Below are 57,671 nucleotides of genomic sequence, written 5' to 3'. Positions count from 1 at the left end.
GGCTACGTGAGGCTACATATCTACAAGAAAATCTAACAGATCAAGAGATAGATGAGGCTTTTAAAGCTTTACCTCTAGAGGTGCAAAACCTAGGAGTTGATGAAATTAAAAAGAGCCTGCGAGAAAGAAGGTCTAACATTGTTGATATAGCAGAGACCTACTATGACTATATCTCTACACTCGTAATTCTTACGGGAACAGATAAAGATGACCACTTTGAGATTACAAGAGGTGATGAGAGTACCAGAGTCCAAATCTCTAGAATAAAAGATGGAGAGGTTAAAAAACCTTTTGTAGATAGAACAATTTCATCACAAGAGACTAGCGAAATATGGATTTACGGTCTCGATGATGATGATGTTTTTAATGTAAGTGGAGGAGGGAAGAGACCTATTAAAATGAAGATTGTAGGTGGTCAAAACAACGACATTTATGAGATAAAAGACGGTCGTAGACTTAAAGTGTATGAGCATAAAACAAAGCCAAATACCGTAAAAGAAAAGAGCGGAGCAAATGTGAAGTACTCAAATATCTATAACTTTAATACATACGACCCACTCAAGAAAAAAAGTACAGCAAATAGTACATTACCAGCCATAGGCTTTAACCCAGATGATGGGCTTCTCATAGGCGTGACTAATGTATTTTCTACATATGGGTTTAAAAATGACCCTTTTAGCAGTAGGCATACGCTTAATGCGACATATTCATTTGCGACAGAGTCACTTAATTTAAAATATGAAGGCGACTTTGCAAATGCTTTCGGACAGTGGAATCTCGTAGTAGGAGGTAAGTTTACAAACGAGGCATTCTCTCGTAACTTCTTTGGTTTTGGAAATGAAACAGTAAATAATGACGACGATTTAGGACTCGACTTTAACCGTGTACGTAATGGCGAGATTGGTGCACACATAGGTGTAGAGAGTGACAATACCTTTGGAAGTAAACTACGTTTTGTAGCAAACTTTGAGCGTATAGAAATAGAGCAAACAGGAGGACGTATTATAGATGATGCTACACTATTTACCCCAGATACAGATAACTTTTTTGGAGGGCAATCTTTTATAGGTGTAGAAGGGTCATACAGTTATGTAAGTGCAGATAATCAAGCAAATCCAACCAGAGGTATGGAGTTTGAAACAGTTATAGGTGCAAAGAGCAACTTGAGCTCTGGTGATAGAATGTATGCTTATATCAACCCAAAAATAGGTTTTTATAATGCGCTTTCGCGAAATAGGAAATTAGTCTTAAAAACACTCGTACAATCACAAATAAGAATAGGTGACGACTTTGAATTTTATCAAGCAGCCTCACTAGGAGCAAGAACAGGATTAAGAGGTTATCGTTTTAATAGGTTTACTGGGGAGTCATCACTAGCAGCTTCTGGAGATATAAGATATAGTTTTGATCGTTTTAGTACAGGTCTTATCCCTATACAGCTAGGAGTTTTTGGAGGAGCAGATGTAGGTCGTGTGTGGGTTGATGGTGAAGACAGTAAGAAATGGCACAACGACTTTGGAGGTGGTTTCTGGATAAATATGGTAGAAACCGTATCTGGACAAATAGGAGCCTTTGCTGGTGAAGAGGGGATGCGTATAGACTTTAGATTTGGAGTGAGATTGTAATAATACTGCCTTCAAAGAAAAATGAAACAAACTATAACAGTTAACGAGAGGTCTATAAATATTTTAAATAAATTAGTTTTAAATAGACATTATTCTGGAACAATTACACCTTTTAGATTTGAATTTGAGAGAAAAAACGGGTTGTTAAATAATACTGGGAACTATATCCTTACCGGAAATGTTAATAGTGATAAAGTGTATGAATTAGACCTCGAACTTAGATTCCCTATGAATTATATTAAAAATTTTTTAATCGTATTTGGTATTCTCTTTTCAATAGTTTCACTAATTTTTCAATATTGGTATCTGCCAATTCTATTTGTTGCAGTACCATTTACTGTTTATTATATAAATTTCAAGCTTCGAAGAAAAAAGGAAATTGATCATTTTACTTCAAAATTTTTAGAACTCTATAAGTTAGAGTATAAAGTTATCTAAGGCTATAAGCATTGTGCTACCCATAATTAAAAAAGGCTCCCAAGTGGGAGCCTTTTTTTGTTAGTTTGCCCCTCAAGCATACCTTTACAAACCTAATGATATCCCAAAACCTAGTCTGCCTCCTTCAGGGCCGTAAAAATAATGTACATCTGTTTTAAGCACTGCAGCGGTAGTAAATTGTAATCCGCCGCCATAGCTGTAGTGTAACGTGCTATCTTCATTTCCACCAGTCCAGACGCGTCCCGTATCATAACCTATGTATCCTTGCGTACGCACAGGGAATAAAAAGGTGCGTATGGGTTTTAATTTAAAGCCTATATCTACAGATCCAGCAAGAGATTGCTCACCTCTAAAACGACCTTGTCTATAAGATCTTAATCCGTTATTTGCACCTAGCGTTGCAAGTCTATAAAATGGAATATCATCACCAAATCGTAACTCACTAGCAATACTTGTTTTTAAAACTATATTGCGTGATCTATCTATAGCATTCCAGAATGTTATACTAGGATCTATGGCTCCCACATATTGCGATGAGGTAAGCTCATCTGCTACACTACCACGCATTGTAAAATGCATTCCTCTTGTTGTAAAAGATTTATCATCTCTACTTTCATACTCATATTTCCCAGAGAGGGAGAGATACTCTGTACTTGCTAGTGCAGGAGTTATGACATTTATATCCCTCAGATCTGTGTTTTCATAGGTAAGATCAAAAGCTGTAGAAGAGCCATATTCACCAGTATAGTATAGACCTAGCCCACCTTGTAAATATTGAGTGTAAACTCTATTGTCATCAAAGCTATTTGCATTGTTCAAGCTACCATTACCGAGTCCAAAAAAGTTCTCTGTATAATTTGCAGATGTCAAACGCCCAAAAGCTTTAAAATTCCAATCGTGAAAGAGGTGAGCCTTATGCCACTCTAGTGAAGCGTCTACCGCCTGTGTGAGTGATATATAACGGGCATCGAGCTCAATCTTTGTTGTAAAAGGATGCCTCTCGTAACCCAACGTAGATTTTCCAAAAATAAGTCGCGGTGAGAAGCCCTCATCTGGATTGTAATTTGCCTCAAGACCAAAAGTGCCGCCGCTATCTGGTCTACGCTCGCTATCATAAATATGATTCTCGTAAATATCATCTATGTGGCGAGTTGCTTTCCCTTTGTCTACAATCGTGTTTTTATAAGACTTTTGATCATAAATGGTAACATTCTTTCCGCCATTTACAGTAAACGTGTCATTCTCTAGTCCTCCTACAAGCACTATTTTTATAGGACTAATAAGTGAGCCGTTTACTTCAAATATATCTTTATCATCAAGGCCATAAATCCATATGTTTTCTGTCACGTCTTTATCCAGTGTTTGGTCAAAGAGTAGTGTACCTTTCTCACCGTTCTTAATACGATAAGCCATAACTCGTACATTTCCATTTGCCAGATTTTCAATGATAAAGTGATCATCCTTATCAGTTCCTTTAAGAGATACAAACTTGCTTAAATGGCTATAATAACGCTGTACGATATCGGGAAGATTACGCTTTCGCGAAAGCAAACTCTCCTGTATCTCCATCCACGTAGTATCTTGAACTTCTTTTGGAGCAGCTTTAAAAGCGCTTTGCACAACCTCTTCTGTAATGCGTTCTTGAATATAAGTTACCTCTTCTAGCCAAAGCGATAGATCTGCCCGTTGTATTATGGCTCTGTCTAGGTTTACGGCACTCTCACTAAATTGCTCAATAAATGGAATGTCTGGCCCATAGTTACCAAACTGTCGCATCCCGCTCATTATTTTTTGTGCTTTTTCTAAAAATGCTCCGTCAAATTTTGCAAACACCTGATCTCTATCTCTGGGTACAGCAAGATACTTTATGACACCATCTGCCTCATCTACCTTATCTTGTGCCCAGCGCCACTGGTCTTCGTGTCTATCCCAGTCACCTATGAGCATATCAAATATGCGCGCTCGTATGTACATACGCTCATTAAGCTGGTTAGACTCATCTTCTCGTAGTTCTTTAAATAAATCTGGTGTGCTTTCTACCTCATTGCTAAACTCAAACATATGTGACTTATTAAAGTCACCACTAGGTTTTTCTACAATCATATAAAGCAGATTACCGTGGTCTTTATTAAAATTGCCTAGCGCTTTTTGCTTGGGTATATAATATAGTTTTGGGTGTGTGTGAGGGACATCTATAGCACCAGCAAGTCTTGGTATTGCAAATGCGCCATAAGGATGCGCGGCTGTATAAAAGTCTTCAATTACAGTTGCGGGCACGGTATCTTCAAAATAATTTTCGGCATCAAGATCATTATACCCCGCCGATTTTAAAAAGGCAAGCGGATCTTTGGCAATAGCTCTCATATTATACTCACGCCCTTCTTTGTCCTCAAGGCGTAGACCATTAGTTTGATTTCCGCCACCAGCGCGTTGCACCGTAAGACCACCATATAAAGTATCGAGCAGGCCAACGGGAGCTTCAACAGGCACTCCATACACATACCTATAATGCTTTCCCCAGAATTTCTCATACTTAGCACTTTTTAAAACGCTCTCTTGGGGATAAATAGATGCTACCATCGTTTTTGGAAAACGTGTAGGAAGGCTGTCTATGTTATAATCTTTAGGTTTTTGAAAAGCTGTTTTTGAGTAGAGTTCTGTCAGGGCCCCATCTTGTAATCCATAAAAATGAACAGAAGATGCCCCTCCCTCATACAGTCTCACTTCAGAAAAGCCAGGTTTTGTAGACGTAAAAAGTCCTTTTTTACTCAATCTTGCAGGCTTTACAGAACTTCCCGTACCGGCAATGACTTGCTTTATTTCTCCCTGGTCTATGTATTGCATAGATCGCTCGTGTGAAGAGAGTATAATAACTCTAGGTGCGTCAAAACTAGCGAGCTCTATATGAGACATAAGCTCGTTCATAAGTGGGTTATACCTGTCTTGTTTTGATAATCCTCCTTGTGATCGTAAAAACGACCAAAGTGTTCCCACGCCTGGGATAAAGACATTTTCTGCCGTGGGACGATATGTAACCTCTGCAGGAATTTCTCCTCCGTATACACCATTTGCATAGAGTGGGTGGTGCATCCCTATAATAATTGTTTTGTGACGAGCCTTGCGTATCTCGCTACTTAGTAATGTGGTAAACTGCTCACGAGTTTTGAGCTCGCACTTGTCGTTCATCTCTTTTACTTTACTCCAGTCTTCTATATACCATTGTGAGTTAATGAGAATGAGCTCAACTTCGTCATTAACTTCTATGGTTTCAAGAGGGCAACCATTTTTAGGCATAAAATGATCTTCTTCGTCATAAAAGTCTTCTATGGCATCTTCTATTTCTTCCATTCCTTTTAGACCAGTCTCGTTCCACTCAAGTTCACCTGGTAAAAAGAGTGCGGTGCCCTTAAAGTTTTTTGTAATCTCAAGCTGTTGTAAAAGTTGTTTTTTACTACGAGTATCTTTTAGGTCATTGCGATGTAGGTTATCGCCCGTAAATAAAAAGTAATCTTCTTTTTTACTATGCTTTTTTATGTAGTTTCTTACACCATTTAGTAATGACTCATTTGCACCGCGCGCATAGGCACCAGCGTTACCTAGCTGGAAGAAACTTACATAATTTTGACTGGTGTCAACTGTTATGTTATGTGTTTGTTCTCTATACAAGTCGTGATGTACAGCACAAGATGCACATAGTAGTATGGCCCCTAGCAGGAGTAATTTTGTGAGTATAAATGAAAGGGAGTGTACTGTTTTATTCACGTTTAAATTTTATTCAATCTACATATCATTTTTCACAAAAAGTCTTACAGAAAGTCTAATTTGTGTTAAATAAAATTGCCTATTTCAATTAAGAAATAGGCAATTTAAAAACTAACACACACTTAGTATTATATTCGAATGTAGCTCTTGTTTAGGTTCGTGTCTGCTATCATATCACGTGTAAAACTTAAATGTCCTTTTGTGGTGATAATTCTAAAACGATAGTCTTTCATTTTTGTGAGTGTGTCTAGTAGTAGCCACTTGGTTTTAAGCAGCTGAGGTTTTGTAGATTTTAAACTCACCTCAAAGAAGTATTTTATGCCACGCTTTTCGGCTACGATATCTGGTATGATGGTGTTTCCTGTTTCTTGTCTTGTAAAGGATGTAGGCGTCTCATAGCCTGCTACATCTGCTTTGATATTTTCAAAACCTTTGTTTTCAAGATAGGTAATGGTCGTGTTTAAAAATGCGTTGTTTTTGTTTTCTTCTTTGTCTAAATGTATCATAACCTGTAAGATACAGTTACAATATCCTCCTTTATACTAACAAAGGGTTAAAAGAAAACGACACAATGTTAAAACCTAAAGAGTGTAGTGGTACGCTTTCGCGAAAGCGTAATTAGCCCGAAGTGCTGCTTTATCTCACAATGAGTTTACGTGTTGTGGCTGTTGCACTTGTCATCACTTTTACAATATATACACCGCTAGGTAGGTTATGAATGATAGGGCTACCACTCTGAAAGTTATCTTTATAAACCTCACGACCTAGAGTGTCAAACAAGAATACCTTACCAGTTTCTTGAGGGGCAGTTATAGTAATTGCACCAGAAGATGGGTTAGGATATATAGTCATATCACTAAGCTTATTATCTTCAACCCCCAGCGGATTAGTCCACTGCTCACCTACGTTTGTACCCCAGATGTACTCTACAAGGTCTGGCATATCTATAAAGGGATTACGGTTAAACTGCCAGTTGTAGATAACGTTATTACGATTCATCTCATAATCATCTGGTGGGTCGTTGCGGTGCCAGTCTAGTAAAATATCTAGGTCACCTAGAGCTCCCACAGTCGTATTTGCAGGGTTACCAGATACGACGTCAAGCCCGTTATAGCGTATGGTTAAGAAAAAGATACTACGCGCTACATCACCATAAAAACTACCTTGATTACCAGTAGGGCCACTGTACTCGCCGTAGTCTTGGTTACTGCGAGAGCTATTTTCTGGTCCATCTGCTGCACGCAGTGCGTGGGCATCACTATTTGCGTGGCGCAGTGAATCTGCCTTTGTGGTTGTAAAAATGTCTATACCATCTGCTACTTGATCGTACTCTATGTCATTAAAACCTCCACGCGATCGTGGGTAGGTATGCTCTCTGTTCCATAAGCCCTCGTTACTACCTCCAGAAGTCTGAAAATCTAACTTAGGTCGCTGCTGCTCTGTATAGACTAACCATACTTGATTACTGTTAAGCGGGCTTTGGTCTGCCTCTTTTAAGATATCTATAATATCTGAATAGGTTTGCGCACGTACAATAGATGGATCTGCTATGATATCTTGTAAGGCTTGTACAAGTGCATCATCTGCAAGTGTGTCAATTGAGTCGTAATAACCATCTGGTTGTGTACTTTCTACTTGGTCATAGGTAGGAGCGAGGGGAGTACCGTATGAGGCAGTTGTAAAATCGTTATCTATGATACGTATGATAACATTATCATTTGCTCTCTTAAAACCTTCTGGCATTTCGCCAAAGGTAATTTTTAGCTCCTCATCACCCTCGTCGTCTTGATCGTCTATAAGTGTAATAGTAGTTTGTCCTGTGGAAGCACCAGCTGCAATAGTAACACTTGTCTCACCCGTAAAATCTGCCGAGTTAAAGCCCGCATTGTCAAGAGTAAATGTAAATTCAGTAGTATTTGTAACGGCTGTAGTCGTAGTGAAGTTTATTATAATCTCTTCACCTTCATTATAAGCTGTTTGAGAAGCACTAGCGCCTATAAAATTAAATACCACTCCAGATCCATCATTAAGTTGTCCTGGGGTAGGGGTTGTGACATCATATCCTCCCGTACTATTAAGTTGGATGGAGTTGCTAGATGATGCTCCATTACCACCTTCGTTTATTTGTGCCGTTTCTCCTAATAGATTAAGAAGGTTTGTATCATCACTATCGTTAGTATCATAAACCAGTGCATCTACAAGATTTGCTGTGGTAGCAAGTGTACCTTCCGGAAAGTCTTGTTCGTCACCTTGATATATTGCAATGGCATCTGCACCGTTTTGTATTGTATTATCAAAAAGTATAAAATCTGGCACAGGCACCACATTATTACTACCTATAAGCACAATACCATTTACATCTGCCACGAGGCCATCTAGATCAAATGCAAAGTAGCTACTATCACCGCCACTACTAGATCCATTAAATAAAACAAGTACATAGCCGTCTAGAGAAGTTTCTGGAGTGGTAAGGAGTTCTATAAACTCTTGATCATCTGTACTAGGTGTATCTGCATCAAGTTCATTTATAGTGACCTGCGCTATTAAAGGATTACAGCAAATAGAAATAAGAAAAGCAACGAAGTAAAAATGTTTCATACAAGTAATATTGTAGATACAAAATTATTACTTCAGTGCTGTAGCTGTGTTAAGTGAGCGTTAAGTCCCAGCTCAAGAGGGTTACCAAAGTACTATTTCATACTTAAGGTAAGTAAATTCTGCTCTTTGAGCTGACTTTTTGCACTTTCTATTTCTGAGTCAGTGGGTTCTTGAGGAAGCTGTAAACTTGCTCCATCTGGCTCAAAGGTAAGCTCTGTATACACTGGAAAATGATCAGATTTTATATGATCTGTGCGCTCTAGTCTTTTTACTCTAAACTCTTGAGAGGTAAAAAGGTGATCAAGAGGCCATCTCATAAATATGTTTTTTGCATTAAATGTGTTGTGAAAACCACGGCCTATGCGGGGGTCCAGTAGTTTACTCACTTTTCTAAAGAGCGAAGTCGTTCTTGACCAAGCTACATCATTAAAGTCACCCATCACAATTACAGGTAGCGTTCTTTTATTAACTGTAAATGCCGTTTTCATCATCTCAGTATCCCTGTCAGAACTCATAGGGTTGTGTTGAGGCATAGGGGGAGTAGGGTGTATGGCATAAAGTTGTATTTGGTCTCCGCTCTCTAGAGTGACTATAGCCTCCATAGATGGAACTTCCTTATCTACGAGGTGTCTTATTTTTTTTCGCGTAAGCGGTAGTTTTGAATATAGTAGCATCCCATATGTATTACCACGTGGCTCAAGTAAATGGTAAGAGTATGTAGATGCGAGACTGCTGTGTACTGCTTTTTTCCAGACTGTATCTGTCTCCATAAGTAATACAATGTCTGGATCATAATCTGCTACTTGAGATAGTAGAAGGTCATATTGTGTGTTTTTTTGTAAGACGTTTGCACTGTATATTTTTATAGACTTACTAGTGTCTGTGATTGTATTTTCTAGTGCTTCTGGAGCTGCAAGTGGTGTATAGTCATAAATTTTAATAAGCTGAAATATAAAACACGCAGCGAGAATACTCACAAAAATATAATCTCCTACATACTTGATATTAAAGCGTATAAAATAGGTGATAAGAGCTATAAACGTAAGCAGCGTAAGCTGCGCGTGCGGAAAATCAAAAATGCGTATCCACCAGTAGTCTATAGCAATAAGCGGTAATAAAGTGAGGATAATGGCAATAATACCAAAACCTTGTAGGAAGTTTTTAAGTGAAAATTTCATTTAATGTGATTGGTTAGTACAGTAAAGTTACTTCTAACCTAACCTAACTATCTTAAAACCATATTAAATGGGATAGATTTAAGATTTTAATTGTTTGATAAAGCAGAGGCTATTTGCGCCAAGTATGCATCAAGTGATGCGACGAGGTTTTACGTTCTAAATGTATCTTTATCTCAATACTACAGCAGTACCCATTGCAGAGATACCTAGTTTTGTATTTTGACTTATAACCTCTACATCCATTGTAACTCCCACAATTGCGTGAGCTCCCATTTCTTTAGCTTTGGCTTCTAGTTTTTTAAGAACTTCCTGTTTGGCCGCATCTATTCCTTCTTCACCACTTTTATAGACTTTACTCATACTAAAAGAATCTTTAAAACTTAGTCCCTTGGTGTCAAAAAGCTTTGCATACATAAAATCTGTAATCACACCTAAGTATTGTGTAATCTCTCTACCTTGTATACTGTTTGTAGTTGTTATAATCATTTATATGAGTTTATAAGTAAGTAGCTTTTAAAAGGGTTTTGTTACGCTTTCGCGAAAGCGTAATATAAAACAATCATTGGGGCTCTACTTAAAACTGCATAGGCACCTCGATAAGTAATATTTTAGAATCAGATTGTGCTGTGATTTCTAGCTCGGCAATATCATAAACTCCTATGGCATCACGTCTATCTAGCAGTTCGCCAGCGGCGTGAGCACTTCCTTCAAGTACAAAAATAAAAAGGCCGTTTCCTTTTTTATGCAGTTTGTGTACAAGCGTTTGCTCTTGTGTAAACTCACCCATATGAAACCAAGCGTCTTGGTAAATCCATACACCCTCATCATCTTGATTTGGTGAGAGTATTTGTACAAATTCATTTTTGAGGTGATGCTCATTTATTTTTATCTGATCATATCGAGGCGAGACTGGGCGCTGGTTAGGCATAATCCAGATTTGTAAAAACTGCACCTCGCGATCATTATTTTTATTATACTCACTGTGATCTATTCCAGTCCCGGCACTCATCACCTGGATATCACCTTGCTGTATCACCGTCTGGTTACCCATACTATCTTTATGCTCTAGATCACCAGAAAGTGGGATGGATATGATCTCCATATTGAGATGCCTGTGCATATCAAAGCCTCTACCAGCCGCCACGGTGTCATCATTCAGCACACGCATCGCCCCAAAGTTCATACGATTGGGGTTATGGTAGCTCGCAAAGCTAAAGGTGTGAAAACTCTGTAACCAGCCGTGATTTGCGTTTCCTCGAGTGTTTGCTTTATATAGAATCGTTTGCATAGGTGATAAATTAGGGATTAAGTAGCTCCGTTTTTGGTTATAAAGTTACGATATGTGAACTTGTTTTTAAATGTGTTTGTTACGCTTTCGCGAAAGCGTAAATCTCATACTAATCTACGTAGGCTATATTTTTAATAGTGAGTTTCTTCTCCTCATTGCCTAGCTGAAATGTAGTTGTTTCATCCACCTTTTTGCCAATAAGTGCTCTAGCAATAGGAGCGGTGAAGGCAATTTTTTTGTCTTTTACACTAGCCTCATCTACGCCCACAATCTGGATGGTAATAGGTTTAGGCATACCAGCGATGGTATAGGTGACTGTGGCGCCAAAACGTATTTCTCCCTCATCCTTAATATGATCAAGTAGTCTTGCGCTCTGTATGCGTTTCAGTAGTAAGTTGCGCTTGCCATTAAGTACGGCAAGTGCACGCCTGCGCTCGCGCTCATTTGTTTCATCTAGGGTTGAGATTGTATGATCTAGCGTGCTAAGCTCTTCCTTAAGTTGTATTAATCCGTGGTTAGTGACGTAGTTTGTCACGCCATCTGGCAATGCTGCCCTAGGCGGAATTATAGGAGTTTCTTCTTGGTCATCTTCTTTTACAAATCCTCTGCTCATCTTCTTTATTTTTCGTTCTTCATTAAGGCTATACTGCGCTCAGACCAGCTTATAGTGCGCGGTCCAAAACATTCTAAAATTGCATCTACACCTATCACACTTCCTTTAGATAGCCTGCCTAATACCGCTAGTGGCACAAAACTTTTACCCTCTGGTACTTCTACATAACCATAATCGTCTGTGCGTATGCCTAGATCTGTATGTTTAGGCTCAATCATTTCATAACTAAGCAAGTTTTTAATAATTGGTGTATCTACCGTAACAAGCTGTGGTGAGTCTAGTACTGAGTTAAGCATTACGTCTATGACAACCTTATTATCATCAGATTTAAGTTGCCAGCCTCCGTCTACACAAGTGATTTCTGGATTATTTACAAAGTCAAGATCTAGCAATCCTTCTTTTGCAAGCGCAATAAGTTGTTGTATGCTTTCAACGGGTGGACCGTAAGAATATCGCTTTGATGCTTCGTCTAGCGCAATAACTTCGGCCACTACATCATCTGCAATTGCTGGATATGAGAACTCTCGGTATATGGTAGGCTGGCAGTGTCGCCATACTTGACCTATAAAATAATCAAGGCTTACTGGTGCTTCTCCTACTGCCATTTCCACTTGCTGTTGCATCATTTCTAATATGGGCGTATGGTGTGATAGGAGTAGGGGATGCGCTAGTGATTTATTGTTGAGGTAATTTATGGTTAAGAAATAAACTTCTTCTTCGGTAAGATCGTGTTGTATGGCTTTGTCTCCTAATTTTAAAAACAAGGGAGCTACAACAGCTGCCATTGCTTCGAGTAGAAAGTATTGATCTTTTGCAGGGTGATCGCCGCAGGCGCCTTGGTGTATCGCTTTCGCGAAAGCGTTTATAGCATCATCACTTGGCATAAACCACTTATCTACCGCTTTATTTATAGGTTTTGGCACCATAGGAAGTCCGTCTAAGGAAAAGGGAACAAACCGCTGCGGATGGTTTTCTCCAGCGTGAAAAGCTACTTCTTTGGTATCATTATCAAGCATCTCAAAATGCGCGCCTTGCTGCAGGGTGAGCGCACGTATCTGATCAATCATTGCAAGTCCAAAACCTCTAAAAGCAACTACGCTCTCTGAGGTAATGTTTGCATTTATCATTTTTTCTACGGGATAGGCTTCTGTAAATAGTAGGGCGTTATCAGTTTGTGCAACGTGATCTTTCCATTCTTGCAGCTGCTCTGATAGTTCCGTATCCTGATGTCCTATTGTGAGAACCACTTCATCTATAGCAGTAATGGATGTATTTTCTGTAATTGCTGTGAATACTGGTGCGATATAGGTGAGTTTAATGACAGTCTCCTCAACCATATTTAGTAATCCAAAACCTTTTAGTGCTTCCGCAAGGACTTCAAAACGAGCATTAAGGTAGGTTCCCATCTTTGCACGTGGAGGAAACTGATCTGGATGCGTAGCTGGTGGATTTTGTTTTTCTTCTGGTAACCACTCCGTGTATGAGGGAAATGCAGGGATGACATCATCACCTAGTTTTATTTCTGGTCTGCCAGGTAAGTCTTGTAAGGCACGCTCAGTAATATTAAGCCAGTTGCTCGCTACTTGCTCAGGATTCCATACCCAGCCTGCTCCAGGATATTTAAAAGGTTCAAATAAGGTGACTTTTACTTGAGCATCTGGAGCGTTATTGTAGAGCGTAGTAAAAAGGCTTTCAAGAGCAAAAAGTCCTCTGGGACCTCCTCCTATTATGGCGTAGTGTTTCATAGGTTGGTTGTTATACTCACCCTTTATAAAAGGGCAAGTGTAACAAAGCTATGGCATTACTACGCTAGACGGTAGTTGTTTAAGATTGTGTTAGGAGTTATTTAAGACCCCATACTGATAGTGACATCATTTGTAAAGCGCTCGTTATTCACCACAAACCGTGTGTGTAATTCTTTAAATAAATCTATAAGTGGAAGCACAGGACTGTTCCAATTATCAAATTCTAGATGATATTTTGCTATTAATAGATAATGATCATCCTCATTTTTACCCGTAATTATAGGCTGGAAGCTATCTTCTTGAGCAATTTCTTTTAGGATTGCAATATGGCTGTTGTTTTTTAAAAACTCAGTCATTTGACAGCTGTCGCTATTGATGTTAAAGCGCTTTGATTTTCCTATAAAAAGGGATTTAATATGTGAGTTTGTAGTGAGTTCAAAAGTGTGACTCTCTGGCTGTTTTGGTAACTTCATAGAGATATGACCAGAAAATTCTTTTCCAGTGATATTAATGATGTTTATCTCAGTATCCCCTACAGGTATTTTTAATAAATACTGAACCTTAGGAAGGCGTATGCCTCCACCTATGCTAGTATCTTGATCTTGGTATAAAAAAGTACCTCCTTGCTCTGTCGCTATGTTTTGAAAAAATGATTTATACATACCCGATATGTAGGAAAGTATTTCACTTTGTTACATTAACTACGTTTTTTTAATCTGTTAAAGTCTAAAAACCAGCGCATACGTAAACTTAAGGTTTCTAGACCTGTGGCATCACTAAGTGTGTTTACTCCGTCTAAGTAATCTCCATCTACATTATCTGCAAATGCAGTTTTACCTACACGATACCCTAGTGATAGCTCACTTGCGGGAGCAAACTGCCAGCGCGCCACAAAGTCGAGGTTAAAAGCATTAAATGTGCTGTCAAAACTATCAGGATCTATAGAGAGGTTATTTACCGTCAGGTTCCCGTCTTGCTGTAAAGTGTATTGATTTTTATAATCTACTTTAATCCAGTAGTGACGTAGTCTTAGATTCATATTAATTTTTGCGTTTACCGCATAGTTGAGTTGTATTGCATTGGTAAGCTGGTTTATAGAACGCTGGCCTATAATGATCTGGTCCTCTTGATTTGTGATATAACCTATATCGTTAGGGTTATCTGTATAATCTTGCTCAAACTCTGCAAAGAAGTGTTGTCCCAGTCTTGCACGTAAACCATAACCCATCACGTACTGTTCGGTTTGTATGTTATGATTTTTATAATCTACTGCTACAAAGTAGCCAGCCCACGATAAATTTTTGTTTCGGTTAGTTTGATATTCTAGAACGATCTCAGAGAGCGCAGGTCTATTAAAAACGCGGTCTTGTACTCGTGCTTCAAAAAAGTCTTGACGTTTTGAGACGTAGCTTAGCGTGACAAAGAGATTTTGGTTACCCTTGGTCGTAGCAAAACTTGAGAAACGATATTGCGAGCGCTCACGTTCCATAAGGCTGTAATAATATCGCTGCTGGTGATCTAGATCTAGTTGATACTGCTGTAACCATTTTTTTGGAGCAGTATTGCGATAATTTACATTACCACGGAAAACCATACTGTTGTTACGCTGCAAGAAGCCAAAGTCATTATTATCAAAATTTTCATCCTTTAAGTTCCAGCTCAAACCTCCCGTCCAGGCGCCACTTACTTTTGAAACATAAGCATTATACTCGTGTCCAAAAACATTATCTCCTTCCAGTCCATATTGCTGAGACACGGCCTTCTTAAAGCTAGCCCTATAAGTGCGTTTTGCATTAAACCATTCGTATAAAAGTGCGCTAAAGTTACTGTCATAAGCACTCCCAGATCGTAATACAGAGTTATTTATGAGTGTAACAGAACTATTGTTTTTGAGTTGTTTATCTATGACCAGCGCATTATAATTTGTGAGCGGATTTGTAATTACCTCTCTTACTTCATCTGTAGAGGTGTTTTTTATTTCCGCTTTCGCGAAAGCGGTTATCCCATTAAGCATCCCTATGGAGAGTCCGTTTTGTGACTTTCCGGTAAATTTTACAAGATTTATAATATTTGAACTAGTAGGGTTTGTAACCACCATCTCATTTTCTGAAAGTGTAAAAGCATTTGCATTTATAGGTCTACCACCTATGCGACGTGTAAAGAGATAGCCGCCTTTATCAAAAAGCTCTGTGCCCTCAATAAAGAAAGGACGTTGCTCTGCAAACTGTACTTCAAAAGGAGAGAGATTAAAAACCTGGTCATCACTGCGTGCCTGGCTAAAATCTGGAATAACAGATACATCAAGCGTGTATGCATTATCAATTACATACTTTACATCGAGTCCAGGGTTAAGCGTGGTCTCTGTAGCACCATCGCTATCTGTCTCGTGCACGGAAGAAACAAAGGGTACAAAAGACAGGTTGAGCGGTGGGTTTACAGGCTCGATACCTGTAAGCGACCCAAACTGGTTGAGGTATCCATCTATAGTAGGATCTATGGGACTCCAGAAAGATTCTTCATTAAGCGCCCCAGAAAAACGCTGAAAGTTAATCGTAAAATCTGATAGGTCTTCTTTTGGGAAACGTATGCTATTCCAGGGGATGCGTATCTCAATGTCCCAGTGAGTATCGTGCACGGTGACTTCACTTTCCCAGATAACATTAAAGTTTTCGTCTGCACCGGTGTTGCCAGATATCTTACTGTCAAACTGCACACCAGCAGCCGTAACAGTAAAGTCATAACCCTCACGTGTTTGCCCAAAGGGATCAATTTGTACCCCAAAATAGTCTGCATTACCCACGTCATCACGAGCGGTGAGGAGGCGTCTTATTTCATCTGTATCATTTGTATGGAGCACAGCGCCTACGTAGAGGTAATTATCATCATATAGTACGGCAATCTCTGTTGCTCGTAGAGAGGGTTGCCCAGCATTAGGTGCTTTTTGTGTAAACGTTTTGGTTTCTAGTTGTGCTATCCAGACTGCCTCTGTGAGATTTCCATCTATTTTAGGAGCCTCTCCTGTGCGATGCGCTTTAAGAGATTGCTGTGCAGTGACGGTTGCTGTGAGTAAGGTGAGTATAAAAATGAGTACTGTTTTCATAAGGTTGGTTCTTTTGTTTGATGGCACAAAAGTGAGATCATCTATTTGATAATCAGGTTAACCACGGGTTAAGGGCTAGGTTAATGTAAAAGCAAGAATACCAGTCGCTGTATTAACCTAAGAGCGAAGTACATACTGAGTAAGGGTTACAAGCAATTTTAAGGTTAATGCTCGGTTAACGATGGGTATTAATTATGTCTAACTGTACTTTCCCACTACATTTACAACATCAATCAACCACAGATGAAAAGTAAATTCTCCTTATTAATAGCAATATCTGCACTAGCATTACTAGCGTTATGTGCCATACAAGCTTATTTAATAAGCAATACCTACGAGCTCAAAAAAACAGCTTTCTTTAATGAAACCTCAAATGCGGTTTCTGAGATTGCAAATGATAGAGAACTAGATTCTCTCTATGACGCACTTATAGAAGTAGACCTAGAAGATCACCTAGCAGATTACTTTAATGAGAGTATAACTAAGCGACAGGTGGTAGAACGATTTTACCGTAATGCAGATACTTATAACGAGCAGTATATGAAACGGTATGAAGCCTTGCAATTACAAAAAGAGTTGGGTTATGAGGTAGCATATAGACAGAATTTGATAAGCATTGTCATCATAGACTATCCTAATACAGACACCATTTTTCCTATAAAAGACAATGAGAGAAAACGCATTTTTGGGCAGAAGTTTAAAACAGGAATTTCAAGAAGTATCAACTATGCACGCACCTTTGATACAAATGAGTTTATAGACCGTAGAGGTGACAGTATAAGTATAAGCTCGTACGATTTTGAAGTGCGCACCACACAAGAGATACAAGTACCTAACTGGAAATCTCTGGTGCTTAAAAGAATGTGGGTACTCATTGTGGGAAGTATCATTTTGTTCCTTTTTGTAATAGGGTTACTCTACTACTCAATAAAAAACCTAATTACTCAGAAAAAAATTGCAGAGGTAAAAACAGACTTTATTAATAATGTCACTCACGAGCTCAAAACACCTCTCGCAACACTAGGTATCGCTACCAAAAGTTTACGCAATGAAGCGATAAAAAGTAATCCAGATGCCTTTAATAACACGCTAGGTATCGTAGAGCGACAAAATAGTAGATTACAAAAACTCATAGATCAAGTACTTACTAATAGCTTGAGCGCAGAGGAGCTACAGCTCAATAAAGAGCAGGTAAGTGATAATGTATTTTTTAACAACCTACTTTCAGACTTTGAGATTGCTACACAGCACGCTCATCTTACAGTTTTAAACAAGGTCTACAGTCCAGAAGTGCTCTTGCGCATAGACAGATTTCACCTCACTACGGCACTCCTTAATGTGCTAGAGAACGCAGTAAAGTATGGTAAAGACCAAGTTACCGTGACGGTCACCACGCGCCTTGTAAATAGAAATTATTGCATTGAGATATCAGATAACGGGACAGGTATTTCACCAGCAGACCAGATAGCGATTTTTGACAAGTTTTATCGCGCTGGTAACAGTGATGTACATAACGTAAAAGGGCTTGGTCTCGGCCTTTATTTTACACATCAAATTATTATCGCTCACGGGGGAACAATAGCCCTTAAAAGCATAGAAAACGAAGGAAGCACCTTCACCATAAAATTGCCTTTATAATGATCGCAAAAAACAACATACTACTCGCCGAAGATGATTTTGATTTTGGGAGTATCCTCAAGCAATATCTCGAGATACACAATTTTGAAGTTACTTGGTGTAAAGATGGGGAAGAGGCTCATAACGCTTTCGCGAAAGCGCACTCAGAAGGAGTAACCTATGACATCTGTGTTTTTGATGTAATGATGCCTAAGATGGATGGGTTTACACTTGCAGAGAAAGTGATAAGTATCAACCCAGAAGTTCCATTTGTGTTCCTCACCGCACGTAAAATGAAGGAAGACCGCATACAGGGGCTCAAACTAGGAGCAGACGATTATATCGTAAAACCATTTGAGGCAGATATACTCGTGCTACGCCTTACTAACATTTTAAAACGATCTAGACCTAACCTCGCAAAGGTTAGACCAGATATAAATGAGATCACTGCGATAGGAAACTATCACTTTGATGCTCACAATCACACGCTCACCTTTGGAGAGACCATACAATCTCTCACAGAAAAGGAAGCACAGTTGATTCAGTTTTTTTACGAAAACAAAAATCAGCTACTTCGAAGAGAAGATATTCTATCTAAAATCTGGGGAAACGACGACTTTTTCTCAGGCCGCAGTATGGATGTCTTTATCAGTCGGCTTCGAAAATATTTTAAAGATGATTCTTCCATTTCAATTGCTAGCACAAGAGGTGTAGGATTAACCTTTACAATTGAATTATCAAAAAATGAATAGGTAATCGCTTTCGCGAAAGCGGAATACTAAAAAAGTAACACAATGAAAACAGTAAGAAATATATGCACAGCAGCCCTCATAGGCTTAGGAATGAATGTAATTGCACAAACAGCGCCACCAGCTCCGCCTGCACCACCAGCAACGGTTTATGAAGATGCAACCACCACGGTAACTACAAACTCGTCTAACGTATCGGTAATTACCCAAAATGGTAATTATGGAAGTGGCGGCAGTACGTCGTACTCAGTAAGTAACTCAAATGATGAGTACCGAGTAAAATCTCGTTACCCAAATAATAGATATGCCGCAATTAAAGACTTCTTAGTAGCCGAAATGGGTACAAAAAATATGCAGTCTAGTGGGAAGGATATGGTCTGGAGTCTTGAAGGTGATGAGGATACCGTTTATGAGATTGCACTGAGTGAGAAACGCCTCAAGATTGAACTAGATAAAACAATCGCTGCACCAGATATGATTGCAAAGTTTACAGATATGGGTAACATCTTACGTACCCTTGTTTCTGGAGGGAGCGAGCGACAAGAGGTACAACGATTAGAACGCGATGCAGACCGTGCAAGACGTGATGCAGCGCGTATGCAACGAGAGGCTGCTCGACTTAGAGAAGTTTCGGTAAGAGATGCTGCACGGCTAGAGAGAGAGGCACTGCGCCTCTCTAATGAAGCAGAGCGACTAGGTCTTAACTCAAAAAGAGGTGGAGGTATAGATAGTTACGTGCGTGATTTACTAGAGCTACCTAGTACAAAAATGGCAGCAAGTGATGTGAATAGTAGCATTTGGCAATGGCCGGAGGTACAAGAATCCCTCATTAACACTCTAAATAATGAAGGACTACTTAAGGGTGAAGAAACGATTGTATTTGTAAAAGAAGATGCCGGAGCATATATAAACGGTACACGCTTATCTAGCACTCAATGGTCTAAGGTGAATAGCGTTTTTAGGAAATATGGTATGCAAGACGTTACAGAGGTAAGTTTCTATAAAAAGGGAAACCATATTGTTATTGTAGATGGCTTTACAGCTGTAGAAAAGATTGTAACGTGGTTAACACGTAATGATTACATAGCTAGTTCTAGTAGATCTGTAAAAATAATGCTTAACGGAAGCTCAGTTATAGTAGATAATGTTGCCTTGCCTAGCAGTGATGTCAAGAAGATAAACAGCTATTTACTTACTGAGGGAGTAATAGCAGCTCCGGGCAAATCGCTTGTGATAAAAGAGACCGGTATGTCGCTAGGTTACAGTTATGATAAAAGTACACTAGGCACCTGGGTAGGTAAGGACTAGTTTTTACTCCTCTTCGTCTTGAAAAGTATCTCTTGCGAGCAACTTAGGCGATACCTTGTAGGTTGCAGCGTAGGTAAGACCTGCTTGTTTTATTTTTGAAGTTAAGAACGCTCTTTTAAACCAGCGATGGTCGGTAGCTCTTTTCTTTAAATCTTCGTGAGTGGTTGTGGCATATGGAGTTCCTTTAAAGAATGACTCAATGGTATAGATACCCAGCCCATAATGCTCTGCACGATCTAGTACAGTTTCAAAATCTGCTTCAGAAAATTGATAAGCAGCATCTGTTCCTGATCCATCATTTTTTGGGCTTAAACCTGCAAATACTTGTTGTTCTAAAAACTCTGATTTTTCCATAGTGCAAAAGTCGTTATTTAATCATCAAATCTATCACGATTTATAAAATAAGAATACCCTTATGGCGTTTTACGCACGCCTTCTAATAATGATTTATTAAGCACACCATCATCATCTGACGATGAGGTGTGTAGCACAGATATGTCACCTGTAGATTCTAGTACAACTGCCTCTACTTGTTCATATTTAAGTACATTAGCCTCTCTGAGTTTAGCAATAAGTTGGCCTTTCTCTATACGAGCATACTTTAGGTTTTCTTCTAGAATGGTACTTCCGTCCATAAGGAGTAGGGGTTTATTTGATATAAGTTTGTTTATGGCAGGCACAGCACGCTGTAAGTAAGAAAATATAAATGTAAGAATCAGTAAGGCTCCCACAGCTACAGATCCGTGTGCAATTGAGGTGCTAGAAGTTAGTGTAGAAGATATGATACTACCTATTGCGATGGTAAATGCAAAATCATAAGCCGTAAATTTTGCAAAAGATCGCAACCCTATAATACGTGTTAATATGATTACTACTATAAAAATCATTAAGCTACCTGCGAGTGTTTGCAAGAGCGGGTCATCTGTGCTATAAATCCAATCCATATTGTTGTTTTTTGAGCATAGTTTATTCACAAGTTGTGATAAGCTATTGTTGGTTAGAATGTAAATTATTAAATAATCATAGTATACTCACGACTCATAACAAAGGTTTAATATCTATTGTGAAGGTATTAACGTAGCTTGCGATGTTTCGGTTGTCTGGCTTATGTAGAACTGGTGAAAATATCAGTAATGCGAGGGATGTTGTTACGCTTTCGCGAAAGCGTAATAATACACTAGTCAATATAGTTTAAAGAGAAAGTAGAACTGTATCTAAAACTTATTTGGTGTCTTCTTTTGTGCACCTAGCGGAATAAAGTTTAAAGTAAGACTTGCTTTAGCCTGTGTACTAGCATCTATGTAGAGTTCATCTTTTTTAAGAAGCTTAATTTTTTTTTTGGTCTTTTGTTTTACCTCAATTGTTTTTATAATCTCGCCGTCTTGCTGTATTCTTACAGAGAAAGGCGTACTACCGTTATTACTCACAATGGCATAACAAGGTTCTCCATAATATGGGTTTATAGCGCCATCTTGACCGGCACCTTTTCCCGTCATAAGCATACTTTGTGAGGGGGAAAGCTCAAAAGTATCTTGTGCAAGGCCCGCTAGCGGTACAAAAATGACTAGCGTAAGGAGAAGAAGGAGCTTTTTCATTTTAAATAATTTATAAGTGATGTCCTTCTTAAAGGTAGTCAAAAATTATTTTTTCGGTAAAAACAGGGTAAGCCTATCTATTTCTAGATTATCTAGATGTCCCATTTTGGAGGTGTCTTTTGTAATGAGATGTAGGTGAATGTTACTATCGTGGTGGGTGAAGATACCCTTATGCATTGTAGAGAAAAATCCTATAATTTCTACTTGCTCGTCTTGCAGCGTGTAATTTGTTTGGCCTTGATGCGCTTCTTGTGGAGAAGAAACTTTTGTGCCTCTAGGTAAATTCTGTATATGTATCTCTGCCTTAGATACAGTACCCTCTAGCTTAAATGCAAATGGTCGCTTTGCTTCTTTTGTGCGTTCACTTACAAAGTCTTCTATATCTTTTATAGTCTTCACAGATGCCGGAAGATTTATCTCATACCAGTCTCTCACGTTAGTATACACAAAAAAAGGTGCAGAGACTTTATAAGTAGGTGTTACTGTCATTGTAGTGTCTGAACTCACTTTTGATAGATAGCTAGTACCGTTTACAATGAGAAGTTCGCCAGTGAGATAACTCTCAGGGCCTAAGCCATAAAGTCCTTTCTTATTTGTGATGGTATCTAGTAATATAGAACCTTCTAGTTCTCCTTTCCACATCACGTTTTTCATAGCGCCCACCACCTTTACATCTGGATACGTTGTGGGAGTGGCAGTTTCACCTTTTGAATTGCAGCTTGCTAGGCATATGGCAAATGTGAGTAATAAAATGTATTTCAAAATATAGGTCTCTTATAGTTTTATAGAGTACAATATAATACTAATTCATTTTATACTTCTGCCTGTACTGGCTAGGGCTTATACCTTCTTTCTTTTTAAAGAGTCTTGAGAAATAAGGAGGGTATTCAAACCCTAGTTGATAATTATGATTAAGCATAACAACAGTCGCACCCTTAGCGAGTAAAATTCTTGCTGCTTCATAACCCGTACCACTCGTGGTACCTGTAATTAAAAAGGTTTTATCCTTTACATCTGTAATTCTATCTGGCGTCCATCCATCTTTTCCAAACTGATAATCTTTCATCTTGCTTCGTTTTTAATTACTAGGGCAAAGGTAAGAGGGAGAAGTGGGAGGTTTCTTATACAGATTTTCAGATGTAGTATATATTTTGGTAATCAGTCCCTTAGAAGATGTAAAAAGTATAAGTGTATGCGGTGTTGAGGTATCCCGCTTTCGCGAAAGCGTAAAAAGAAGAATGCGAAAAATCACCGATATCACAGCATCAAATAACCTTTTAAAACAAGCTATTACCATTATAAAATGAGGAAATCTTTATAATGAAAATTACAAATCACAATGAGTCCAAAAGCCACCGATTAGCCTCGTCTAAGCAAAGGTAATTTTTAACTCAGTTTTTTGTTGTTTAACTTTTTATTAAATTATTCTCAAATATTATGTCCTTATTTTTACTATCAATTTTATTGTGTCGATATTTTGAGATTCTTCAAAATTAAGTAGTGTCAATATTAAATTTAGTATTATGAAAAATTATATTTTAAGTGCAGTTTTAGCGTTATTTATTTCAGTCTCTTTGTATGCTCAAGAGCCTCAATCAAATTTTAATGAAGGTGATGTTTTTCAAATTGGTACTGTAGATTATAATAATTACAAGCATATCAATTTTCCGAAGGCAAACTTTATTATAAAAAAAGGAGGAATTGCAAATTACGAGAATGTTAAAGGTCAAAGAGTGGTAATAACCTCAATTAAAGAGAAAAGTAATGGAAAGAAAGTCGCAACAATAAAACTTGCTGATTCAGGAAGGTTTTTTAACAGTCATAAATATATAACTGTAGATGTTGATGCGGCATTAAAAAATCAAGAGTTGTTGCCAGTTAAATAAAAATTCACTTTTAAAGGCTTTCTAAAATAGAAAGCCTTTTTTAATATAAGATCGTGAAGACTCTATATAGATTGTTGTAGAATCTTTAACTCATTAATAGGTGGGAAATGGCGTTAATCTTTATCTATTATTGCTGGTAAAATATATTCACTTATCATCTTATCAACATTAGTATGGGCACTGGGACTATTATATGCCGAAGAAGTTATAACGATGACAAATGGGATGTTTTTGAAAATAAAAATCTTATTTCCACCTCTTCCGCTACAATAAGATACTTCATATTCTTTGTCATTATATTTATAGACTTTATTCCAAAATAAATAGCCATAGTGACCATTTTCTGTTGGTCGTTTTACTTGCTTAGCTAAGCTCTTTTTAACCCATTGTTTACTTAAAATTTGCTTGCCATTCCATTTCCCATTATTCTTATATAATTGTCCGTATTTGGCAAAATCAATAGCTCTTAACTGTATCCCGCCTGCGGTATTACCAACTTTTTGAGGTGTGTATTGCCACTTATAATCGGTTATACCAAGAGGGTTAAATAGTTTTTTATCTGCGTAAGACACTAAACCGTTAGGGACAGATTGATGTATGACATCTCCTAGTACCACTACACCTGCTGTAAAATAAATGTAGTCTTCTCCTATAGCTCTACCTTTTTGCATAGGTAAATCAAGTGTAAATTTTACCCAATTTTTTGTAGGGTACATATTTTCTTCATTTCCAGGGTTACTATAGTCTGCATCATCACCAAGAAGCCCAGAACTCATTGTTAAAAGAGATTTTAAGGTTATAGAATCTTTTTTAGGACTATAATTATCAAAAGACTTTAGGTTGTAAAAATCTTTTAATAAGATGTTTTCGTTTTTTATGAAACCCTCTTGAATTGCAATTCCCATCATTGTTGAAGCAATTGTTTTACCGACAGATCTTGGGTCGTGCAAGCTATTTCTGTTTTCACCATTAAAGTATTCCTCTATTAAAAGCTTATTGTCTTTAATAACCACTATACCATTAATATCTTCAAAACGTCCTTGTGCAATTTTTTTGTTTAGAGCTTCTATTTTAGTACTGTTGTAAGTATCATTAGATAATTCCCAACCACTATCAGGTTGTATTTTTTGAACGGGTACTAAGCTTTTATTTATAAAGGCTTGTGTGTTAATAGTACCTTTTGCAAGAATCTCGCCTATCTTTATTGTATCTTCTTTTATATATGGTCTTACTTCGATACTCAAAGAATGATTGCCTTCTAGAAGAACATCTTGACCTCCTCCTAGCTTCATAAATTTTAACCACATAAACCAACCCCAAAAGTCAATTTGTGTGGGATAAACTAATGGTACTAAATGTTTAAGTTGGGTAGTTTTTGAGTCAATTGTTCCTGCTCCCTTGTTTAGGTTTTCTACATAAATTACTTCACCATCAACTAAAAATGAGAACTGAAAATTTCCCTTATTTAATAATTGATCTTGTGATAAGTGTGGTGCTAGCGATTTAATACTTTCAATAAGGGGTTTTTCTAAAGTAAAGTCAATGCTGAGAAACTTATCTTTATTGAGAGTAAAACTATTTGAATAATTATTTGATGTAGGCTTATTTTCTCTAAAGTCAACTTTTGAAAAATGCAAATTCTCTATTTCATTTGTTTGAGAATTTTTTACGGTTGATTGCGTCCTACCTTTGCAAGATATTATTAAACAAGCAAGGAGCACTAAGTAATAGTTTGAGTTCATAAATGTCATTTGATTTTTGATTGAAATATTTATCAAATCTAGTACTTAAGTAAAGTATTAATGCCCCATTTTATAGAATGGTACTAATTTTAATCCTTCTTAGGGGTACTTTTTATTGACTTTTTATAATATATAGGAGTTACGCCCGTAATATTTTTGAAAACCCTATTAAAAGTAGTTTTTGAATTGAAACCACATTCATAAGACATTCCCAATAGCGTTATGTGATTGTATTTATCACTGTGTAATTTATCAATAATGGCATTTACACGATATTCATTTACAAAGTCAGAAAAGTTTTTACCTAAGCCATCGTTTATTATTTTGGACAATAAATTGGGATGTATATTGAGATTATCTGCCAGAGACTTTAATGTTAATTCTGAATTAAGGTAAAAAAGATTAGTTTCCATCTGTTCTTTTAGCCAAGATGCTTTGGTCAATATTTCTTCAGAGGGACTTTTGGTAATTTCTTGAGATGAGTTAGTCTTGTAAATATCATTTTGTTTGTTAGCCTCAAGTAAAATTATTTCAGGTCTTAAAAATGCTTCTGCACTAATCCAAATTGTTATAATAGAGAGTAGCACATAAATAGGGTAATAGTCACTTATATCTAATTGAAAATTATAGATTATATAGTCTATAAACGTATAGGGTACTAATAAAAACCAAAGTATTGCAAATAAAATAAGTAATCTGTACAACCACCTTAAACTATATGCATCATTATTACTATAGTTTTTCTTGAGCCAAGAATGATAGGTTTTTATTAATCTAAGTGCATATATACAATAGGTTATAATTGAGATAATTGCCAGAAGTTGAGTAATGGGCATTAGTATAAGATAAGTTTCTGTTTCTATACCAATAACATTATTTGAAAGAGCATCTTGACTAATAATAATATGTACGCATAGTTCTATAATTACAGGCAAGAAATGAATACTATCTCTCTTAGAAAGGTGGTAACTATAGTCAGTTGTCTTTTTTACATATAAATATAATAATGGACCAAGAGCTAATGAATAGTTCAACGGTATTAAGTAAAAATGTGGTAGATAATTTGTTATTTGAAAATCTATACTCAATACCCATATATTCCAAAAAACAATAATGAACGTTACTAGGCCCAGTAATACATTAGCTTTTTGATTTATCCGCCTAGTGAAAATAAGTAGTAGCCCAAATGTGAAACCTATAAATACAGATGCTATTATAATAAGGTTAAAAAAATTTAAATTGAATTCACACATTAATAAATGAAGTTCTTTTTACAATATGAAGCTTATCAAAAGTTAGTCTTTGATAACGTGGTTAGTAAAACGCTTTTGGTTTTAATTTGTAAAGATCGTTGCGCAACTAGCCACTTTATAACCAAGCGAAACTCCCGGTAACTACCGAGATTGCTAGATAGCCTGTATTGTTTTGTTTTTTAATTGATGGCTTAAATATACACTTATTTAAGACGCTATCATTTTAGCTTCGGGTGACTCAATTTTTCTGGAGGGGATCCCGCTTTCGCGAAAGCGTACATAGAACTATAACCGCGCAATTCAATTTCCCCCATCTTAATGGCAACTAGTATAATAGCAATTACAGCCTCCAGTCCATCGCAAAAAAATAAGCCATAAAAAAAGCCTCCCAAGATTAAAAGGAGGCTTCTACGCACTAATAAAACTAAGATTTTATAAGTCTATCGTAATCTATCTACAGATTTTACAAGATCTTCATCGCGCTTGATTGCCTTGTTTGCCAAGACTAGTAAAACGATAGAAACAAGCGGAATGATCATCCCAATACCCTTCTCAAGAACCGCCGTCCCTCCAGATAAGATTTGTGATCGATATACCAATACACCTAATAAAACAAAGTTTAATAAGATATTAAGACGTCCTAAGACGAATTGGTTTTGTCTTTTGCTCCATAAAAATATGGAAATAAATGAGAGTACAGCACTTACACTAAAAAGAGTAATGTAAAGTACCTCATCTGCAGCCCATACAGCTTCACCCGTAGCATCTGCATATAGGCTAAAGGCATACGGCAAGCCTAAAGAGGCCAGCGCTGCAAGTAATAAATAAACGGTTTGAATACGTTGTATCAAATCTTTTACATTTTTTATATACCAGCAAAAATAAGTTTCATTTTGTGATATTGCTAAGAAAACTTTAAAAATAAAATTGTATCATTGTTGTATAATATCATAACAAGCTCTCCGCTTGTTATTTAATTACTTCAATATTCGTATCAAATTCTTCTTTTGATACATAATAATCACTCGATTTTTAATTTACTACATTATTAGATGTTTGACATTTCAGAATTAAAAGCAAAGAAGCTTCCCGAGCTTCAAGAAATTGCAAAAGGAATAAACGTTCCTAAGTTTAGATCCTTAAAAAAACTAGATCTAGTTTATAAAATACTAGACCTGCAAGCTGCAGACCCAAAAAAGGTAGAGGCCGTAGTGCCAAAAGGTAAGGAAGAAGCTGCTCCAGCACCTAAGCCTAAGCAAGAGCGCAAGCCACGTACGCCTAGAGCACCTAAGGCTACTACAGAGGCAAAAGCTACCACTCCAGAAGACAAAAAAGAAGCCCCAGCGCAAAAAGAGGCTCCAGCAAAGAAGGAAGCCGTAAAGCGTGAGCCAGCAAAAGCTAAGGTAAAAGATACAGAAGAGGCAAAAACACCTCAAAAACGCGATACTCATAAAGATAAGCGTTCTAATAATAATAACGATAAGCGCTCTAGCAATGACAACCGCCAGAGCAACGAAAAGCGCTCATCTCGCGATAATAATCGCAACAATAATAACAACCGCAATAATAACCGTAATAACCGTAACCAGAAAGATGGTAATACACACGGTAACAACGGTAATAAGGATAATCGCAACCGCTACCGCGAGCCAGATTATGAGTTTGAAGGTATTATAGAGAGCGAAGGAGTACTAGATATTATGCAAGATGGTTACGGCTTTTTACGTAGCTCAGATTATAATTACCTAGCATCACCAGACGATATTTATGTATCACAATCACAAATACGTCTCTTTGGTCTTAAAACCGGAGACACTGTACTAGGTGTGATACGCCCGCCAAAAGAGGGAGAAAAGTACTTCCCACTTATTAAAGTAAGCCGTATCAACGGTCTTAACCCTAATATTGTGAGAGATCGCGTCTCTTTTGAGCACCTCACACCATTATTTCCTACAGAAAAGTTTAACCTAGCAGAGCGCCAAGCCAGTATCTCAACACGAGTGATGGATATGTTTGCACCTATAGGTAAAGGGCAGCGTGGTATGATAGTATCACAGCCTAAAACGGGTAAAACAATGTTACTTAAAGACGTTGCAAATGCCATTGCTGCAAACCATCCAGAGGTATACCAGATCGTACTCCTTATAGATGAACGACCAGAAGAGGTAACAGATATGCAACGTAATGTAAAAGGAGAGGTTGTAGCCTCTACCTTTGATAAAGAAGCACACGAGCACGTAAAAGTGGCAAACATTGTACTTGAGAAGGCAAAACGCCTCGTAGAGTGTGGTCACGATGTAGTAATACTACTAGATTCTATCACACGTCTCGCAAGAGCATATAATACCGTACAGCCAGCTTCTGGTAAGATTCTTTCAGGAGGGGTAGACGCAAATGCACTACATAAACCTAAGCGTTTCTTTGGAGCAGCACGTAATATAGAAGGTGGAGGATCACTCTCTATCATAGCAACAGCACTTACAGAGACCGGTTCAAAAATGGACGAGGTAATCTTTGAAGAGTTTAAAGGTACCGGAAATATGGAGCTGCAGCTGGATCGCAATATTGCAAACCGCCGTATCTTCCCAGCTATAGATCTTACCTCTTCATCTACACGTCGTGATGATTTACTACACAGTAAAGATACCTCACAACGTCTATGGGTATTACGTAAGTATCTAGCAGATATGAACCCAGTAGAGGCAATGCAGTTTATGAGTGATCGTATACGTAGCACAAAAAATAATGAAGAATTCTTGATTTCTATGAATCAGTAAGACCACTTCATAACCCTTATAAAAAACCTCTTGAGCTATCTCAAGAGGTTTTTTTTGTTTAACGTATTCTTTTAAGGAGCAATAGGGTAGGAGCATCTCATTAAAAGTAGTATCCCGCTTTACATTGCAATTCCTCATTGCGCTGCGCTACATTGCGGGATTTTCACTACAATCGGGGCTAGCGAGTAGGGATATGGCATTTTTTCTAAATGACGAAGTGAGTTTATATATAGGGTGGTGTAGGTAATCTATTATATGTCAATATATTGAATTGTCTATGGGCAATGGGTAAATGTAAAAGCAATGCTAAAATTGTTGCTCAGCCCAAAAATTTACTTACTTTTGCCCATTAGTCTAGTAATCCCATAGATTAATAGATGTATATTAGACAAAACAATGATTTTAGATCAAATCTTTTTACAAAGAGACAAAGAGAAAAGTAAATCATACCAAAAAGATAAAACTTCAGAAAAGCCTATGCGTAGTATCGTAAAGGCACTAAGCTGGAGACTCGTTGGTACATTAGATACTCTTTTTGTTTCATACCTATTAACAGGGGAGTGGTTACTAGCCACTTCTATTGCCTCTATTGATTTTTTAACAAAACTTATTCTTTACTTTGCGCACGAGCGCATCTGGAATAAAATTAACTGGGGAAAAACCGCATCATAACTATGTACACAGCAAGTGATATAGACGCCCTCAACGCGCGCTTTGCAACTGCAACGCCGCAAGAGGTAATAAGCTACGCCATAGCACAGGCTAGCAAAGCTATTATAACAACAAATTTTAGACCCTACGAGGGAGCATTGCTACACGCAGTGACACAAGTAGCACCACAACTGCCTGTTGTATGGTGTGACTCGGGTTATAACACAAAAGCAACCTACACACACGCGCAAGAGCTTATAGAGACGCTAGACTTACAAATAGACCTCTATGTGCCTAAACAAACGAGGGCTCACAGAGATATCCTTATGGGTATCCCATCTATAGATGACCCACAGCACGCAGTGTTTACAGAGCAAGTAAAGATTGAACCATTTACTAGAGCAATGGCGACACAAAAGCCAGATGTGTGGTTTACAAACTTACGCAAGGGGCAAACTGCTCTGCGCGACTCACTAGATATTTTTAGTGTAAGTAAAGCAGGCGTACTTAAAGTGAGTCCGTTTTATAATTATAGTGATAGTGATCTAGATGTCTACCTTAAGGAGCATAACCTTCCTAACGAGACAGATTATTATGATCCTACAAAAGTGCTAGCACACCGTGAGTGCGGCATACACCTTTAAAAAAATTATGGATACTACAACACAACCTATTACAGATACTAAGGCTACGCTTGCACTCAATCCATTAGAGAGTGAGGCGGTTTACATTTTTAGAGAAGTCGTAGCTCAGTTTGACCGTCCGGTGTTATTATTTTCTGGAGGGAAAGACAGTATAACGCTTGTACGACTAGCACAAAAAGCCTTTTTTCCGGCTAAGATTCCTTTTCCATTATTACATATAGACACTGGGCACAACTTTCCAGAGACAATTGCCTTTAGAGATAAGCTTGTAAAAGAGCTAGGTCTTGAGCTTATAGTACGTAACGTACAAGATGCTATAGATGAAGGTAGAGTGACAGAAGAGACGGGTAAATATGCCAGTCGTAATATGTTACAAACTACCACACTTCTAGATGCGCTAGAGGAGTTTAAATTTGACGCGGCTATAGGTGGTGCACGTCGTGATGAAGAAAAAGCAAGAGCTAAAGAACGTATTTTTTCTGTGCGTGATGATTTTGGACAGTGGGATGAAAAGAACCAGCGTCCAGAGTTATTTAACTTCTTAAATGGAAATATTGATCACGGTCAGAATGTGCGCGTGTTTCCTATAAGTAACTGGACAGAACTAGATGTGTGGAGCTATATCGCTTCAGAAAAAATAGAAATTCCTAGTATCTATTTTGCACACCAGCGCAAGACCTTCTTAAGAGATGGTATGCTGTGGTCTGCACAAGATGATGTAGTTTTTAGAGCAGAAGATGAAGAGGTTGTAGAGCGCACAGTGCGTTTTAGAACGGTAGGTGATATGTCTTGTACAGCAGCAGTACTCTCTACAGCAGACACTATTGAGAAAGTAGTAGGAGAGATACGTACCTCTACCATTTCAGAACGAGGTGCTCGTATAGATGACAAGCGCTCTGAGGCCGCAATGGAAAAACGTAAACAACAGGGATACTTCTAGGAGGTAAGGCTGTTTAACTTTTCGCGAAAGCGTAAAAGAAATTCAAAGATTAAGACACAATACAATGGACGTATTAAAGATAGCAACCGCAGGAAGCGTAGATGATGGTAAGAGTACTCTAATAGGGAGGTTACTATACGATACAAAATCGCTCACTACAGATAAGCTGGAGGCGATAGAAAAGAAGAGTAAGGCAAATGGATTTGATTATCTAGACTTCTCACTCGCAACTGACGGTCTGGTAGCAGAGCGCGAGCAGGGGATTACTATAGATGTAGCACACATCTATTTTAGCACGGCAAAGAAGAGTTATATCATTGCAGATACACCTGGGCACGTGGAGTATACTCGTAATATGGTGACTGGAGCATCTACATCACAAGCATCTATTATTCTTGTAGATGCACGTAAAGGAGTGGTAGAGCAAACGTACCGTCACTTTTTTATAAATGATTTACTACGTGTAGAAGATATTGTAGTTGCGGTAAACAAGATGGATCTTGTAGATTATAATGAGGAGGCTTTTAACAAGATTGTTTCAGATTTTGGAGCGCTTACGCAAAAGCAACAGTTTAAAGCGCAACGTATCACTTTTGTGCCTATAAGTGCTTTAAAAGGTGATAATGTGGTAAATGCCTCTACTGAGATGCCTTGGTATGACGGTGAGACTTTACTAGAACATTTAGAACAATTAAATCCTTCTCAAGTAGAAGAGGTGGGAGCAAGGTTTCCAGTGCAAACTGTTATACGCCCTAAGCAGGATCAATATCACGATTTTAGAGGATATGCAGGTAAAGTTTCTGGAGGAGCGCTAGCAGTAGGTGACGCTGTGACGGTTCTTCCTTCTGGTAGATCTTCTGTAATAAAAGATATTTTATTTTATAATGCATCTTTTACTAAAGTAGATGCTGGTAACTCGTGTACCATCACGCTAGAGGATGATGTAAATGTAAGTCGTGGTGATATCTTAGTTAAAAGTGCGCAAGCACCTAGTCTTACTAAGGAGCTACAGGCTACCGTATGCTGGATGGATAATAATGCACTCGTACCTGGCACAAAATACTTGGTACAGCAGGGTACGGCTCAAATTTTAGGAAAAGTAAAAAGTATAAACAGCATTGTACATACAGACTTTTCTGGTGTAGATGCTACAGATAAGCTTGTGCTTAACGATATAGGTAAGGTAACGATACAGCTTAGTAAGCAGGTGCTTAATGATCAGTTTTTAGATAATAAGCAAACCGGGTCATTTATACTTATTGATACGCAGTCACACGCAACAGCGGGTGTAGGTTTTATAGGTTCTTAATATGTCATAGTTGTTGGGTACTATTCGATATTAAAAAAGGCGCTTTATGCGCCTTTTTTGGTTTTACAACTCAATTGTTGATGTGAGTATTATAGCTCGTTAGAGATCGTCTCTATTGTTTTTAGAGAGGTGTGTGCCCCATAGACAAGTTTCATTTTTGATGTTGCTAGGCTTCAGTATCAAGTACTCCAGAAAGTACGTGATAACGAGGGTCATCTACACTTTCTTCAATTACTTTGTCAAATTTAGGAGAGGCTTTGCGCATTAAGTCTTTACACTCTGTACTGAGGTGCTTGAGTGTGATTGTTTTGCCTACGGCTTCATACTTCTCAAGGAGTACAAAAATAGCTTCTAGGGCAGAGTGGTCTGCTACTTTTGCCTCTATGAAGTCAATTTCTATGTGGTCTGGATCACCGTTTATGTCAAACTTAGAATTAAAACTCTGAATACTTCCAAAGAATAATGGTCCCCAGATCTCATATACCTTTGTGCCATCTGCTTTAAATTTCTTTCTAGCTCTAATTTTCTTAGCGCTACTCCAAGCAAATGATAAGGCTGCTATAATTACACCTACAAATACAGCAATAGCAAGATCAAAAAATACAGTCACTGCAGATACTATAATAAGAACAAACGCATCTGATACTGGTATTTTCTTTATAATTCTAAAACTAGACCAAGCAAATGTCTCAATAACCATCATAAACATTACACCCACGAGTGCAGCAATAGGCACTTGCTCTATAAAACGGTCTGCAAATAAGATAAAGGTAAGTAGCGTGACTGCCATCATTACACCAGAGAGTCTACCACGACCTCCAGCGTTAATGTTTATTACTGTTTGACCTATCATACCACAACCACCAGTTCCTCCAAAAACGCCACTCACGATGTTACCAGCTCCTTGTGCGACGCATTCTCTGTTTCCATTACCTCTAGAGTCTGTCATCTCATCTACCAGGTTCATAGTCATCAAGGTTTCTATAAGTCCTACAGAAGCTGCAAGAAATGCATAAGGTGCGATAAATTTAAGTGTATCAAGGTCAAATGGTAGACTGCTCCATAAGTCAAATACATTGAGCTTACTTGATATTTCTGCCATACCATTTAAACCGGCACCACCACCATCTCTTATAAACTCACCTACGTTTACAGCATCTAAGCCTCCAAAAATCGATATCAATGATACAATAACAATAGCTGTAAGTGCGGCAGGAATTTTTGGAGTTAGTTTTGGTAATCCCCACACAATGAGCATTGTAAGTAGTACAAGGCCTATCATTGTAAAGAGTGACTTGCCTTTCATCCAGGTTTTTACAACTCCTTTATCTTTTACAGAGTAAAAGCCATCTTGTGATGCATTAAAAACTACCTTTTGTGTATTTGTATCATAAACTTGTCCGTCTGAGAGTACAAATACTTCCTTGTTTGTTGCTTTATTTATGACTGAGTTTCCTTCTATTGTAAATAGTACGGTATTAGAAACTTTGTCTTTTACTTCATTATCAGATACGGTATAAACGAGCTCTTTTGAAGCTGTTTTACGCATATTGTCACCAGCGTAATCTTTCTTATTTTCTTTAAACATCCCTAGTTGTGCAAGAAATATAACGATGGCTAGACCGTTTACAAACCCCATCATTACTGGGTGTGGTATCAAACGCACAAACTTCCCTAGCTTGAATAAGCCAGCAAATACCTGAATAACTCCCATTAATACTACAGCTGCGAGTAAATAGAAGTACCCCATATTTTCAACAGGCTGATCAAATAGTAATCCCTTTGCGTGGCCTTCTTGGATCATCTGTACAAAAATCACAGCAACAGCTCCTGCAGCACCAGAGATTAACCCTGGTCTACCGCCAAAAAGCGCAGAGATAATACCAATAACAAATGCCCCAAATAAAGCAACAATAGGGCTTATTTGTGCTACAAAGGCAAAGGCAACTACCTCAGGTATCATTGCTAGAGAAACGGTGATACCAGATAGAATATCGTTTTTAGGATTTGCAGTAAAGTTGTTAAAAATGCGTTTCATAGGTCGTTTTTAAGAAGCCGCAAAGATAGGGTATTCTTAAAGTATAGACAGTGCTCGTTTTAGGATAATTACGATACCTATTTTCGCGAAAGCGTATAAAAAACAAACCCTCACCATATGACTTGTGAGGGCTTGCGATGTAAGGGGGTTATTTTTTGGCTCTGTAGGTACTCAGTTTAAATGGAGCATAAAGCGGGCAAAATGAGATAAAACTTGTCGCGATAAATACTAACGCTAGAATGCCTAGTATAAGGGCAAGAGTGCCATTTATAACGTGGGTTGCATAAAGTATACCTATTATTACCGCTGCTGCAATACGTAAACCGCGGTCTAGATTTCCCATATTCTTTTTCATAATGTGTTGTTTTAGATAATAATACAGCACAAATGTAATGGGAGCTTTTCCATTAAACGGTGACTATGGTCACACTTACTTGATTTTTATGGTGCGTCCCTCTTGGGCGATATGATTTTCGGCCTCTAGTTTCTTTAAAATCCTGCTTACTACTTCTCGAGCAGTACCTAAGTCTGTGGCTATTTCTTTATGAGTGATATGTAATATTTGAGAAGAGGTCACACGTGTTTTTTCTTTGAGGTAATCTAGTATGCGAGTGTCCATCTTATCAAACAGGAGGTGGTTTACGGCATTCATCATATCAAGATAGCGAGCATCATAATTTTTAAAGAAAAGGGTGTTGAGCGCTGGATAGGTTTTAAGCCATAGTTGTACATTTTCTACGGGTAGAAGGAGCAATGTAGCCGCTGTCTCTGTGATAGCATAGCCACGGCTAGGTAATTGTGAGATGCCAGAAGAAAAAGAAATAATACAACTCTCTGCTGGATGAATGTAGTAGAGCAGGAGCTCTCTATCTCCATAACGCGAGTACACTTTTACAAGGCCTTCTATCACAATAGGTATAACCTTTGCATATTGTCCCTCGCGTAGTAACTCTGTTTGAGCAGGGAGCTCTTTTATGATGCCGTGCGTGTTGATCTCTTCTATAAGTTCTGGATGAAATCTAGGGAAAAGCTCTTTTACAATCATAAGTAAATGTACTGGTTGATACAAAACTACAACTCGGTAGCTTATTTGTTCAATTGGGTCGTATGGTTTTTGTAATCCTTAAGTTACGGTTCATATTTGTAGTGTCAATCAATAGCCGGTATCCTCAACATCTAAATATATCAATTATGGACTATGCTACTTTGTTTAAGATATTTATCACGCTACACGCAGTAGGTGGGTTTATTTCTCTCATTTCTGGTACTATTTCTGTCATAGCTCGTAAGGGTAATGTGTGGCACAAAAAGTCTGGGATGATTTTTTATTATGGAATGCTTACAGCAGGTATTTCGGGTATTGTGGCTTCGCTACTTCCAGATCACAACAATCCGTTTCTGTTTGTGGTAGGACTCTTTAGTGTATATCTCGTGCTTTCTGGGTACAGAGCGCTTAGGTTTAAGAGCGTACGCAAAATGGCAGATCTACGCTGGGATAAAGTGATCTCTTGGTCTATGGCTATTATAGGTGTGGGTATGCTAGCTTATGGAGGTTACTTACTTTATTATGGACTTACAATAGGCTGGGTACTCCTTGTTTTTGGTACTATAGGTTTGCTTAATGCCATAAACGATCTAAGAGCAATGCGTGATTTAAAGCTATTGCGCAAGAAACACTTACGACTACATATCGCAAAAATTTCTGGGGCGTACATTGCTGCTTTTACAGCCTTTTTTGTCACAAATAGCGTGTTACCATCATTGTTGAGTTGGCTATTACCTTCGGTTTTTGGGATAATTTTCATCTCTTATTGGATGCGTAAGACAAGACTTGGTAAGAAAATTACAGCTGAGACTGTATAAATGACAATTGGGTAGATTACGCTTTCGCGAAAGCGCACTTAAAACCATCTTTACATCATCAATCAAAACAACACTATTATGAAACACTTACTTCTTATTATCGTATTATGCAGCAGTACCTTCCTTATAGCTCAAACTAAATATGAGCAGGGTATGCGCAAAGCAATGGAACTCTGGGATAAAGATAAACTTGATGAGGCTTCAAATCTTTTTGAGCGTATCGCAACGGTAGAAAAGGATAACTGGTTGCCCTCGTACCACGTGGCGCAAATAGCTATTGTGAAGAACTGGCGAGATTTTGAAAACCAAAATGAAACAACCCTAAAAGTAAATGGAGATAAGGCGCAGGAGTATATCAATGCAATGCGTACGATAGAAAAAGAGAACCCCTATGCAGATTATCTACAAGCGCAACTATATACCGTGTGGGTAGCTTATGACGGTATGAAGTACGGAATGAAATATGCCGGTACCATAGGCGAACTGTACCAGAAAATGGTTAAGAAAGATCCAGATAATCCCATTTTTATAGCAGATAAGGCGCAATGGGATATGGGGAGTGCAAAGTACTTTGGCAGCTCAATTGAGCCATATTGCGCAGAGTTAAAGCGCGCCATTGAGCTTTTTGCTACCTTTAAACCTGAGACAGAGTTCCATCCCAACGGAAATGTAAAAAGAGCTTTAGAAAGTGCAGAGGCTTGTAATTAAGAAGAAATGAAGTATTATCTAACAGAGTTTGCAAAGGCAAATATTGTAGGCTTAACCATATTTATCGTTCATAGTATCATACTGTACGTGCTGGGTAACCCTTGGTATGGAGATGGAGTAATAACCTTTTTTATCCAAAACCAAATCTTTTCTGTAGCGCTGTATGCAGTAAATACGATGGTTATAGTAAATTTTAGAAAACGTTTTACCGCTACTCTGTGGAATTTTAAGGTGCTTACTTATGCGCTTATTGCGCATATTGCTGTGACTTTAGTTACCGTGTTTGTACTACGGTTGATACTTATCACCAAGTATTACAACATTCCTTTAGATCAATATTGGGCTAGTGAAGGTCTTGAGGATTATATATTTCCTTTTATAATAACAGCTGTCGCAACTACCTCGTTTTATGCGGTGAGTCGCTGGAAGAGAAAGCAAGAGAGTAAAGTAAAGGAATCTAAAATTATTGCAGGAGCCGCCTCTGCAAAGTTTGATGCACTTAAAAATCAGCTGGATCCTCATTTTTTATTCAACAGTTTAAATGTGCTAGCAAGTCTTATAGAGGAAAACCCTAGACAGGCAACCAAGTTTACCACTTCACTTTCAAAAGTTTACAGATATGTACTAGAGCAAAAAAATAAAGAACTAGTACCACTAGAGGAGGAGCTTGCCTTTGCTCGTACGTATATGAATCTTATCAAAATGCGTTTTGAAGACAGTATTGTGGTAGATATACCTGAGCAATCTTCTCACTCAGAGTACAAGGTGGTGCCGCTCTCGTTACAGTTACTACTAGAAAATGCTGTAAAGCATAACCAAGTCACTCCTTCAAATAAGCTTCATATAAGAATCTATGAAGAGGGAAATACGCTATATGTGACTAATAACATCCAGAAAAAACAAGTAGTAAAGAAGAGTAGCGGTGTAGGTCTACAAAACATACGCCAGCGCTACGGCCTGCTCACGAGTAGTGATGTTGTTATAAAAGATGATGGAGCAAACTTTCAAGTAGGTGTGCCGTTACTTACACAAGCTGGACAAGCTAGTTTTGAACCTAAGCAAACAGAGTATCTAGAGGATAAACGTTATCAACGTGCAAAAAAGAAGGTAGAAGAACTCAAAGGATTTTACATACACTTCACTATTTATGTGATTATGGTGCCTGTCTTTATTTATTTTAATGTGATGTCTACCAGTTTTCCTTGGGCACTTTTTCCTATACTAGGATGGGGCTGGGGCGTTGTAGGTCACGCCTCTGAGGTGTACGGCTGGAGCCCTATATTTAATAAAGCTTGGGAAAAACGTAAGATAGAGAGACTTATGGATGATGATGATTTCTAAGTTGCAAAACTAAGCTCCGTTAAATAGTTCGATGATTTATCATATAAAAAAAGTGTCTTTAAGCCGTAGCCTAAAGACACTTTTTACATTCTGTAAGAAAGATGTTAGTCTTTTTTAAGGTGCTCTACATTTTTCTTCATTTGTATTTGTGCTCCAGAGTCCTTTGTTTTCATCGCTCTGTATTTGAAGTTTATAAACTCTACCAGTAATGAGAAGGCAATCGTAAAATATAAATAACCCTTAGGGATGGCTCCTACGCTTGATCCAAAGATTTCTAAGTGTGATAGGTGCGCGCCTTCTGCAATAAGCATAAAACCTATTAAAATTAAGAATGACAGGCCTAAAATCTGTAAAGATGGGTGCTTTGCAATAAAGTTTCCTACAGGGTTTGCAAAGAGCATCATTATCCCCACAGAGATAACAACTGCTATCACCATAATGATTAATGCATCTGTTGGATTGTCAGAGAGCCCGTTAGTCATCCCGACAGCCGTAAGTATAGAGTCAAAAGAGAATACAAGGTTGATAACTGCAATTTGTACAATGGCATTACCTAGCGTAGTAGAGCTCTTTTTTGAAATCTCTTCTTCTTCTAGTCCTGTTTCATCCACCTTCTCGTGTATCTCGTGTACAGACTTCCAGATAAGGAAGATACCCCCTGCAATAAGTATAACTGCTTGCCAGCTTATGCCTCCCGTTATCCAGCTCGCGTTTATATGCCAGAAAGGAGCACTTAAAGCCACAAGCCACGATATCCCAAAAAGTAATGCGATACGCATACCCATTGCAAGTGCAAGACCAATGTTAGTCGCTTTTTTACGATCCTTTTGCGGAAGCTTTTCTGCGGCGATAGATATAAAGATGATGTTATCTATACCTAATATAATTTCAAGAAAGGTAAGCGTAAGCAGTGCAATCCAAGCATCTGCAGAGGTAAGAATGTCAAACATTAGTTAGTCGTTTTTTTTGCGGTTCCGCGTTGTTTGTTGGTTTCTCCTACGAGGGAGTACTCAAAGGTATAAAAATCTCCGTCAGTAGCTATGATTTTCATATGGAGTGCTTTTTCCTCACTCATACTTTTTGGGTTCAACTTCTTAACGATGTACTCACAATCATTAATCCATCGCACAGAAGAGGAGTCTGCTTTACCATTAAAAAAATCGACTTCAAGAGTATCGTTACGTGTAAATGTTGTGGCTATAAGTTCGCCATCTAGAAGTGTCTCAAAAGTAAAGGTGCCAGTCTTAAAATTTGCACAATCTCGCTCTGGATTTTTACAGCTTAAAGCGAAAAAAAAACAAGCAGCAACCGAGTAAAAAAAGATACGTTTCATAGACTACAAAAATAATATACAAAGAGTTGGAACTCGTAATTTGAAACCTCTTTTTTAGAAGGTTTTTAATTGCCGAAAATGAGCTAGGTTATTTAATTAGATAATGAGGCAAACTACATTTCATAACTTTCAAAAGTCCCATCTTCTAAGAAAATAATTACTCTCTTAATTGCCGATTTTGAAGAAGAAAAAGCGCCTATATTTTCTATGCTTTTTTGAGCTGTTTTTTGGGTCTTCTCTTCGGTAGTTTTTTGGAGCGCGTTAGAGAGGTTTTTTTGTGAGTTTTCTTGTGTCTCAATTATCGTTTTTTGTGGAGTAGGAGGTGGTGGTTTTGGAGTTGTTTTCTTCCCGTAAAGTAACCACTCTAATTCTATATTTGGAAAGGTGTCTACTACCTTCATAACAAAGTCTAAGCTGGGCTTGTTTCTACCCGCCATAAGATGAGAGATAGTTGCACGACCTACAGATAGTTTTTCTGCAAATGATGTCGCACTAAGCTCGTGTGACTCCATAATTTTTTGAAGTCGCTTTGCAAATTTTGTATTGTCTAGTAGTGTTTCCATTTGTATACAGCAAAGATACGTTACAATTGTAAACTATAGCTATCTATACTTGATAAACATAAAAATTACGTGTAAATAGATTAAACTTTAAGTTTATATTTTAATATATAAATGTCTGATTTATAATAATTAATTTGTATTAGGTCTGTAATTTACCCATTTGAACGGTATTTTACAATAGTAACGTTCCATTTGTGTAAAGATTCCTTGTTTACAATTGTAACACAACACTTGTAAGAGCTAATTTCAAAAAAAGTATCTTTGTCATTCAAAGTAAGATTATGATATTATCTAAGGTTTTAGAAGAGTTTACTAATTGTCGTGAGGAAGCTATTTCTGGTCGCTACATTTCACCAGAATTTATTACAAATTTTGTTGAGAATTTACCACAAGAATTTACTGTTTCTATAGAAGGTAATTCTGTAGAAAAACGTCCTATTTATTCGGTAAAATTTGGGTCTGGAAAAACTAAAATTTTAATGTGGTCACAGATGCACGGTAATGAATCTACAACCACAAAATCTTTACTTGATTTTTGTAATTTTTTACAAAAATATAAGTATCAAAATGATGTGAAAAATGTGCTTGATAATTGTACGTTTTTTATGATACCTATGCTTAATCCTGATGGGTCAAAAATGTGGACTAGAAATAATGCAAACGACGTAGATCTTAATCGAGATTCTCAAGATTTGAGTCAGCCAGAATCAAAATTATTACGTCAAATTTTTAATGATTTTAAGCCAGATTTTTGTTTCAACTTACACGGGCAACGCACCATTTATGGTTTTGAAAATACAGGTAAACCATCGATACTTTCTTTCCTTGCACCTTCGGCAAATGAGGAGAGAAATTTTACATTTTCGCGTAAGCAATCTGCAAGTGTAATCACACATATTTTTAAAAATTTGCAAGACGATCTTGATGGTAATATAGGGCTATATAATGACGCTTTTAATAACAATTGTGTAGGTGATGCTTTTCAAGAAGCTGGGGTAGCAACCATACTTTTTGAAGCAGGTCATTACCCTAATGATTATGTTCGCGAAAATACACGAGCATACATTTTTGCATCATTATGGTATGCCATTGAGGCTTGCCAAAAAGATATATCATACCCTGTTGAGGATTATAAAATGATACCTGAGCATAGTAAGTGTTATTGTGATTTACATAGTAAGGGTGTAACTATTGAGAAATTGCAGTATAAAGAAACAGTAGTAGATGGGGTCATTTTATTTAGCCCAGAACCTCTTGAAGAGGTGCTAGGTACAGGTGTTTTTTGTCATAAAGAAGTAGATAATGCATCTAGCTTCAAACTTGCGTAGTATAGTCTCGATTTAAGGTAAAAAATAAGGGGTAAAAAGTTTACGATAACGTTTTAGTAAATAAGAGGTGGTTGTTGCAGAATAATCAGTAATATTCTATTATTTTTGCATTATATTCAAAAAACGCAGATACAATGGCAAAGTTCAAATTAGACGAAGTAGACCACCAGATACTCGATATGCTTATCGAGAATACAAGAACTCCTTTTACAGATATAGCAAAAAAATTACTCATCTCTGCAGGTACTGTACACGTACGTGTTAAGAAGATGGAAGAAGCAGGAATTATCACAGGTTCCTCACTTACACTAGATTACGGAAAACTAGGCTATTCTTTTATAGCATATGTAGGTGTTTACATTAATAAAACATCGCAAACTACTTTTGTACTTGAGCGCATTGCTCAAATCCCGTTTGTAACTGTCGCTCACGTAACTACAGGTAAGTTTAACATCTTCTGTAAAATAAGAGCAAGAGATACGAATCACGCAAAGAATGTTATTTTCTTACTAGATGATATAGATGGTGTATATCGCACAGAAACGATGATCTCGCTAGAAGAGAGCATTAATGACAAGAAAAGATTAATGCACTCTATCTTTCAAGATCTAGTATAATTAGAACCGTAGAATATTTTAAAACCCTTTCTCATAAACGAGAAAGGGTTTTTTATTACTTTTAACTTAAATTTTTTAGACTATGACAACGCGAGGAGAAGTTCAAGAGCCAGAGTATAACACCTATTATAACCAGTATATCTCACAGGTTTCAGAGGACACAGATTTGCTTGAGGCTTTACAATCTGGGCTGGATTTTACCGTGTCGTTTTATAATAGTTTATCAGAAGAGCAATTACTATTGCGCTATGCACCTGGTAAATGGACTCCTAAAGAGGTATTGTTACATCTTATAGATACAGAGCGCATATTCTCATATCGTGCATTACGCTTTTCTAGAATGGACGCTACTCCTTTACAAGGTTTTGAGCAAGATGATTTTGTGGCGTCAAGTAATGCAAATGAGCGTACTATATCATCTCTACTTGAGGAGTATGCTAGTGTGCGTCTAGCAAGTTTAAGTCTCTTTACATCTATGACAAAAGAGACTGTGCGTGTAATAGGAGAAGCAAGTCAAAGCCCGTTAAGCCCTCGCGCAGCAGGTTTTATAATCGCGGGTCACGAGCGTCACCACATTGCCATAATTAAAGAAAGGTATTTATAAAGTACCTTGCTGCGTGCTTTCTAGATAATGGTCAAAGGCCTTATATATAAGTTCGTTTGGAGCTTGTTTATCTATAACGGCTCTTCCTATACTTTCTAGAAGTACAAAATTTATATTGCCATTTGTATTTTTCTTATCGTGCTTGAGGTATTCTATAATGGGTTCTATGTCCGCTTTCGCGAAAGCGACCTCCTCATACATATCATTAAGCGTAGTTGTAATATCATCAAGCGCATCCTTACTAAGCCCCGTAAGTTCCACCGAAAGATAGCTTTCTAAAATCATCCCAACCGCTATTGCCTCTCCGTGTAACAGCGTCTTTCTAGTGTCTGAAGCTAGGCAGTATGACTCAATAGCGTGACCCAATGTATGGCCGTAATTAAGTGTCTTTCTAATACTTTGTTCTCTAGGATCTTGAAGTACAATTTCATTTTTTATGATAATGCTCTCATAGATGAGTTGGCTCAAATCATCTGTGGTCATCTCGCTTAAGTTTTTAAGCTTATTCCAGTAAGATTGATCTGCAATGAGTCCGTGTTTATACATTTCTGCAAGGCCAGAACGGAGTTCTTCTGGTGGTAATGTTGCCAGAAAGCCACCATCTATAAGTACCATTTGTGGGTTGTTTATAACACCTATGAGATTCTTAAGTGTGCCTAGATCAACACCTGTTTTACCACCTACGCTGGCATCTACCATAGAGAGAAGAGAGGTCGGGACATTTATAAAGTCCATACCACGTTTAAAAGTACTTGCTACAAAGCCGCCTAGATCTGTAACAACTCCTCCACCTAGGTTAATTACGAGTCCTTTTCTATCTGCATCTAGTGCTGCAAGGGCATCCCAAACTCCACTACAGGTTTCTATCGTTTTGTTAATCTCACCTTGTGGTATCTCTATGACTTCTATAGGAATTTCGGTAGCTAGATTACCTAAAAAAGGAGCGAGACAATCTTCGTGGGTATGTTCATCTACTATTACAAATATCTTACTGTAAGAGCTTTGGAGTAATAGTACATTAAGGGCATCATATCCAGATTGATTAAAAACGATATCGTATGAAGCAGCTTGAATGGTAGTCATTATAATGTAATTTTAACAGTTGCAAATTACTCACTTTTGGTTTAAAAAAGTGGAATCTAGATGTATATTTGTCCAACTAATTTAAGCATATGCAAACCTCTCTTTTTGATAATACCGAAAATGCCTTCAAGCTCAAATCTGATAGTGAGTTAGAACGCGCGTACTTTCTTTTTAAAATGATTTCTAAAGAACCACTTGTGCGCATAGGTACGGCAGCAACTCGTTTTGCACTTAATGCAAACCTGCCTGTAGAAGGTCTTATACGATCTACTGTTTTTGATCACTTTTGTGGAGGTGTTAATGAAGAAGACTGTATGACATCTGTAGATAAACTGTATAGTGCAAATGTGTGTTCTGTTCTAGATTATTCTGTAGAGGGTAAAGAAGAGGAAGCCTCCTTTGATGAGTGTATGAATAAAGTAATAGGTCTTGTAGAGTTTGCAGATGAGAAAGATGCAATGCCTATCGTGGTTTTTAAACCTACTGGAGTAGGTCGTTTTGCAATATGGCAAAAACTTACAGAAGGAACTGCACTTACCTCAGAAGAACTAGTAGAGTGGGAACGCATAAAAGAGCGTATGCACGCTATATGTAAGATAGCAAAAGAGCGTGATGTAGAGGTGCTTATAGATGGAGAAGAATCGTGGATGCAAGGCGCCGCAGATGATATGGTGGCAGAGCTTATGGCAACTTACAATAAAGAAAAGCCCATCGTCTATAATACTTTGCAGTGTTACCGTCACGACCGCTTAGAGTACTTAAAAAAACTACACCTTGAAGCACGTGCTAGAGATTTTAAAATAGGTATGAAAATCGTGAGAGGTGCTTATATGGAGAAGGAAAATAAACGCGCTAAGGAAAAAGGATACCCCACGCCTATATGTAAAGACAAGCGTGCTACAGATGAAAACTTTAACGCTACGATGCGTTATATTTTTGAAAATCTAGATGATATCTCTCTATTTTTAGGAACACACAATGAAGACAGTTCTTTACTTGCTGTGAAGTTTATGGGTGAGATGGGAATTTCAAAAGATGATAATCGAGTGTGGTTTGGTCAATTGTATGGGATGAGTGATCATATAAGTTTTAACTTATCTCTTGAGGGGTATAATGTGGCAAAATACCTTCCCTTTGGCCCCGTAAAAGATGTAATGCCATACCTCATACGTCGCGCCGAAGAAAACACCTCTGTAGCGGGGCAAACTAATCGTGAGCTAGAGCTTATTAAAGCAGAGCGTAAGAGAAGAAGATTATAGTTATTCTACTATGTCTGTAGTATTGTTATTTTTTCGATTGTTATAGAGATCTATAGCTTCGAGATAGTTAAGGCCGCCTTGAAGAGTTTGATCTATCATAAAGCCATCTAGCTCCTTCTGGTTGCTGGCAATCCACTGGGTAAGACCTTTCTTTTGTTCGGTCCATAATTTCCAGTCAGTATTGATAAAATCAACATTGTCAATCCTACTTATTTTACCATTAGTAAAATGTACTAAATGTTTAGTGACAAGAGGATTGTTTCTTAAAAACTCAAATCGTTTTGAGCTTGCAGATATAGTTACGAGAAGGTCATTTTCTTGTTGCTCAATATTAATAATCTTTACCTGAGGCACAAATACAGAATCCCATTTAAAATGAGTTTCAAAAGTCTCTGGTGTAAAATTCATTACATAATCACCTTCTGTGATTGTGAGGCTGTCTGAGAGCTGAGTCTCTATTAATTTATAATCACCATTATTAAAGCCGCTGTAGTAATTTTTTGCCGTCGCAATATGTGAAGTTTCTTTTGAGGAACAAGCACTTATAACTAGTAGTAGAAGTGTAGTGTATGTTGCCGTTCTCATAGTGGTATAGCGTTACTCTTTTATTTCTTTTATAGAAACTATGCGTACGGACTCTTCACAATTGTCCAGTGTCATTTTAAGATCTTTGCCAGTTTCATCCTCTCCGGTAATGACATAAAAACCACAAGGTTCCTTGCGGGTCTCGCTCTCACCAAAGTCTACTTCTCCTAGTTTTAGAAGTCTATTTATAGTTACAGTATCACGTTGCATAGCAGCAAGCTCTGCTGTAGCATCTGGTGATAATGTATAGGGTTTAATTCGTAAGTTTTTTAAAACCCGCTGCTGCGGAAAATAGGCACAACTTGTTTTTTTACCGCTAAAAAAGAATGCGAGTACGATAAGTCCTATAGAAAAACCACCTAGGTAATAACCTATACGTTTTAGAATGTGCATATGCTTGCTAGAAAATCAAAAGGTTGATGTCTCGGTAAGAAAGATTAAACCAGTCTGCTACCGATTTTTTGGTTAAAATACCGTGGTAAAAATACAATCCATTTTTTAATCCTCGGTCAAAGCGTAACTTATTTTCTATACCACCTTCCTCTGCAATATCTAGTAAGTAAGGAGTAAAAATATTACTAAGCGATACAGAAGCAGTACGCGCAAATCTAGCAGGTATATTAGGCACGCAATAATGAGTCACTCCGTGCTTTTTATATGTAGGCGCATCGTGTGATGTCACCTCAGAGGTTTCAAAACAACCACCCATATCTATACTTACGTCTATAATGACAGCGCCATTCTTCATAGCCTCTACCATCACCTCGCTCACAATCACAGGCGCACGGTTTGCACCTCTTACAGCACCTATTACTACGTCACAGCGTTTTAATGCTTTTACAAGGTTTTTAGGTTGTATAGTAGAGGTATATAGTGGTCTTCCTACATTAGTTTGTATAGAGCGTAGTTTTGTAATAGAGTTGTCAAAAATTTTGACATTAGCTCCAAGACCTATAGCAGATCTAGCTGCAAACTCTCCCACAGTTCCCGCACCTATAATAACAACTTCTGCCGGAGGCACACCGCTTATGTTACCTAGCAACATCCCAGTGCCCGTTTCTGAGCTAGACATAATCTCTGCAGCCATCTGTACGGCGGCGGTTCCTGCTATTTCAGAGAGTGTGCGTACGGCAGGGTAGGTGCCATCTTCGTCTTTTATAAACTCAAAGGCAAGTGCTGTGATGCGCTTGCTTGCAAGAGTTTCAAAATATTTTTTCTCTTGTGTTTTAATTTGTAGGGCAGATATGAGTACCGTCTGTGGGTTCATCATCTCGATTTCCTCTAGTGAGGGCGGTTCTACCTTTAAGATCATAGGGCAAGAAAAAACCTTTGCTGTATCTTTTGTGATTTCGGCACCGTTTTCTGAGTAATCTTTATCGGTATATCTAGCGCCCTTTCCAGCTTTAGACTCTACCATCACACGGTGGCCATTTGCAGTAAGTGCACCTACAGCATCTGGCGTGAGACATACACGTCGCTCTTGAAAATGCGTCTCTCTAGGGATGCCTATAAAAAGCTCTCCACGTTTTTTTTCGACCTCAAGGCACTCTTCTTGAGGGAGTAACATTTCTTTGGTAAAAGGTGAGTTGCTCGTGTCCATTCTAGTTTGGTTGGTAGTTACTCAAAAGTAAGGAATTATTTACCAAAACTTTACTTAGAGTACCCTAGAGGTGCTTATAGAGGTTTGTATTGCGCTTTCGCGAAAGCGTACTCACACCCTTACTAATTATTTGTAATGCGGGTGATGCATCTGCGTCTTACTAAGTATCTTTGCAATCAAAAATAAAAGGAGATGAACTACGCCGAAAATATATTAGGTACTATAGGAAACACACCTATGGTAAAGATGAACGCACTTGTAAAAGACTTGCCTTGTCTTGTCCTTGCAAAGTATGAGACTTTCAACCCTGGTAACTCTGTAAAAGACCGTATGGCTTTACAAATGGTAGAAGATGCAGAGGCTGCAGGTGTTCTTAAGCCTGGCGGTACCATTATAGAGGGAACCTCTGGTAATACAGGTATGGGACTTGCTCTTGCTGCTATCATAAAGGGGTATAAAATGATCTGTGTAATCTCAGATAAGCAGTCTAAAGAGAAAATGGATATTTTACGTGCCGTAGGCAGTGAGGTGGTAGTATGTCCCACTAATGTAGATCCAGAAGATCCAAGATCTTACTACTCTACATCAAAAAGACTTGCAGAAGAAACTCCAAATAGCTGGTATGTAAATCAATATGATAATCCATCTAATTGTAAAGCACACTTTAATAGTACAGGACCAGAAATTTGGGATCAGACAGAAGGTAAGGTAACGCACTTTGTGGTAGGAGTAGGAACTGGAGGGACTATATCTGGCGTAGGAAGTTATTTAAAAATGAAAAACCCAAATGTAAAAGTTTGGGGAATAGATACCTATGGTTCGGTTTTTAAGAAATACAAGGAAACTGGCATTTTTGATGAAAACGAAATTTATCCTTACATCACAGAAGGAATAGGTGAAGACATATTACCACTTAATGTAAATTTTAGTGTGATAGATGGATTTACTAAGGTGACAGATAAGGATGCTGCGGTATATACAAGAAGACTAGCAAAAGAAGAGGGAATGTTTTTAGGAAACTCTGCCGGGTCTGCCATAAAAGGGTTACTGCAACTTAATGAAGAAGGTAAATTTGGTCCAGATGACGTAGTGGTGGTCCTTTTTCACGATCACGGTAGCCGTTATGTGGGTAAAATGTTTAATGATGACTGGATGCGTGAGCGAGGTTTTTTAGATCAAGAGTATAAAGTTGCTAGTGATCTTATTAAAAACCACATAGACAAACCATTAATTACTGTAAAAACAGAAGAGCTTGTATCCCACGCTATAGAGCGTATGCGTGAGTTTAAAATATCACAAATCCCTGTAGAAGATACAACTGGCATAGTAGGATCTGTAGATGAGGCCGACCTTTTTAGAGCCTATATGGAAAATAATGATGTGGCAGATACACCTATCAAAGACGTTATGGGAGCTCCATATCCAGTAGTTCAAAAAACTGCAGTCATTTCTGAAGTGTCAAAACTTATCACAAAAGAAAATAATGCAGTGCTCGTAGACCTAGGAGAAGGTAAACACCACATAATTACCAAGCACGATATCATAAACGCTATCTAGTCTTTGCATAGATAAGGTAAGAGCTAATGAGGTAGGCATTGTCTATCTCTTTTTTGTTTTATTGCTTCATAGAAGTAATGGCGCTACCTTATAATATTGATTTACAATCTAATTGCCTGTAATTAGTAACATTAGTTGTGAGAATTTTCTATTTTAGAACCTTAATACTAGGTGTCTATGCAAGAAGATTTTCTTCATTATTTATGGAAATTTAAGAAGTACGCTTTCGCGAAAGCGAAAACCACCACCGGCCTACCTATAACCTTAGTAGCCGCAGGACAACATAATGAACTCTCGGGTCCAGATTTTTTTAATGCAAGTTTGCATATAGGTGATCAGTTATGGGCGGGAAATGTAGAGATACACTTAAAATCTTCTGACTGGTATGCTCATCATCACGAAAAAGACCCTGCATATGATAATGTGATATTGCACGTAGTATGGGAGCACGATGTTGAGATTTATAGAGCAAATAATGACGCCGTACCCACTCTGGTTCTCAAAGATTATGTCTCACCACAGGCGCTCGAGAATTATGAAAAGCTATTTGCAAATCAATCTCAAAAGTGGATAAATTGTGATGTAGATATCAAGCGTGTGCCAGCTATGATAGAAGAAAACTGGCTGGAGCGTTTATATTTTGAAAGACTAGCTCGCAAAACCGACCTTATCAAGCCTTTGCTAGAGATGGTAAATAATGACTGGGAGGCTACATTTTTTATATTGTTACTTAAAGGCTTTGGGACCAAAATCAATGCAAGTTCTTTTCAATCCATAGGGGAGAAGCTCCCTTTTTCTGTAATACGTAAATGTGCTCCAGAGCCCTTTAAGCTAGAGGCATTATTGTTTGGTGTGGCAAACCTCCTGCCAGAAGATACTATAGATTCTTACCCTATGCAGCTGCAGGGTGAATTTGAATTTATACTACATAAATTTGCTCTTGACAGTAGTGGTATTTTGCCCGTGCAGTTTTTTAAATTACGTCCAGATAATTTTCCCACCATACGGTTATCACAAATAGCGCAACTATATCACAAGCACCCTAATTTATTCAGTAAAGTGATGACCGCAAAAAGCGTCGAGGAATTATACTTGCTTTTTGATATAAATGCGTCCATATATTGGGATACACACTACTCTTTTGGGAAGGAACAAAAGGAACGAGTAAAAAAGCTCACAAAATCTTTTGTGGATATTTTGCTCATCAATGCCGTCTTGCCTTTACGTTTTTATTATTCACAATATCTAGGGAAAGATGAAGGTGAGTTGTTGCTTAAAATGATACAAGCTATAAAGCCTGAAAAAAATAGTATCATTAAGAAATTTGAACAGATTAGAGCAAAAACAAAAAACGCCCAAGAAACTCAGGCGCTTTTAGAATTAAAATCTCAATATTGTGATGTAAATAAATGTCTATCGTGTGCTATTGGAAATTTCCTCATAGCAAATAATTGAATTCTATTATATAAGTGGTAAATATAACTTTTACTGATTATAGGTTTTACTAATTAAAAATTAACAACAATAAATTAAAGCTATTAAAAATCAGTTCTTTTAAAAGTTTTTAATGGGTTTTTAAATTTTCGCCACCCACTTGTAGCAGTGTTGCTTTAAAAAGCTCTTAGAGTTGCTTAAAATTAATATTTCATAAAATTTTAATTTTTAAGTCTCATTGTTTAATCTTTAAATTCACTCACGTAGTGCATTTTTACAGATGGATATTTTTGTTGAGTCATCTGTAAGGTAAAAGGGGAGTCGGCTAGAAATACGAGTTGACCTCTTTTGTCTTTGGCCATAAAACGCTGTTTAACTCTCAAGAATTCTTTAAATTCTTCACTTTTAGGGTCTTCTGGGTCCACCCAGCAAGCTTTTGATACGCCTAGAGGTTCATACGTACATTTTGCGCCATACTCGTGCTCTAGTCTATATTGTATTACTTCATATTGTAATGCACCTACGGTACCTATAACCTTTCTCCCATTGAGTTCTAGTGTAAATAATTGTGCTACACCTTCATCCATAAGTTGATCTATACCTTTTGCTAACTGCTTAGATTTCATAGGGTCAGCATTGTTAATATATCTAAAGTGTTCTGGAGAGAAGGCAGGTATACCTTTATAGTGTAGTATTTCTCCAGAGGTTAAAGTGTCACCTATCTTAAAGTTACCGGTGTCGTGTAAGCCCACAATATCACCAGGGTAAGAGATGTCTACAATTTCCTTACGCTCTGCAAAAAATGCATTGGGACTGGAAAATTTTAGGTTTTTCTTATTACGTACGTGTAAGTATGGTTTATTACGCTCAAAAACTCCAGAAACAATCTTTATAAAGGCAAGTCTATCTCGGTGCTTAGGGTCCATATTTGCGTGAATTTTAAAAACAAATCCAGAGAACGCATCTTCATTAGGTAAAACAAGGCGTTCCTCGCTCATTTTAGGCCTTGGTGGCGGTGCAATCTTTACAAAACAATCTAAGAGCTCTCTCACTCCAAAATTATTTAATGCAGATCCAAAAAACACAGGTTGTTGGTGTCCGGCAAGGTATTCTTCTTGGTCAAATGCAGGGTAAACTCCCTGTACAAGCTCTAATTCTTCGCGTAAATTATTTGCAGAATCTTCTCCTACTAACTCGTCTAAGATACTATCTTCAAGGTTTGAAACTTGAATAGTCTCTTCTATATTTTTTCTACTATCACCACTAAAGAGGTTTACGTTTTTCTCCCAGAGGTTGTATATACCTTTAAAGTCATAACCCATACCTATAGGGAAACTTAGTGGGGTTACTTTAAGGTGTAGCTTTTCTTCAATTTCATCAAGTAGTTCAAAAGCGTCTTTACCTTCACGATCCAGCTTGTTTACAAACACGATCATAGGTATATTACGCATTCTACACACCTCTACAAGCTTCTCTGTTTGTGGTTCTACTCCTTTTGCTACGTCTACCACTACAATTACACTATCTACCGCTGTGAGTGTTCTAAAGGTGTCTTCGGCAAAATCTTTGTGACCAGGTGTGTCAAGTATATTTACTTTAATACCATTATACTCAAACGCAAGTACAGAAGTAGCAACAGAAATACCACGCTGGCGCTCTATTTCCATAAAATCACTCGTGGCTCCTTTCTTGATTTTATTCGATTTTACAGCTCCTGCTTCTTGTATTGCTCCCCCAAAAAGGAGTAATTTTTCTGTAAGAGTAGTCTTTCCTGCATCTGGGTGAGATACAATCCCAAAGGTTCTTCTGCGGGCTATTTCTTTTTTGAAACTCATAAGATGTGCATTCTTTTAGCTTGCAAATATACTATATAGTGGTTAGTGTTTGGTTTATACTGTATGTGGTTGTTTTGTATATTTTTCCGGTTTATAAATGGCTGTAATAAAGCGTTTTGGGGCATACGATTTCGCGAAAGCGTTAAGGTTTTATTGTGCTTTGAGTTGATTTGTATTTCAAACATTTCTGTTGAACAGCTTTTTTTGTGTATTTTGCCGAGTATAAAATACAATTGGGCTAAAAGTTGATTTTTCAAATTTCGAATTTCAACAATGGCTTATATTTGTACCCCAACTTAGAATGACATAAATTAACTAAATCTCAAATAGAGGTTTTTGAAGTTTTTTTTGAATTTTTTGTTGAGGTCTAATCTGTTATTGCTATTCTGCGGAAATTTAAGGTGAAGCCTCATCTTATAAGAATTATCAAAAAAAATTTATTTTAAGTTAACTTTTACTAAATAATAATGTAAAAAAAATAAATAAATGTATAAGATAAAGTATTTATTGGTAGGTCTGATTCTTTTTTCAACTCTTAATTTGTTAGGTCAAAAAAAATTACACTTAGTTAATGAAAGGAGCGAAAAATCTTTTATTGTAAATGATTTGGAGTTTAGTTTTGAGTTGATTAATACTACTGGATTAGGAGAGTTTTTTTTTATAGAGATTGATAAAGAATTTTGTTCTAAAATTAATCAGAAGATTAGAAAAGATGATAATAAGTATTTGGATAGCCTCACCTTATATTTGGAAAGAGAGGGTGTTGAGTACTTAGTTTCTAATGATATTCAAAAAGAGGCTGCTTTAAAAGTATCAAATGAAAATAAAGCACGTTTTGGCTTAATAGTGAAATTAGGAACTTCTGTCCCAGTTGGTTCTAAATATTGTATAAAAGTGAATTTGTTGAACGAACTAGGTGAGGTGTTGGATAGTGAAAATCTTGTAGTTCATAAGGGCGACGCGTCGTTAAGATAGAGTTTTATGCTTTTCTGTTTTCTTTAATTGTTTATTAAATGTTATGTTAAAAAAAAATATTAAAAAAGTAACTTTCTTTGCTTTTCTCGGATTGCTGCTGTTTAGTTTTAAAGTTTTCTCTCAGGATGTTATTCTCACTTCTACTGTAAAGCCAAGCTTAGATAATTGTAGTGAGTTTGATGTTGCTTTAAGCGTAGAGGGGAATCCTGTTATTACACCTCAAGAGGTTGTGCTTTTGATTGATAATTCTGGGAGTATGGCTGACTTGGTGAATGTAAATGGAAATTCAACTACTTTACTATCAGTTGCTCAGGATGCTGCTATAGATTTTGTAAATAATTTATTTAATAGCTCTAATAATCCAAATCTTGATAATAGGATTTCTATAATCAGTTATAATAGTTTTGCAAATGTAGAAATAGGACTGTCCGGGGTAGGTGACTCTCAAGCCATAATAAATGCAATAAACTCAATTTCATCGGGTGGTTCTACAAATTTTGAGGATGCTTTATTAAAGTCTCGCGATGTATTACTTGATAATTTTAACCCTGCTTCTTTTGATTGTAGTACTGAGAGAAGTATAATTCTTTTGACCGATGGTATAGCAAGATGGCATAACGAATTGCCATTACCGGTAACAGGTCAAGGGCAATGTTCAGATATTGTGTTTGATACGTCTTGTCAAACACGTTCTTTTGCTGCGAGGGATCAATTGCAGGAGTTATTTGTTGGTGGAGATGATTTTTTCCAAAATATTTTCACAATTGGTTTTACCGGGGCTCTTTCCAGTGTTCAAAATGATGTGTCTAATTATACTTTGAATAGAATTCAAAATAAAGGTTCATATTTTACTAATGAAGCAGCTGATTTAGCTGGTATTTATAGTCAGATTTTGGGCCAATTGTCACCAGCAGCAACGGCTTTACCTGGATCTCCCCTAGTTAGTACTACCATTCCAACTAATTATAATGTTGTGCCAGGTTCTATATCCGTAAGTAAAGGGGATTTTATTTTAGATGGGCAAAATATAGATTGGAATTTACAAAATATTAATAATGAAATAGTTTCGTTAAATTATTCAATTATTGCCGATGAAAGTGTATGTGGAAATTCTGTTCTCTCTGAATCTATCATTAGCTATGAAAATTCTAATTGTGATATTATCACTGAAGTTTTTGACAGCTCAGAAGTCTGTGTACCGTGTCCAGTTTTAGAAACAGATGTTGTTAGAGTTGGGTGCTCTAATTCTTTTAATTTTATAGCATCAATTGAAGGGGTAACTTGTGTTTCTTTGGGTCAAGATTTTTTATGGGAATTTTTATTGGATGGGAATGTTGTTGGGCAGTCTAATGAGCAAACTGGTGTTTTTACTTATAGTGGTACAGAGCCACTTAGCGGCGAGCTGAATGCGAGAGTAGATTATATTGGTTCGTATGAAGGACCATGTTCTCTCCCTGTTCTTAGTCAAGACTTCGTTTTGTCTATTCCGGAGCCTCTTAACTTTAGTGTTGCTAATGTTAATGACGTTTTGTGTAATGGAGAGAGTACAGCTTCTATTGATATTGATGTTTCGGGAGGATATCCACCTTATACTTACTTGTGGAGTAATGGAGCAACGTCTCAAGATTTAGATAATATTGGTGCTGGTAGTTACAATTTGATTGTAAGTGATTCAAATGGGTGTTCTTTTGAAATTGATAATAGTATAGTTATATCTGAACCTGTTCCGGGTTTGAGTATTATTGGCAATGTCAGCAATATTTCCTGTTTTGACGGAGATGATGGTGAAATTGAACTTATACCAGCAGGTGGGGTTCCGCCGTATGAATATCTATGGAGCAATGGAGAAACTACACAAAATATTATAGATTTAGAGGTAGGGACGTATACTGTAATTCTAAAGGATTCTAATTTATGTGAAGCTGAGGCTACGTTTACAGTAGAGCAACCTACTGCTGCATTATCTATTGCTGATACCATAACTAATGTGTTATGTAATGGTGATAGTAGTGGTGTTGTGCAACTAGCAGTAAGTGGTGGCACTGCTCCTTATACTTATGAATGGAGTGATGGGTCAACTGCGGTAAACTTGGAAGATGTTACTGCAGGAAGTTATTCAGTGGTGGTTACAGATGCTAATGATTGTGTAATACAGCAGTCTTTTACAATTACAGAGCCAGACTCGCCACTAAGTATAAATCTTACTAGAGAAAATGCTACTACTGCTCAAAATTGTGAAGATGGAACGGCTACTGCAGCAGTTACTGGAGGAACAGCTCCTTATTCATATCTATGGAGTAATGGTGCAACTGTTGCAAGTATTTCAGATCTTTCAGACGGCACGTATTCTGTAACTGTTACAGATGCAAATGGTTGTGAGCTTACTCAAAGTGTTGTAGTAGACTGTATAAACACTTGTGATGCAGTTATCGCTATTGGTACTGTAACAGATGTGTTATGTGCATCGGAAGAAACTGGTTCAACTACTGTAAGTGCTAGTTCTGAAGCAAACCCAGGCGCTCTTTTTACATTTACTTGGAGTAATGGTGAAGTCGATGCTGGTGTAACTTCTAGTACTTTAAATAATATAGGCGCTGGTGTTTATACAGTGAGTGTGACTATAGACGGTACTGTATGTCAGCCTGTAGAGCAAAGTGTGACAGTATCTGAACCTAGTTCAGCTGTAGGAGTTACAATTTCTACAGAAGATGAAACGGGTCCTGGGCTATCTAATGGAGAGGCTACAGCTTCTGCTACAGGTGGTGTGGCTCCGTATACATACTCTTGGAGCAATGGAGCAACTACAGCTCAAATTGATAATTTAAGCCCTGGAGATTATACTGTAGAAGTTACAGATGATAATGGGTGTACTGTTGAAAGTACTGTAACTATTAATCCAGGAAGTTGTAATAACTTATCAATTACAACTAGTGTTGAAAATGTAAGTTGTAATGGTTTTTCAGATGGTTCTGTAGGTTCTAATACTACAGGTGGTGTTGGTCCATTTACTTATTCTTGGAGTAATGGTGCAACAACAGAAAATATTAATAATGTAGAGGCTGGAAATTATACAGTTACAGTTACTGATACATTTACAAATTGTACTGCTCAGTCTACAGTTGCTGTAAATGAGCCTACTGTGTTGAGTGCAGGTATAGCTGTTAATAATGTATTGTGTTTTGGAGAATCGACAGGTTCTTTAAATCTCACCGTTTCGGGAGGTACTTTAGATTATACATATGAATGGAGTAGTGGTCAAACTATTGAAGATTTAACAGGGTTACCTGCGGGTAATTATTCAGTAGTTGTAACAGACGGTAATGGTTGTACAACTACAGCATCTGCTGTAATAAATGAGCCGACTAGTGCTGTAACTGCTGATGTTTCAAGTATAAACGAAAATGGTGCAACTTCTAATGATGGTACTGCCACTGCAATACCAGAAGGAGGTACTCCACCTTATACTATATCTTGGAGTAACGGTGAAACAACAGAAACTATTAGTGGTCTCGATGCTGGTGACTATACAGTAGAGGTAACAGATGCTAATGGTTGTAGATATGAAGAAACAATAACTGTAGCTTCTACAAACCAAGTTCCTGCTCCTGTAAATGATTCTGCAACTACAAGTGAGGATACCGCTGTAGAAATAGATGTTACGGATAATGATAATTTTGGATCTGATGGTCCAAATGATTCAGTAATAGTTATAACTGAGCAACCAGATAATGGAACAGTTACGGTTGATGATGGTGGAACACCAAATGACCCAACTGATGATTCTGTAATTTATACTCCAGATCCTGATTTTAATGGAACTGATACTTTTGAATATGAAATTACAGATAGTAATGGGGATTCTGAGACTGCTACTGTAGTAGTAACTGTAAATCCTATTGCAGATGTTGTTGATGATGCAGATACTACTCCAGAGGATACTCCAGTGAATATAGATGTATTAGACAATGATACTTTCGATCCTGCTGCTGATGTAGCAGTAACGGATGTTACAGATCCTGCAAACGGAACTGTAGTGATCAACGATGATGGAACAGTAACCTATACTCCAGATCCTGATTTCAACGGAGAAGATACTTTTGAATACACAGTAACAGTAACCAACCCTGATG

General features: G+C 37.6%; 51 protein-coding genes and 1 pseudogene (1 of these 52 running past the window's edge). 23 read left to right on the top strand and 29 right to left on the bottom strand.

Annotation, left to right across the window (positions count from 1 at the left end; translation table 11 throughout):
* A protein-coding gene (locus ACFO5T_RS14665; protein WP_380035912.1) for a metallophosphoesterase crosses the window boundary here: on the top strand, positions 1-1,625 show its end. Its footprint begins 2,098 nt before the window's first position; the window shows 1,625 of its 3,723 coding nt (coding positions 2,099-3,723); its start codon lies beyond the left edge, outside the window; the stop codon is at positions 1,623-1,625.
* Positions 1,626-1,646: 21 nt separating this feature from the next.
* Positions 1,647-2,063 (top strand): hypothetical protein, encoded by a 417-nt coding sequence (locus tag ACFO5T_RS14660; RefSeq protein ID WP_380035909.1) that lies wholly within the window; start codon positions 1,647-1,649, stop codon positions 2,061-2,063.
* An 84-nt stretch (positions 2,064-2,147) separates the two neighbouring features.
* Here ACFO5T_RS14660 and ACFO5T_RS14655 read toward each other — a convergent pair whose 3' ends face one another.
* The 10 genes from ACFO5T_RS14655 to ACFO5T_RS14610 all read right to left on the bottom strand — a co-directional run bounded on the left by ACFO5T_RS14655 (position 2,148) and on the right by ACFO5T_RS14610 (position 16,347).
* Positions 2,148-5,825, bottom strand: coding sequence for a metallophosphoesterase (locus tag ACFO5T_RS14655; protein ID WP_380035906.1), 3,678 nt, complete (start codon positions 5,823-5,825; stop codon positions 2,148-2,150).
* 128 nt (positions 5,826-5,953) lie between these two features.
* Entirely contained in the window at positions 5,954-6,331 is a 378-nt protein-coding gene (locus tag ACFO5T_RS14650) for a hypothetical protein (RefSeq protein ID WP_035328407.1), read from the bottom strand.
* A gap of 130 nt (positions 6,332-6,461) precedes the next feature.
* Positions 6,462-8,423, bottom strand: coding sequence for an endonuclease (locus ACFO5T_RS14645; RefSeq protein WP_380035903.1), 1,962 nt, complete (start codon positions 8,421-8,423; stop codon positions 6,462-6,464).
* Between the two features lie 92 nt (positions 8,424-8,515).
* Positions 8,516-9,601 (bottom strand): endonuclease/exonuclease/phosphatase family protein, encoded by a 1,086-nt coding sequence (locus tag ACFO5T_RS14640; protein ID WP_380035900.1) that lies wholly within the window; start codon positions 9,599-9,601, stop codon positions 8,516-8,518.
* A gap of 168 nt (positions 9,602-9,769) precedes the next feature.
* Positions 9,770-10,087, bottom strand: a complete 318-nt coding sequence (locus ACFO5T_RS14635; RefSeq protein ID WP_035328410.1) for a YbjQ family protein — start codon at positions 10,085-10,087, stop codon at positions 9,770-9,772.
* Between the two features lie 88 nt (positions 10,088-10,175).
* Positions 10,176-10,889, bottom strand: a complete 714-nt coding sequence (locus tag ACFO5T_RS14630) for a pirin family protein (protein ID WP_380035897.1) — start codon at positions 10,887-10,889, stop codon at positions 10,176-10,178.
* Positions 10,890-10,998: 109 nt separating this feature from the next.
* Positions 10,999-11,502 carry a GreA/GreB family elongation factor gene (locus ACFO5T_RS14625; RefSeq protein ID WP_380035894.1) on the bottom strand — a complete coding sequence of 168 codons (504 nt, stop codon included), beginning with the start codon at positions 11,500-11,502 and terminating at the stop codon, positions 10,999-11,001.
* Positions 11,503-11,507: 5 nt separating this feature from the next.
* On the bottom strand, positions 11,508-13,247 hold the full coding sequence (locus ACFO5T_RS14620; protein WP_380035891.1) for an FAD/NAD(P)-binding protein: 1,740 nt from the start codon (positions 13,245-13,247) through the stop codon (positions 11,508-11,510).
* 101 nt (positions 13,248-13,348) lie between these two features.
* Positions 13,349-13,909 (bottom strand): hypothetical protein, encoded by a 561-nt coding sequence (locus ACFO5T_RS14615; protein WP_380035888.1) that lies wholly within the window; start codon positions 13,907-13,909, stop codon positions 13,349-13,351.
* A 35-nt stretch (positions 13,910-13,944) separates the two neighbouring features.
* A complete protein-coding gene (locus tag ACFO5T_RS14610; RefSeq protein ID WP_380035885.1) occupies positions 13,945-16,347 on the bottom strand; it encodes a DUF5916 domain-containing protein in 2,403 nt (800 codons plus the stop codon).
* Positions 16,348-16,590: 243 nt separating this feature from the next.
* Here ACFO5T_RS14610 and ACFO5T_RS14605 point away from each other — a divergent pair, with 243 nt between their 5' ends.
* The 3 genes from ACFO5T_RS14605 to ACFO5T_RS14595 are packed head-to-tail and all read left to right on the top strand — an operon-like array spanning position 16,591 to position 20,021.
* The gene (locus tag ACFO5T_RS14605; protein ID WP_380035882.1) at positions 16,591-17,985 is read left to right on the top strand and encodes a sensor histidine kinase; all 1,395 of its coding nucleotides are present in this window, start codon (positions 16,591-16,593) and stop codon (positions 17,983-17,985) included.
* The gene (locus ACFO5T_RS14600) at positions 17,985-18,716 is read left to right on the top strand and encodes a response regulator transcription factor (RefSeq protein ID WP_380035879.1); all 732 of its coding nucleotides are present in this window, start codon (positions 17,985-17,987) and stop codon (positions 18,714-18,716) included. Before ACFO5T_RS14605 ends, ACFO5T_RS14600 begins: the two co-directional genes overlap by 1 nt.
* Positions 18,717-18,758: 42 nt before the next feature.
* The gene (locus tag ACFO5T_RS14595; RefSeq protein WP_380035876.1) at positions 18,759-20,021 is read left to right on the top strand and encodes a hypothetical protein; all 1,263 of its coding nucleotides are present in this window, start codon (positions 18,759-18,761) and stop codon (positions 20,019-20,021) included.
* Between the two features lie 3 nt (positions 20,022-20,024).
* Here ACFO5T_RS14595 and ACFO5T_RS14590 read toward each other — a convergent pair whose 3' ends face one another.
* From ACFO5T_RS14590 to ACFO5T_RS14570, 5 genes are all read right to left on the bottom strand, one after another.
* Entirely contained in the window at positions 20,025-20,375 is a 351-nt protein-coding gene (locus ACFO5T_RS14590; protein ID WP_380035873.1) for a hypothetical protein, read from the bottom strand.
* A gap of 59 nt (positions 20,376-20,434) precedes the next feature.
* Positions 20,435-20,965, bottom strand: coding sequence for a DUF421 domain-containing protein (locus tag ACFO5T_RS14585; protein ID WP_380035870.1), 531 nt, complete (start codon positions 20,963-20,965; stop codon positions 20,435-20,437).
* 270 nt (positions 20,966-21,235) lie between these two features.
* Positions 21,236-21,616, bottom strand: a complete 381-nt coding sequence (locus ACFO5T_RS14580; protein ID WP_380035867.1) for a hypothetical protein — start codon at positions 21,614-21,616, stop codon at positions 21,236-21,238.
* Between the two features lie 45 nt (positions 21,617-21,661).
* Complete coding sequence (locus ACFO5T_RS14575) at positions 21,662-22,378, bottom strand: acetolactate decarboxylase (protein ID WP_380035864.1); 717 nt, start codon at positions 22,376-22,378, stop codon at positions 21,662-21,664.
* A gap of 40 nt (positions 22,379-22,418) precedes the next feature.
* Positions 22,419-22,682, bottom strand: a complete 264-nt coding sequence (locus ACFO5T_RS14570) for a helix-turn-helix domain-containing protein (RefSeq protein WP_380035861.1) — start codon at positions 22,680-22,682, stop codon at positions 22,419-22,421.
* 457 nt (positions 22,683-23,139) lie between these two features.
* Here ACFO5T_RS14570 and ACFO5T_RS14565 point away from each other — a divergent pair, with 457 nt between their 5' ends.
* Positions 23,140-23,502: a dihydroorotase gene (locus ACFO5T_RS14565; RefSeq protein WP_380035858.1), complete on the top strand. Its 363-nt coding sequence runs from the start codon at positions 23,140-23,142 to the stop codon at positions 23,500-23,502.
* A gap of 113 nt (positions 23,503-23,615) precedes the next feature.
* Here ACFO5T_RS14565 and ACFO5T_RS14560 read toward each other — a convergent pair whose 3' ends face one another.
* The 3 genes from ACFO5T_RS14560 to ACFO5T_RS14550 all read right to left on the bottom strand — a co-directional run bounded on the left by ACFO5T_RS14560 (position 23,616) and on the right by ACFO5T_RS14550 (position 27,348).
* Positions 23,616-25,280 (bottom strand): serine hydrolase domain-containing protein, encoded by a 1,665-nt coding sequence (locus ACFO5T_RS14560; RefSeq protein ID WP_380035855.1) that lies wholly within the window; start codon positions 25,278-25,280, stop codon positions 23,616-23,618.
* Positions 25,281-25,333: 53 nt separating this feature from the next.
* Positions 25,334-26,278: a helix-turn-helix domain-containing protein gene (locus ACFO5T_RS14555; protein ID WP_380035852.1), complete on the bottom strand. Its 945-nt coding sequence runs from the start codon at positions 26,276-26,278 to the stop codon at positions 25,334-25,336.
* A 659-nt stretch (positions 26,279-26,937) separates the two neighbouring features.
* Positions 26,938-27,348 (bottom strand): DUF4293 domain-containing protein, encoded by a 411-nt coding sequence (locus tag ACFO5T_RS14550; RefSeq protein ID WP_035329128.1) that lies wholly within the window; start codon positions 27,346-27,348, stop codon positions 26,938-26,940.
* Between the two features lie 201 nt (positions 27,349-27,549).
* On the opposite strand from ACFO5T_RS14550, the gene rho reads away from it, so the two are divergent.
* The 5 genes from rho (at position 27,550) to ACFO5T_RS14525 (ending at position 32,818) form a co-directional block, all read left to right on the top strand.
* On the top strand, positions 27,550-29,274 hold the full coding sequence (gene rho / locus ACFO5T_RS14545; RefSeq protein WP_380035848.1) for a transcription termination factor Rho: 1,725 nt from the start codon (positions 27,550-27,552) through the stop codon (positions 29,272-29,274).
* Positions 29,275-29,670: 396 nt separating this feature from the next.
* Positions 29,671-29,946, top strand: coding sequence for a DUF2061 domain-containing protein (locus ACFO5T_RS14540; RefSeq protein ID WP_035328436.1), 276 nt, complete (start codon positions 29,671-29,673; stop codon positions 29,944-29,946).
* Between the two features lie 2 nt (positions 29,947-29,948).
* Entirely contained in the window at positions 29,949-30,569 is a 621-nt protein-coding gene (locus ACFO5T_RS14535) for a phosphoadenosine phosphosulfate reductase domain-containing protein (protein ID WP_038600638.1), read from the top strand.
* A 7-nt stretch (positions 30,570-30,576) separates the two neighbouring features.
* Positions 30,577-31,509, top strand: coding sequence for a sulfate adenylyltransferase subunit CysD (gene cysD, locus ACFO5T_RS14530; RefSeq protein ID WP_380035844.1), 933 nt, complete (start codon positions 30,577-30,579; stop codon positions 31,507-31,509).
* A 64-nt stretch (positions 31,510-31,573) separates the two neighbouring features.
* A complete protein-coding gene (locus ACFO5T_RS14525; RefSeq protein ID WP_380035841.1) occupies positions 31,574-32,818 on the top strand; it encodes a sulfate adenylyltransferase subunit 1 in 1,245 nt (414 codons plus the stop codon).
* Positions 32,819-32,984: 166 nt separating this feature from the next.
* Here the strand turns inward: ACFO5T_RS14525 and ACFO5T_RS14520 are convergent, their stop codons facing one another.
* The 3 genes from ACFO5T_RS14520 to ACFO5T_RS14510 all read right to left on the bottom strand — a co-directional run bounded on the left by ACFO5T_RS14520 (position 32,985) and on the right by ACFO5T_RS14510 (position 35,901).
* Complete coding sequence (locus ACFO5T_RS14520) at positions 32,985-34,856, bottom strand: SulP family inorganic anion transporter (protein WP_380035838.1); 1,872 nt, start codon at positions 34,854-34,856, stop codon at positions 32,985-32,987.
* 148 nt (positions 34,857-35,004) lie between these two features.
* Positions 35,005-35,211 (bottom strand): YgaP family membrane protein, encoded by a 207-nt coding sequence (locus ACFO5T_RS14515; RefSeq protein WP_035336420.1) that lies wholly within the window; start codon positions 35,209-35,211, stop codon positions 35,005-35,007.
* Between the two features lie 75 nt (positions 35,212-35,286).
* Positions 35,287-35,901: a Crp/Fnr family transcriptional regulator gene (locus ACFO5T_RS14510; RefSeq protein ID WP_380035834.1), complete on the bottom strand. Its 615-nt coding sequence runs from the start codon at positions 35,899-35,901 to the stop codon at positions 35,287-35,289.
* A gap of 146 nt (positions 35,902-36,047) precedes the next feature.
* Here ACFO5T_RS14510 and ACFO5T_RS14505 point away from each other — a divergent pair, with 146 nt between their 5' ends.
* The 3 genes from ACFO5T_RS14505 to ACFO5T_RS14495 all read left to right on the top strand — a co-directional run bounded on the left by ACFO5T_RS14505 (position 36,048) and on the right by ACFO5T_RS14495 (position 38,768).
* On the top strand, positions 36,048-36,719 hold the full coding sequence (locus ACFO5T_RS14505) for a DUF2306 domain-containing protein (protein ID WP_380035831.1): 672 nt from the start codon (positions 36,048-36,050) through the stop codon (positions 36,717-36,719).
* A gap of 78 nt (positions 36,720-36,797) precedes the next feature.
* Complete coding sequence (locus tag ACFO5T_RS14500) at positions 36,798-37,427, top strand: hypothetical protein (RefSeq protein WP_380035828.1); 630 nt, start codon at positions 36,798-36,800, stop codon at positions 37,425-37,427.
* Between the two features lie 6 nt (positions 37,428-37,433).
* Positions 37,434-38,768, top strand: coding sequence for a histidine kinase (locus ACFO5T_RS14495; protein WP_380035825.1), 1,335 nt, complete (start codon positions 37,434-37,436; stop codon positions 38,766-38,768).
* Positions 38,769-38,872: 104 nt separating this feature from the next.
* Here ACFO5T_RS14495 and ACFO5T_RS14490 read toward each other — a convergent pair whose 3' ends face one another.
* The 3 genes from ACFO5T_RS14490 to ACFO5T_RS14480 all read right to left on the bottom strand — a co-directional run bounded on the left by ACFO5T_RS14490 (position 38,873) and on the right by ACFO5T_RS14480 (position 40,664).
* Entirely contained in the window at positions 38,873-39,718 is an 846-nt protein-coding gene (locus tag ACFO5T_RS14490; RefSeq protein WP_375252935.1) for a TerC family protein, read from the bottom strand.
* On the bottom strand, positions 39,718-40,101 hold the full coding sequence (locus tag ACFO5T_RS14485) for a DNA topoisomerase IV (RefSeq protein ID WP_380035821.1): 384 nt from the start codon (positions 40,099-40,101) through the stop codon (positions 39,718-39,720). Before ACFO5T_RS14485 ends, ACFO5T_RS14490 begins: the two co-directional genes overlap by 1 nt.
* Before the next feature lie 113 nt (positions 40,102-40,214).
* Entirely contained in the window at positions 40,215-40,664 is a 450-nt protein-coding gene (locus tag ACFO5T_RS14480) for a helix-turn-helix domain-containing protein (RefSeq protein ID WP_380035818.1), read from the bottom strand.
* Positions 40,665-40,945: 281 nt separating this feature from the next.
* Here ACFO5T_RS14480 and ACFO5T_RS14475 point away from each other — a divergent pair, with 281 nt between their 5' ends.
* From ACFO5T_RS14475 to ACFO5T_RS14465, 3 genes are all read left to right on the top strand, one after another.
* Positions 40,946-41,992 carry a M14 family zinc carboxypeptidase gene (locus ACFO5T_RS14475; RefSeq protein WP_380035815.1) on the top strand — a complete coding sequence of 349 codons (1,047 nt, stop codon included), beginning with the start codon at positions 40,946-40,948 and terminating at the stop codon, positions 41,990-41,992.
* Positions 41,993-42,126: 134 nt separating this feature from the next.
* Positions 42,127-42,609, top strand: a complete 483-nt coding sequence (locus ACFO5T_RS14470; RefSeq protein WP_013751723.1) for an Lrp/AsnC family transcriptional regulator — start codon at positions 42,127-42,129, stop codon at positions 42,607-42,609.
* An 82-nt stretch (positions 42,610-42,691) separates the two neighbouring features.
* Positions 42,692-43,213: a DinB family protein gene (locus tag ACFO5T_RS14465; protein ID WP_380035812.1), complete on the top strand. Its 522-nt coding sequence runs from the start codon at positions 42,692-42,694 to the stop codon at positions 43,211-43,213.
* Here ACFO5T_RS14465 and aroB read toward each other — a convergent pair.
* Positions 43,208-44,296: a 3-dehydroquinate synthase gene (aroB, locus tag ACFO5T_RS14460; RefSeq protein WP_380035809.1), complete on the bottom strand. Its 1,089-nt coding sequence runs from the start codon at positions 44,294-44,296 to the stop codon at positions 43,208-43,210. The two genes, ACFO5T_RS14465 and aroB, sit on opposite strands and share 6 nt — an antisense overlap.
* 89 nt (positions 44,297-44,385) lie before the next feature.
* On the opposite strand from aroB, the gene ACFO5T_RS14455 reads away from it, so the two are divergent.
* Positions 44,386-45,555, top strand: a complete 1,170-nt coding sequence (locus tag ACFO5T_RS14455) for a proline dehydrogenase family protein (protein WP_380035806.1) — start codon at positions 44,386-44,388, stop codon at positions 45,553-45,555.
* Here ACFO5T_RS14455 and ACFO5T_RS14450 read toward each other — a convergent pair whose 3' ends face one another.
* Genes ACFO5T_RS14450 through ACFO5T_RS14440 form a run of 3 tightly spaced genes read right to left on the bottom strand, consistent with a single transcriptional unit; the run spans position 45,556 to position 47,740 of the window.
* Complete coding sequence (locus tag ACFO5T_RS14450) at positions 45,556-46,140, bottom strand: hypothetical protein (protein ID WP_380035803.1); 585 nt, start codon at positions 46,138-46,140, stop codon at positions 45,556-45,558.
* A gap of 12 nt (positions 46,141-46,152) precedes the next feature.
* The gene (locus tag ACFO5T_RS14445; RefSeq protein WP_038600670.1) at positions 46,153-46,533 is read right to left on the bottom strand and encodes a hypothetical protein; all 381 of its coding nucleotides are present in this window, start codon (positions 46,531-46,533) and stop codon (positions 46,153-46,155) included.
* 7 nt (positions 46,534-46,540) lie between these two features.
* On the bottom strand, positions 46,541-47,740 hold the full coding sequence (locus ACFO5T_RS14440; RefSeq protein WP_035328469.1) for an alanine dehydrogenase: 1,200 nt from the start codon (positions 47,738-47,740) through the stop codon (positions 46,541-46,543).
* A gap of 192 nt (positions 47,741-47,932) precedes the next feature.
* On the opposite strand from ACFO5T_RS14440, the gene ACFO5T_RS14435 reads away from it, so the two are divergent.
* The gene (locus ACFO5T_RS14435; protein WP_035328471.1) at positions 47,933-49,297 is read left to right on the top strand and encodes a pyridoxal-phosphate dependent enzyme; all 1,365 of its coding nucleotides are present in this window, start codon (positions 47,933-47,935) and stop codon (positions 49,295-49,297) included.
* 177 nt (positions 49,298-49,474) lie between these two features.
* Positions 49,475-50,752, top strand: coding sequence for a DUF2851 family protein (locus ACFO5T_RS14430; RefSeq protein ID WP_380035798.1), 1,278 nt, complete (start codon positions 49,475-49,477; stop codon positions 50,750-50,752).
* A 221-nt stretch (positions 50,753-50,973) separates the two neighbouring features.
* Here ACFO5T_RS14430 and ACFO5T_RS14425 read toward each other — a convergent pair whose 3' ends face one another.
* Positions 50,974-52,566, bottom strand: coding sequence for a peptide chain release factor 3 (locus ACFO5T_RS14425; protein WP_038600680.1), 1,593 nt, complete (start codon positions 52,564-52,566; stop codon positions 50,974-50,976).
* Positions 52,567-53,052: 486 nt separating this feature from the next.
* On the opposite strand from ACFO5T_RS14425, the gene ACFO5T_RS14420 reads away from it, so the two are divergent.
* The 3 genes and pseudogenes from ACFO5T_RS14420 to ACFO5T_RS14410 form a co-directional block, all read left to right on the top strand.
* Positions 53,053-53,541 carry a hypothetical protein gene (locus ACFO5T_RS14420; protein ID WP_380035795.1) on the top strand — a complete coding sequence of 163 codons (489 nt, stop codon included), beginning with the start codon at positions 53,053-53,055 and terminating at the stop codon, positions 53,539-53,541.
* Positions 53,542-53,584: 43 nt separating this feature from the next.
* A pseudogene (locus tag ACFO5T_RS14415) lies at positions 53,585-54,139 on the top strand (VWA domain-containing protein); the annotation flags it as partial.
* Between the two features lie 693 nt (positions 54,140-54,832).
* Positions 54,833-57,671, top strand: a 2,839-nt coding sequence (locus ACFO5T_RS14410; protein WP_380036118.1) for an Ig-like domain-containing protein, incomplete at its 3' end; no start/stop codon positions are given.

Origin of the sequence: Dokdonia genika (assembly GCF_042652845.1) — a bacterium.
Taxonomy (GTDB): Bacteria; Bacteroidota; Bacteroidia; order Flavobacteriales; family Flavobacteriaceae; genus Dokdonia; species Dokdonia donghaensis.
This window is presented reverse-complemented; position numbering and strand designations above follow the sequence as displayed.

Coding starts and splice junctions, on each gene's coding strand:
- ACFO5T_RS14660 (WP_380035909.1), top strand. CDS start 1,647: ATGAAACAAACTATAACAGTTAACGAGAGGTCTATAAATATTTTAAAT.
- ACFO5T_RS14650 (WP_035328407.1), bottom strand. CDS start 6,331: ATGATACATTTAGACAAAGAAGAAAACAAAAACAACGCATTTTTAAAC.
- ACFO5T_RS14645 (WP_380035903.1), bottom strand. CDS start 8,423: ATGAAACATTTTTACTTCGTTGCTTTTCTTATTTCTATTTGCTGTAAT.
- ACFO5T_RS14640 (WP_380035900.1), bottom strand. CDS start 9,601: ATGAAATTTTCACTTAAAAACTTCCTACAAGGTTTTGGTATTATTGCC.
- ACFO5T_RS14635 (WP_035328410.1), bottom strand. CDS start 10,087: ATGATTATAACAACTACAAACAGTATACAAGGTAGAGAGATTACACAA.
- ACFO5T_RS14630 (WP_380035897.1), bottom strand. CDS start 10,889: ATGCAAACGATTCTATATAAAGCAAACACTCGAGGAAACGCAAATCAC.
- ACFO5T_RS14625 (WP_380035894.1), bottom strand. CDS start 11,502: ATGAGCAGAGGATTTGTAAAAGAAGATGACCAAGAAGAAACTCCTATA.
- ACFO5T_RS14620 (WP_380035891.1), bottom strand. CDS start 13,247: ATGAAACACTACGCCATAATAGGAGGAGGTCCCAGAGGACTTTTTGCT.
- ACFO5T_RS14615 (WP_380035888.1), bottom strand. CDS start 13,909: ATGTATAAATCATTTTTTCAAAACATAGCGACAGAGCAAGGAGGTACT.
- ACFO5T_RS14610 (WP_380035885.1), bottom strand. CDS start 16,347: ATGAAAACAGTACTCATTTTTATACTCACCTTACTCACAGCAACCGTC.
- ACFO5T_RS14605 (WP_380035882.1), top strand. CDS start 16,591: ATGAAAAGTAAATTCTCCTTATTAATAGCAATATCTGCACTAGCATTA.
- ACFO5T_RS14600 (WP_380035879.1), top strand. CDS start 17,985: ATGATCGCAAAAAACAACATACTACTCGCCGAAGATGATTTTGATTTT.
- ACFO5T_RS14595 (WP_380035876.1), top strand. CDS start 18,759: ATGAAAACAGTAAGAAATATATGCACAGCAGCCCTCATAGGCTTAGGA.
- ACFO5T_RS14590 (WP_380035873.1), bottom strand. CDS start 20,375: ATGGAAAAATCAGAGTTTTTAGAACAACAAGTATTTGCAGGTTTAAGC.
- ACFO5T_RS14585 (WP_380035870.1), bottom strand. CDS start 20,965: ATGGATTGGATTTATAGCACAGATGACCCGCTCTTGCAAACACTCGCA.
- ACFO5T_RS14580 (WP_380035867.1), bottom strand. CDS start 21,616: ATGAAAAAGCTCCTTCTTCTCCTTACGCTAGTCATTTTTGTACCGCTA.
- ACFO5T_RS14570 (WP_380035861.1), bottom strand. CDS start 22,682: ATGAAAGATTATCAGTTTGGAAAAGATGGATGGACGCCAGATAGAATT.
- ACFO5T_RS14565 (WP_380035858.1), top strand. CDS start 23,140: ATGAAAAATTATATTTTAAGTGCAGTTTTAGCGTTATTTATTTCAGTC.
- rho (WP_380035848.1), top strand. CDS start 27,550: ATGTTTGACATTTCAGAATTAAAAGCAAAGAAGCTTCCCGAGCTTCAA.
- ACFO5T_RS14540 (WP_035328436.1), top strand. CDS start 29,671: ATGATTTTAGATCAAATCTTTTTACAAAGAGACAAAGAGAAAAGTAAA.
- ACFO5T_RS14535 (WP_038600638.1), top strand. CDS start 29,949: ATGTACACAGCAAGTGATATAGACGCCCTCAACGCGCGCTTTGCAACT.
- cysD (WP_380035844.1), top strand. CDS start 30,577: ATGGATACTACAACACAACCTATTACAGATACTAAGGCTACGCTTGCA.
- ACFO5T_RS14525 (WP_380035841.1), top strand. CDS start 31,574: ATGGACGTATTAAAGATAGCAACCGCAGGAAGCGTAGATGATGGTAAG.
- ACFO5T_RS14520 (WP_380035838.1), bottom strand. CDS start 34,856: ATGAAACGCATTTTTAACAACTTTACTGCAAATCCTAAAAACGATATT.
- ACFO5T_RS14515 (WP_035336420.1), bottom strand. CDS start 35,211: ATGAAAAAGAATATGGGAAATCTAGACCGCGGTTTACGTATTGCAGCA.
- ACFO5T_RS14510 (WP_380035834.1), bottom strand. CDS start 35,901: ATGATTGTAAAAGAGCTTTTCCCTAGATTTCATCCAGAACTTATAGAA.
- ACFO5T_RS14505 (WP_380035831.1), top strand. CDS start 36,048: ATGGACTATGCTACTTTGTTTAAGATATTTATCACGCTACACGCAGTA.
- ACFO5T_RS14500 (WP_380035828.1), top strand. CDS start 36,798: ATGAAACACTTACTTCTTATTATCGTATTATGCAGCAGTACCTTCCTT.
- ACFO5T_RS14495 (WP_380035825.1), top strand. CDS start 37,434: ATGAAGTATTATCTAACAGAGTTTGCAAAGGCAAATATTGTAGGCTTA.
- ACFO5T_RS14490 (WP_375252935.1), bottom strand. CDS start 39,718: ATGTTTGACATTCTTACCTCTGCAGATGCTTGGATTGCACTGCTTACG.
- ACFO5T_RS14485 (WP_380035821.1), bottom strand. CDS start 40,101: ATGAAACGTATCTTTTTTTACTCGGTTGCTGCTTGTTTTTTTTTCGCT.
- ACFO5T_RS14480 (WP_380035818.1), bottom strand. CDS start 40,664: ATGGAAACACTACTAGACAATACAAAATTTGCAAAGCGACTTCAAAAA.
- ACFO5T_RS14475 (WP_380035815.1), top strand. CDS start 40,946: ATGATATTATCTAAGGTTTTAGAAGAGTTTACTAATTGTCGTGAGGAA.
- ACFO5T_RS14470 (WP_013751723.1), top strand. CDS start 42,127: ATGGCAAAGTTCAAATTAGACGAAGTAGACCACCAGATACTCGATATG.
- ACFO5T_RS14465 (WP_380035812.1), top strand. CDS start 42,692: ATGACAACGCGAGGAGAAGTTCAAGAGCCAGAGTATAACACCTATTAT.
- aroB (WP_380035809.1), bottom strand. CDS start 44,296: ATGACTACCATTCAAGCTGCTTCATACGATATCGTTTTTAATCAATCT.
- ACFO5T_RS14455 (WP_380035806.1), top strand. CDS start 44,386: ATGCAAACCTCTCTTTTTGATAATACCGAAAATGCCTTCAAGCTCAAA.
- ACFO5T_RS14450 (WP_380035803.1), bottom strand. CDS start 46,140: ATGAGAACGGCAACATACACTACACTTCTACTACTAGTTATAAGTGCT.
- ACFO5T_RS14445 (WP_038600670.1), bottom strand. CDS start 46,533: ATGCACATTCTAAAACGTATAGGTTATTACCTAGGTGGTTTTTCTATA.
- ACFO5T_RS14440 (WP_035328469.1), bottom strand. CDS start 47,740: ATGGACACGAGCAACTCACCTTTTACCAAAGAAATGTTACTCCCTCAA.
- ACFO5T_RS14435 (WP_035328471.1), top strand. CDS start 47,933: ATGAACTACGCCGAAAATATATTAGGTACTATAGGAAACACACCTATG.
- ACFO5T_RS14430 (WP_380035798.1), top strand. CDS start 49,475: ATGCAAGAAGATTTTCTTCATTATTTATGGAAATTTAAGAAGTACGCT.
- ACFO5T_RS14425 (WP_038600680.1), bottom strand. CDS start 52,566: ATGAGTTTCAAAAAAGAAATAGCCCGCAGAAGAACCTTTGGGATTGTA.
- ACFO5T_RS14420 (WP_380035795.1), top strand. CDS start 53,053: ATGTATAAGATAAAGTATTTATTGGTAGGTCTGATTCTTTTTTCAACT.